The following is a 57,671-nucleotide window of genomic DNA, read 5'->3' on the forward strand; positions in this document are numbered from 1 at the left end:
CCAATAATGTTAATGAGCTTAATGAAGCATTCCACCAAACAGGATTTCATCTTGGTGTTCATATAGTCGCAAACGGATACCATCAAAGTTACGGTACTTGCAAAGAAGCAATGGGGACGCTGTGTAGCAGTTACCCAAACAATGTAAACGACAATATTATTCCTCATTCCAGTAGCTTTATGCGTCAAGTAGAGCTTCTTGCGGATAAAAAAAGTGGCACGGTTTTAGAGCGCGAACCTAATTCAGTTGCGGCCAGATCAATTATTGAGCTCACAAAAAGTTTAATCAAAGAGTACGACATTAAGATTGGTACTGTAAAAATAATTTAAGGTAATCACGATGAAAAAAGAACGTTTGACAGTTGCATCCTTGGTTAGTAGTGGAAAACTACCGACAGGAAACACAGTTTCATTACCAGCTTTCAAGCAAGAAGAAGATTATTCAACTGGCTATAAGATTGCTAATATTCCTTTAAATCAGATCACACCTAACCCATACCAGCCTAGACAAACTTTCCCAGACTTTGAAATACAATCGCTTGCTGATTCGATTCAATCAGAAGGTCTTATTCAACCGATAGCTTTGCGGATGCTTGAGGACGGTAAATATCAAATCATCGCCGGCGAACGCAGATACAGAGCTTTTCGAATCCTTGAAAGAATTGAGATTCCTTCTGTATTATTCGAGGTAACAGAAACTCAAATGGCTGTTATGGCTCTTGTTGAAAATGTTCGGCGAAAAGACTTGTCAGATTATGAAATTGGGTGTGCCATACGGCGTATTGAGAATGATTTCAAATCAAAGAAAAATCTTGCTGAATCTCTAGGTCTTGGTAGAGAAGATATGTATAAATACCTTAGCTTTGAATCGCTACCAGATTTTATAAAAACTAAATTTATAAATGATCCTTGGTTTATATCAAGAAATGCATCGTACGATATAGTTGCCACTTTGAATAAACTAAAGGCAATGCCCGATATTAATTATCAGAATGCAATTCATCACCTTGGTTGTGCAATCGAATTACTTGAATCAGGTGATATCGATCAGACAAAAATATCAAAATTTGTATATGATAAAACCATACTGTTAACTGACAATATTATTAGTAAAGAGCAGGAGTACTTTTATACCGGCTCAAGACGTATCGGGTTTTTCTCATCATCAGCAAATGGTCTATCAATAAAGTTATCAAGCGGGGTTCTTACCGTAGATCAAACAATGCAACTTAAGGCATTAATTAACGAATTTGTTAGTCAAAAACTTTCGACTCCAATAACAAGTGTAATTGATAAAAAGAATTAAGTGTAGCTAGTAGCTACACATTAAAGATTAAAGTGTAGCTACTAGCTACAGATTCAATGTAGCGATTGCAGGTTCCGACAGTAAAGATTTTAATCCTCCTTGGGTGAAAATCGGTCTACACACCTACACTGTTTAATTTCTTCGATGCTATTGACGTCCATCTCGCTCTTGCGTGACCGGCGATTTTTCCGATCGTGCTCACGCCAAATAACTGCATCAATGTAGGCAATAAGCAGTATGCCAACTTTCACATGTGGCAGTCGAAAGTTGTGAATGCTCTCGATACTTCATATCCAATCATTTCGTTCATACAGATAATTTAGGTTCACATTCTAAATGCTATTTAGGATGTTCAATGTTGAACGGTAACGACTTAGGCTGTACTCAAGATTATTGCTATATTGCGAATAAAAACTTCTTACAAGTTTACAAGGAACTCTATACCGTATTCCCTGAGCCACAGAGCTTCCAAAATAAATAGATAACTCCGTTGACCGATTTAGTGTGCAATCAATCATTAAATAGCGTATTTTAAAGGCCGTCACCGTCTTTCACGAATCGGCCGATATAATGGGAAGTATAGCTATGGATGGTCAGTCTTTGATGTTCATTAGTGGTTAGGCATAATGAAATGATGTTATATTTGCATAAGAACGCTCTTCTGTGTAATTTTCTTAGAAAATTTTATTAAACTGAGCATGATTAGCATCTTCCTCAGCATGAATATACTGCGATGTTGTTTCAAGACTAGAATGCCCCATATTTTCTTTAATCATGGACAAGGGAACAGATTTTTCTGCAGAAATAGATCCATAGGTATGACGCAACCAATGTGTACTAGCTTTATCAATCTTTTGAGCAAGATCAGGATGCTCTTCCTTTACCATTAAAGATATTTGTTCAAAAAAACCTTTAATGGTGGTGTGAATGGCCAATGGCATTACATGCTCTTCAACAGATTTTCGTAAAGAAGGAATTAGAGGGTAATCAGGTGATGATGAGGTAAATGAAAGACCAGTAAGCAATAAATAAGTCTGTCTAATTAAAATATAGGTACTATTTGGAAGGGGGGTTTTACGAATTTTTTGACCTTTACCCAGAACTGTTATCCAAGTTTGTATGCCGTCTATCCTTTCTATATATTTAACGTCTTCAATTTTTGCTTGAACAATTTCGTGTAGTCGCAATCCGGTTGAAAATCCCAAAAAGCTAATCATTCTGGCTCGTAACCATTTTTTACGCGTAGCCAGTTTATCAGAAGAGTCAATCAGCTTATTAGAAGCTGAGTCAATAATATGCCACTGGGCCTCGGAAAATGATCGATTGACTAAAATAGCACCCTCTTTTGTTTGTTTTTTAAACATGGGTAATACACTGAACGGATTATGTTTTAAATAGTGCACTTCAACAAGAAAACCAAACAATCCTTTGATAATGGTGTAGGCCAATTTTTGGCTCTGGTGAGAAAGAGGACCTTTAAATGGCCGCCAGCGAATATCATTCTGTTTCCGTGGCCTTCCAACCCATTTTTCAATAGGCTTAGGTGATTTAATAAATTTAAAATATTCTTTAATATCCTCATGATCAAGAGAAGAAATGGCTTTAAATTTTACAGTGAGACTCCAAAGCAAAAGCCGTTCCGCTTCACGTTTATAGCTTCTATAGGTATGAGTTTGAATATCGTGCCTTTTTAACCAAGCATAAATTGCAGACAAATCATTATTGATTTCTATATCTGGCCGAGTTTCAGAACGATTGACGCCCATGGAACCATTAATATGCTCAGGTATCAACAATCGCTCAAGAGGAACAACTCCGGTTTCATAGACAATAGGTGTGCGATCAATCACAGCGACTGCTTTGATCAAGCTTTCCGGAAATAAATTGGTAAATATTTCTTGAACTTGTTTTGCGTGTACTTCACCTAGACCATCAATTCCTGCCCACCAAAATTTTTCACTGGTTGCAAAAAATGTTATAAATTCCTGACATGTTGTTAATTTAAGATGTTTTAATTTTAAAAGAATTGTCGGTGGCACCCAATAGCTTAGAGGATCTTCATAAGAGGGTGTAATGTCTGGTTCGGAAATCAGAATAGATAACCTGTGTAATGTCAGTTTTTCTGATTCCTTTGAGGTGGGTGGCTTGTTAAGCCATATACTAGACCAATCAAATTTTAGACGCAAAGATTTTAGATAAAGCTGGTTACGCACAAAATTTAGGCGGGAAAAAGTTAATTCATTTACACCTGAGTCAGTTAGTGATGAAATCGGTATACCACGTATCCAGGCTCTAGCCAGTAATTGGTCGTCAAGACACAGTCCTTTATTCATATAACCTCCGGGAATGTTTAATATGCCATTAAAAATTTAGCGAGTGCCGAATTACGACCGTAACTAATTTTGGGCTCACAACCATTATCATCTATTCAATGATCTTTACACACAAGATAAGGGATAACCCTAAAAAGCAATATAGCCATGGGATGGACTATAAAGCATGACTATTTGATTAAGCTAGTCTGAAAAGGCATTAATATATTAATTCTGACACCTAACGTTTGCGCTACATTAGCTGTTAGATATGGACCTGCGCCTAGGTCTGCCATTGCACCTAGATATTTTTCTCCCAAGATATCAGTCACGCTGAAAACTATCACCCATCCGCTTCGAAACAATCGCGCCAGAGTTGATATGACATACCTTTACCATACTGAGAGGTATTTACTTTGGCATTTATGTTGGAAGTAAAAATTATACATTGCGACAAAAAACCTAGGTATAACTTTTACTTCGTCGTGTCGAATAACTGCATTAGTGTCATAACGGCTATTAATTTATAAGGGTTTTGACATTAATTGTGTCACATGCAATTTCATTTATGACATAGATAATGTCATTTCTAGAAAATTGTGACACGGATAGCGTCCATTTTTTATCTATCTTCGCCTGTAGTTACTCGTCTCAAGCTTACTACTAAGTTCAGTAGTCTTTGTAAATAAGAACGGTTTTTACAACTGAAAGCTATTTAAAGATCGATGCTTGCAACTTCATCATCATCTTGATCTAAACATAATTCGCCATCAGCCAGTTTACGAATTAATTTGTCATCAATCGCCGCAAACCATGTGTTAAAACCTTTTTGAGTCGGAGTAAGCGTGAAGCATTGACTTTATTATTCTATTTTTCTGAGATATTTTGGTTTAAGCCAAGCGAGTATAGGACTTTATTATTTTTGCCACCTGTTTTTATGACGGTAGAATCAAGCTTGCAGATCATTCCAGTATAGAAGGTGTATTATTCACCTGTTTTGGATTACGACCAATACGTGCCTTTCGTGATAATGATTCAAAACTACCAAAACCGCGAACGCTGTTTGGACAGGAAACTACGCGATAGCGAGTGTCGTCCAAATAGTCCCTGGAAGCGCACAGGTGCCGGGCGGGTTTTCATGGAAAACCTGCAAGGCCTCCCGATAGCGCGTAGAGTCATAAGAGAGCAAGAAGTCCTACCTTCGAGCGACGTGGACGGCCAGGGCGTCGAAGACATTAAGCCGTGCCGGTGTAGACCGATTTTAGGCCAAGGACGGACTAAAATCTTTACGGTTGAATCCGGCACTCGCTTTTTTCAATTCTATTGTAGGATGCTAAAGTTTCGGTCAATGTTTGCACAATATTGTTGATTGCAAGCGCCACGTCTTTTATGTCGAAGTGTGGCTGTTTGCTGGAAATTAAGGCAATGAGTTCAGATTTGGTCATTTAAGCAGTCTACATCAAGCGTAAATCTTAATCATAGTGCAACAAATTTATAATGTAATAAAACCATTATTTCAATATGTGAAACGATTTATATATAAAACCAGGTATTGTGAAAAACTTAGAATAACCTATCATTTAACTCAAGATTAGTGATTTAGGTATTTTATGAAATTTGACAATTTACACAGAGACATTATGGTTAGCCTGTTATTTTTGACAGGTACATTTGGTTTTATGTCAGGCGAATTTATTATTTCCACATTGCTATTTAGCTTTGCATCCATATCTAGCAATCTGGATTTTGGAACTCCCTGTCGTAATTAGTTTTATGTTGTTTCTCTCCTTGCTGTTCCCTCTTTAGCCTCCACCTTGCGCTTTAGGTGGGGGTATTTTTTGCCAATCAATTTTGGCATTTAATTTAGCAAATGACTAAGGTTTGAGGAGGAAATATATTCCGAAACCTAGCCAGGTAAGAATAAGCAACAACCAGGGCAACCAGTGTTGTTGATACACAATTATTTCCTGTCCTTCAGAATCATTCTGCTCAACTGTATTTTCCCTCTGATTTGCCAATTTTTTGCGCGTTTTGTTTAGTTCCCTCGCTTTTTCTTTTTGCTGTCTTTTATAAAGATCAATGCCTTGCTGGATACCTTGAGAGATCAGCTTGGTTTGTTCTTTGGTTTGAGCAGGACGTTGAATGCTTTTTGCAACTTTCAACGCTTCTTCTTGAGTTTGCGGAGATGGCTTTTGATAATTACTTTTTATCATGACTGTCTTTTGATGGGTTAAGGTAAGGATCGGATCAACTCCTTTAGATAGCTGGGTGCTAATTGGCTATTTAGATTTAAGGTAGTAACGGCGGCGTTCGCCTTGCCGTCTATCTTCTGGATAGAACCGGTCAAGGTTAAAGCGCCTGTCATTACTCCATATTCTGGTATGATAAATTTCAATCAAGTGCTGATTGCCACCGATTTTTTCTTTCAATAACTTGACTATTTTCTCTGCCGGTTTATTAGAAACTCTAATTATTGCGTTCCTTTTAATGATTTTCTTTTCTTTGCTAATCAGTTGAATAATCTTAATGTCTTCAATAGTACCAACTTTTCTGAATAGTCTTTTTTTCAATGCGGGCGCTAGGAAGTTTTCAATTTCTTCATATTGAACACATGGACACAAATTTTTTATAATTAATAACATGCCGCTTGTCCTTTTAGAATTGAGTTACCGGAAGCGTGGCTCAATTATAGAATTTGATGTTAGCTACACAACCTTCAAATTTTTCGATGCCATTTTTTATATCCTTTCTGACCGATTTTAATCCGATACTATGTAACAATTGTTTCATTGGTCTAGCTTTTGGTAGACATTCAGCAACTATAATCGCATCCTCCTCTAAATTGACAATAGCCTTTTTAATTAGACGATTGCCCAAACCCTGCCTACAATGGAGCTCATCAACAGCACACATATATATTTCATGGCGATTTTTTGAGCCTGGAAGTCTCCGCATAATAATGAAGCCCACAACTTCATGAGATATTTTTGCTACCCGCATGTGTGTTTTATGCCAACTGCCATCAGGTAGTCGAATACGATCTAGTAACAACATTGAAAACAACTGAATACCTAATCCTGCTTGGTATCGAGGTTGCAAATAAAAATTATTGAAATAACCTTGAGCACTGTAATCTTGGATCAGGTTAAAAATCGGAGCTATGTCTGAAAGACTTACCTGGTCGATTGTTGTTGAAAGTTGACGATTAGTATCGGTATTGATTAGCATTAATTGATGTTTCTTGTTCGAGTCTAGTAACGTTTAGTTTAAAAAACTTGGTCTGGTCAATGCCAAGATTAGTAGCAATAACCTTTAAATCAAATATCCGCCATGATTTCTGATATACAAATAATTTAGCTAGCCCCAACCTAACCAAAAATTTTACTAAAAACTTTATGACCTTAGCCTAGTAACTGTCCACTGTTGCTCTATTAGAAATATAGTTCAATAATTCTCAAATGCAAGCGATATAAGGGGTGCATGCAAGCCGGAGGAGGTAAATAAACTAAAAATGGGAACAAACGTTTCTGGCTCTCGTATCCAGGCTTTCGGCGGGAAATACGGTGACGCAACCTATCGGCAACATCACTTCAAAAGTTTGGCTTTGACCGCCCCGGTTTGCATGCATTCCTTCTACGAGAGAATATAGCTATACAATTCTAGATAATCAGGTTCAATTATCATTAATAAATGGCCCATTGGGAGCGAAGCTACAATTTGACGACATATAACGGGTACAGCCAACATACGTATAAATATAGGACATAGTATACAGCTTGAGCTGCTTTATCAGATTTTAAGAATAGTTTGCTTTAGTGATTCTTAAAGCAGCATTTCGGCGTCAATTTTCGACCCAGATTATGCGAACTGGAGGGCTACAAAGCAGACATTGGCGACCTCACACAATCGGCCATCAAAAGTCATTGGCATCCCGCAAAACCAGCACTGTCGAACGGCAGATCTCTGCGCATTAGCGGCCACTGGCGAACTTCTTGGCTGCATGTAAGTTGACCAAAGCTGCCAGTCATGTTTGGCGCTTACTTCATTCCCCCGAATGGCGGTTTTCGGGAATACAGTCGGGGTCAATGCCGGATTCCATCATCGCGGCAAGCTTCGCGTCCCGAATCACTTCTTCAATGTGGGCAAGTATCATAGGTGACAAAGGCTCTGTTTTCTGAAGCTTACTTACCAATAGATCTCTAGCAGCATAGGTAGCATGATGTGAGCGGTAGTCCATTAACATAGCACGCCTTTTGCGCTTAAGTGACAATCGCGCGTGCCAAGACGTTGTCTTATCTCTAATTTGATGGCGAATTACCTTCAGGGAGAAAAGCAAGCTGGTACGTAAGTAAGCCCGTTGAGTCTTTGAGCGAAGCGACAACGTTATTTCGGTAAGCTTGAGGCAGGCTTGGGTCCAGTCTGCACGCTCTTCAAAAGACACATCAGGTTTAGAGAATTGCTGATCGCGGGCGTAAGTTTGCTTCTCCAGGTGATTCCACAGATAGACTTCATTGGCGAATGTTAGGTACTTGTTGACTAGCTCGTATTGACCCCAGTCACCTGCCTGTGTAGCGGACTGGACAATTTGATCGTAAATCTGTTGGCCCATCTCCTGGCTTGCGATCGATTGCTCAGATAATCTCGACTGGACCAACGCTTCAAATTCCTTCAGTTTTCCGATAATGTCTTCAGTCCCTTGCCGTTGCTTTACGATTGCGGGTAATAATTCCTTTCGCTCTGGGTAGCAAAAATCGCTCAACTCGCCTTCAATATGCTCCAATTGCGATAGGTCAATGAATGCCTCCGGAACTTCTTTCAGCAGGCTTGAGTTTTCGTCGAGGTGGTTAGGTGACACGCTCTCAGCGCTCCTCGGCTTCTTGAATAGCGTGATGCCCAGAGCGTCGAAGTACATCGCTACCAGCTCTGAGCAAAATACTCCTGTATGGCTCGATACCCCTTTCCGGCTTTCCATGAGCTTGACCACTTGTTCTGAGATCTCCTCGATCCGGTCTGAAAGATCTACCGGCTTGATCAGTCGTGAGAGAATAGAGTAGCGGCGAAAGAGCACCTTCTCTTGCAAGTCTGACGCAGCTTTAAGGAGTTGCTTGGGAGTCTTGCTCTCGATTGCGGGATGCCGAAGCAGCTTGTAGGCCTTGGGAGCATCTGGAATTGAGTACACAGAGAAGTTTCCGAACTCCGTGCTTGAAAGAAACAACAAGGGCAGGTTTGTAAAACCGACACCCAACCCATCCGCTTCCACAAGTGTCGGCTGTAGCGCGTATTCCAGTGGAAGAAAAATCGCGGCATGGGAAAACTCTCCTCTGGTAGCTTTTGCGATGAATGTCGACCGAGCGGCTCGGCCGCGAGTCAGTAAGACATCACCTGGACGGATTTTGTCTATCCGGAGGAAAGGTGCAAGGGATTGGAGTTTCTTCGGATTTATTTTTTTGCTCTCTTCTGACAAGAAAGTCTCCTCGCTCGTAATTTGGTTCATCTGGCTTTCATCTCTTTGAGTCTTAGCCGCTGTACGTCTTTAGAATCTAAAGAAAGCCGCCATCGGCGAATGGTAGACTTTGGTCAGGCCGAATAACTGCTGAGGCCGATCAGTACTCTTTCGTGGTGTGGAAACCAGCGTCAGCAATACCCCTGATAGCTGCCCTTAATGCCATCGAAGGGCGAACGTCTCTTGTGGGTCGGCTGCACTCATTGACGACTGGCCGCTTTAGGGAATCAGGATTCACTGACCGCTTTCTGGCGACGAGGTTGAAGAGTGGACGGTCGCCAGACGACCCCTATGTATAGTGGCCAACTATGTGTAGTTACAATTTATTTTGAACTACAACCAGCGCGCTGCCTGACTTTACTGGCAGCACGCTTTACATAGTTAAAGTGCCTGAAGAAACTGCATCAATGTATCATCAGGATTGTAACGGCAATTTGTTGTTTCAGGCGGCTGTAGCCTTGCCAGAGCTTTACTCTTCATCGCCAAGTCGGCTTCAACATACCGATGGGTAGTGGTTGTGCTTTCGTGTCCCAGCCATAAGGCAATCACGTTAAACGCCACGCCAGACTGTAGCAGATGCATGGCCGTGGTATGACGAATGGTATGCGGCGATATGTTTCGTTTGGAAAGACTTTTGACGGTTTGGGCTGCATGAGCGACTGCAATATTGAGTCGCTGGGTAACATTGCAACGTGTCATCGGATTGCCATCACGGTTGGGTAGTAACGCGGCATCAGCACCTAATACTGGATTACGTTTCAACCAAGCTCGGATTTCTTGGACTGTACTTTTCCATAAAGGCGTCGAACGCTGTTTACGACCCTTGCCACGCAAGTGGATACAAGCCGATTCACTCATGACGACGTCGCCGACCTTGACGCCAATGATTTCGGAAACGCGTGCACCGGTATTGTAAAGCAGAGTCAGCAATAGATGATCTCGCTGGGACGTCCAGGTTTCGCCGGGTTGATCCAAGATCGCCAACATTTCTTCGCGACTCAGGAATCCCAGCATGGGGCGTTCGAACCGTTTCATGGGGATACCTAGCGCCTGTTCAATGACGAAAAAAGACGACACATCACGTCGGGCAGCGAATTTCAAAAATGCGCGCAAGGCTGTCAGCCTCAAATTCCGGCTACGCACCGCATTGTGGCGTTGTTGTTCTAAATGATCCAAGAAGGCTAGGATCAAATTCGGTGTAATATCGGCCAGATTCAAGGTTGTCGGCATTTTCCCCAGGCGATGCTGGGCGAAGTCCAGGAAAAGCAACATGGCGTCCCGATACGAGGCAATCGTACGTGGACTCATGGCACGTTGATTGACCAGATATTCGGTAAAAAACTGCTGGACTAAAGCGGGGAAGGAAATAGGATGTGGGGCCTTGGTTTCAGTCATGGCTAGTCTCCGGTAGCTGCGCAAAGGTTTCAAACCGGTTTGCAGCGACTGCCATGAGTTCAGGAATACCCGTCAGATACCAGTAGGTATTGGTGATCATGGCATGCCCGACATAGGTGGATAAAGCCAACATCTGTCGGTCGACATCCATACCTTGTGCCTGCCATAGCAGTATGCGGCGAACGACAAATGTATGTCGTAAGTCGTGAATGCGAGGGCCATCGTGGTTACCCCGATTGATCCAGCCCAGTTGGTTACGCAATTGGATAAATACCCGATGAACTTGTCGAGAATCCAGTCTTTGCCCCAGAAGTCGTCCTCGGGTACTGATGAAAAATGGCGTATCTTCCGTGACAGAGATATGGATGTTGCGTTGCGACCGATACCGCTTAAGTACCTCTATACAGCTGGGATGGAGCGGCACATAACGTGATTTGGCAAACTTGGTTTGCCGTATGGCGAGTATGCCAGCCTTTAAATCGACATCAGAATCCAGTAAATGCAAGGCTTCGGAAATTCGCAGCCCCGTGGACGCGAGTAACCCGAACAATGTTTCGTAAGTGGCACCCCGCAAGCCTGGAATAAAGGAATCCAGGCTATGCGCGGCGGCCAGCAAATCGATAATCTCCAGCTCACTATAAATGTGCGGGGCCAACCGCTGGCCGACTCGGCCAAAGATGCTGTCATCGGGTACCTCGGTGCGCGGTTCAAATTGTTGCAGGTAGCGACAAAAGGAGCGCAAATTCTTCAGTCGCCTTGCCCAAGTAGCAGGATCATCACTATGTCCCTGGTCTTGTCGAGCCCAATTTGCCATCATCTCGACAGTGAGCGGTTCTTGGGTATTCAGTGCATCAATATAGTGAGCAAAACTGAGTACGGCATAGCCTGGGTTACGTAAACCAAAGCCCAGTTGCCGACGTTCGCTCAAGTAATTTTCAGCGTGGGTGGTCATCTCGATAGTGGTATTCATGACACAACCCCAGGCCAAGGCAAGGCAACCGTTGCCAGGTTCCGGCTGTCGAGTTTGGCATAAACCAGCGTGGTATTGAGCGAGCGATGCCGCAAGACATCCGCCACTTCTTTGAGGGAACTACCACTTTCCAGGAGTCTGCTGGCCATGGTATGCCGTAATAAATGCGACCGCGTGTAAGGTAAGCCCGCTCGCGCATAAGCCTGACGGATCGATTTTCGGATCAGATCAGGCCCGACGGGCTGATCTCGTGGCGCCATATTACGCACAAACACCGCACGATTGCTGGTAGGGGGGCGTTCATACTTCAGGTAATCAGCAATAGCTTGACCGGTGGCCGTCGGCAAGGGCATGACATCTTCACGTCGTCCCTTGGTACCACGTAAAGTAATAGTGGCTGCCGACCAGTCAATGTCATCCAGGCCAAGATAAGCCACCTCGCTACTGCGCAAGCCTAAGTCCAATGCACAATGCACGATGGCGGCAGTTCGGAGTGCCGCTGATCCGTCATGTTCAAGTGCGCCTAGCAAGCGTTTGATCTCACTCTTAGTCAGTGTTTTCGGCAGCGAGGCTTGTTGCCAATTGGCCGGAAAACTGGTGACGCCGATCAGATGATGAACTGCATCGCCCAGCGTAGCGCGATACCGAAAATAGCTACGTAATGCCGAAACCGGTGCGCTGATACTGGCAGGCACAGTACATCGTGCACTTTGGCTGACGACAAACTGGCGAATCTGTTCGGGTTTGATGGCGGCAATCACCACTGCTCGATCAGCAAACTGTGCCAACAGTAGGCAGCGAACGATAGAAAGATAGTGTTTACGAGTTTTTGAAGCGAGTCCACGAACGTGGTTCATGTGATCATCGAATCGCCTCAATTCCTCATCTACCGGCGTTTGGCCTATTGATGGATCGGCGATGATGGCATTGGCTCGCAGGAGCACCAGTAAATGTCCCAGCGCCGCATGTAAATCTTTGGCATTAGAAAATGCCGGTTGCTCGCAGCAACAGTTTGGCAGATGGTCATCCAGAAAATGCTGAATTATCCCTTCGTCGATAGTTTTGACATCAATAGAGCTCTCGGTAAGCCAGTGAGCAAAATGCGTTAGGCCAGCTAGGTAATTAGCAATGGTGTTTGATGCATAGCGGCAATCAAACAAGTGCAGCATAAATGCATCAACGAAGGGTGTTAATGGACTTTCAAACAGCCAACTGCTTGTATGGTGATCAGATTTCATTAGAATCTCCTGTAGTGGGTAAGATTCCACTTCGGGAGATCGGTAAAACTATGTCAAGCTAATTGATAAAGATAGGGGGAAATATCAATAACATCGTGCCTTGCAAGCAACGTCCATTTTGATCTACACATAGTTGGGCACTATACATAGGGGTCGCTATGGATAGCTATCCATAGCGACCCCATGCGGTCATTGACCCCATATTTCCGAGCGGCAGCAATAAAGCATAAAGCGGACTTTCGATTTTAGCTAATCAACTTTGCACCCTATGGGTATAATCATCGTCGTTCTTAAATCGCTGTGCCCCAATATTTCTGAATCGTGCGGATATCGTAGTTTGCCTGCAATAAATGACTGGCAAAGGAATTCCTGAAGGTATGCCGAAGCCCGTTTAGTGATTTTGGCGTCATTCACTGCTTTTTTGAACGCTTTTTGTACAACCGATTCATGAATGTTATAACTCCTATATTCCTGCGCTTCGGCCAACAAAGTTAACGATTGGGTTGGAAATAATTATTGCCAGATAAACTCTTTAACAGCGTTCTTATGCTTACGATCCAATTGATCCGGCAAAAAAGTACCGGCAAACTTAGTCTTCAGGTCGGTCTCATGTGCAGCGATTACTTTCTGCAATTGCTGTTTTAAGGCGGGAACAATCGTTTGCGGAAAGGGTAAGCGTCTTTGACGAGTAATGCCGGATTTTGATTTCATTCAACAACCTCCGACCTGTCGAACACAAAAAACCAGCTGGCTCCGGTTGTTGCTGGAGCAGTCTGAATGATTGCAGAATATTCTTGTACGGGTTTTCGTTGTGCATTTGGCTTGTGTTGGCCTACTTTATGCTGGACATTCTCGGGTGTGGTTATCTTTTCAGCATTAAGCACATCGCTGTCGGCGCTCTGACTTTGGTCTTTTGTATTCTCATCCTTTGGAAGGGGCGAACGCTTCTTGAGGATCACATGCACGTCGCCAATTGACATATAACATAGCTCTCAACCGGAGCGCGGTTATAATGGGTTTTGTTTTTTCAGCATTCCGGGCCGCGCCCGGTTAGCTCTACGTTAGCGCCTATAAAGGAGCCACCTTGACAGCCGACAGTATTATCACAATTCTTGGCGCCATGATTACGATTGCCGGTGCCCTCTTCACCCTTGATCAAGCAAGAAAAGCCAAAGACTATTCCGATCAAATCAAGGTGGATGTTGAAAAAGTTTCTCTCATGCGTATCACGGAATCGTTATATCGATGCCAAGAGGAGGTTCGAAAACTACCAAGGGATCAAACAAACGTTCCTCGCGGATTTAAAATAAAAGATGCTTTGGAGAGAATATGGCCACATTTTGACCACATCCTTAGCTCCCATGTATTGAGTGGGAATAACGCCGCTATCCGGCAGAAGGTAATGGATGCACAGGGACTTCTAAGAACCTACGAGATCAATAGCACTCAACCAGCTATCGATCCATTTGATGTTCAGTGCCTGATTCAAGAATCTCTATCTGAGATCAATTCAAAAGTATACAAACTTGATGGGAAAGCATAATGGAAAATATTGAAGCGATTATTGCCCGGCTTGAGAAGCTGGAGTTTCACGTCAAGCTCCTTGCCGAATCATTGAATCACACAGAAAACCCAACTGCATCCTTAGTGGTTGATTTTGACTGGTCATCAGCGGACTTGAATTGTGCCCACGATATATTTGAGATGTTTGATAACATGATGCGTGAGGAAGTAAAAATTAATTGGTACGACTTTGAAAAAGAATTCAGCGAAAAATTGAATATATCTTATCAAGGACTGAAATCAGTCGTTCTTGCTTTCTATCGAAATGGGCAATGGTCTGAGGTTTGCCATGCATATGCTTCAAGTTTTGGAAACAGCGTTTCCCTTGAGCTAAAGTCCATCGCTCAAGGGAAAATCCTCTAACAAGTCAGTCAAAGAGACGTGCCGCCCGGTGGCGGTTTTGAAGTTTGGTTTTCATCAAGGGTTTGGCGGCTTCGTTTAAGCTCAGTGAGCAGCGCGCCCCTTGCCATCAAAGGACAACAATGCAGAGTTTAGTAAAACATACCCTATACCTTTTTCTGTGGATTACGGGTTTGACGGCTGCCATGACTCTAGCTGGAATAGGCTATGTTTGGTTTTTCCCCGATGCAAAGGAGCTGCCACATTTAGAATGGCTAATTGGATCGGTCATTGTTGAAATAATCACTGTAATCCTGATGCTTGCGAAAAAGGGAATGAAATACCTGCCTGACACGCAAACAGACAAAGTGCCCAAGGACACACTTAAATTTATGCAAGATTTTATTTCCACTGGAACAAGCGCAACAGTAGTAAGTAACCGGGTTTCATGGCTTGCAGGAAACGATAATCTAATATCCATTCTTCGGTCAAAAATTGAAAATGGAACACGCATTGAAATTATTACTCCGAGAGAAGTGTCCGAAGCACTTAAAGAAAACCTTAACGGTGCTTCATTTATCGTCACAAATGAAAGCACTTCGCCAGAAGCTAGGTTTACATTGGTCAATGGTGATCGCAGTGGTGCTGAAAAACTTGCGATTGCCAGGGGTGTTCACCCTGACCATGAGATAACTATCTTTGATAACGATTCTGGGCCTCAAATAATAGCAATGGCCAAGGACATAATTAGAAAATCAAAGGAATTGGCCAATGCCCAATAGGTGGTGTAACTCGGCAAAAATACGTCGTGAACAAATCGAGTCTGGAACAGACCTTACATTCAATTTGGTTTTCAAACCGCTGATTGTCAGCCTCATATCAAATCTTTCCCCGAGAAATGTTCTTGAGATTGGTGCTGGCACGGGGCATCTCTCAAAAGAGCTCTTTAATATAGGTCTATCAGTTACCGCAATTGAGCCTTCCAAAGGGATGTTTGAAGTGGCCAAAGAAGTTTTGACAACGTCCAACGTAAAACTAATCAATTGCACTTCATTTGAATTAGAAAAAGACGAGATTTACGAAGTTGCTTTTTCCCACTTGGTTGCTCATGTGGTTGATGACTTATTGGGTTTCTTTCACTCAGTTGGTCAGCATTTAAAAAAGGGTGGCCACTTCATATTTTCAATCCCACATCCGTGTTTTTATAATGAATATAAAGGTTTTTTTGGGAATGAATACAGCTACATGACCCCAATGGCAAAAAATGTGTCATTCACTATTACCAAAGACGCTGAAAATATAATTAGTGGTGTTCCTTACCATCATCGCCCTTTATCTGAATACATAAATAAATTGGTGGAATCTGGGTTTGCGATTGATGGGTTTGATGAGACCTATCCAAATGAAGAAATCCAAGAAAAGTATGGAACCAAGTGGGAAACTCCTAGGTATTGCGTATTTACCTGCAAAAAGCTCTAAAAAAGGACTGCTGTCGGACAAATTTTCCGTTATGTTCCAAATTTGCCGCAGAGTGCGGCGGCGTTAAGTGAATTTATGAGTATTGAGAAAATAATTTCAGAATTTAAAAATCAAATTGAGTGGGAGATAGCACTAAATAATCGCGGCGAAGTACATGAGTCTCCTGCTATATATGCAATCGTCACGCTTGCCCCATTCACTCGACTGCAGAGCCTAAGCAGAATTATGTACATTGGTAAGACTGGCTGCCTTGGTGGCGATAGCGATCTTTGTAGATTGTATACGGTTACAGGTATGCTCCAAATGGTCAGCAGGGTTCAAGAATAAGATCCTCGGTATTCCAAGTAGCAAATATTGGTCACTCTGTTTATCTAAAATGGCGTGTGCTGGATTCAAAAGAGCAAGCCACTGCACTTGAAAGGGAATACCTTGCCCTCTATGCGCAAGAGCACATTGAACTACCACCGCTAAATAGAATGTCATGAAAAATTCACTTAACAAATGCAAGCTGGCTCGCACTACTGTGTGGTGCTGGACTCACAAAAGCTTTTGTTTGCCCTTGTTGATAGCGTTAAGCGACTGCTTTCGGATTTACTGCCGCCATACGCTGAAATCTTTGAATGTCGCAAAGTGGCCGATTGTGTGAGGTCGCCAATGTCTGCTTTGTAGCCCTCCAGTTCGCATAATCTGGATTAGACTGACTGGTCGCTTTTGAGAAACGCGACCGTCAGCAAGGGGTCGGACTTAGTCACTCTGGCCAGCAATCGCACCAACACTCCACGGTGAATTCTTTCGCTGGCCCTGCCGTCCACGTTGCTTGAGGCCGGAACTTCTTGCTCTCGTATGATTCGATCCGCTATCTGGAAACTTTGCAATATAGTCGGACAAATCAGAGACCACATTATCAAAAAATTTTCATTATCTGTGTCAGAAGTTTTTCACTGTTTTGTCAATTTTTTCATTAATGGTGTCACTCGACAAGTTTTTTCATTAATGGTGTCACTCGACAGACGTTCAAAACCTAAAAACGAATAAGACCTATAAAATAGATTATTCGACTAATCTATTTTATATAATTCATAACATACAAATTTGTACTATAAAACTACAAATTAGTAGTACAATTCTGTAGGTTAAATTTCAGGAAATGACCATGGCACTAAGAACAGATACTTTTGAACGCGCAATGAAAGCGTGTGACACGATTTTGTATGAAGAAAATGAATTTCCAAATATGGACGCAGTACGAAGGATCATCGGTGTAAATAACCCGGCCACAATAAGGTCGGCAATTTCTGTTTGGAAGGAACATTTAGCTGAGAAACTATTTGAAAAAAATAAGCAACTCGATATACCCTTAGTATTACTTGATAGCGTTAATCACGTGTGGAAACAGGCGGTTTCTGAGGCTGAAAAAAATTATGTTGCCCAAGAGAAAACGTTGACAGATCAAATATCAATACTAAACACCGCTGTTTTAGAACTACAGACAGAGCTGACTAATACTCAAGAAGCATTAAAAAAGTCTCTTGAAGAATTAACTCAAGCCTGTATTTATGCTGAAAAGATGCAGTCTACGATCGACACATTGCAAATTCAATTTGATGAAAAGGCTCGTGAAGTAGATGAGCTTCAGAACAAACTAAATGAGATAACAACTCTTCATACCGAAAATGAGTTGTCATGGCAAAAATCAAGAGATAAAGATAATGAGTGGTTTGCACGGCGTTTGGATGAAGAAAAACGCTACACAGAAGAACGCTGGAAAGAAAAGAATACGCAAAATATCCAAACGATACAATCACTCAAAGAAACAGAAGCAATGCTTAGGCAGTCCGGTTACACATTGAAAACTGAAAATATTAGACTATCTAAATTAGTATCAGAACTTGAAGCAGCCGAAAATAACCGTAAAAAAATGTTAGGCGTACCTTTTAAGACCAGAATTAAACGGTCATCAAAAATGGTTAGTGATTGAGTGTTTGTGAAAACAGCGACCTAATATGTATAATTATAATTTTTAATATAAAGAAATGCATCATGCCTACAGTTGCAAAAGGTTTTCACCTTGATCCAGATTTGCCCGAGGATTTTGATTGTACACCGAATTGTGAGCGCCCCGCATCACACCGTAACTGGTGGGGTATTCCATATATAGTTACCCTGCGAAACAGTGATTACCAAACTGTTGGTTTTGATGTGAGGCGATTGGATGGTGGAGCATGGGATCGATCAACATCCATTGGACATTCCGATACATTGGATAGCGCAGTAGAAATTTGTCAACGATCAGCCGAAGACGAAATATTTGAGTGCCCTGAATGCCAAGCAACTATTTTGGCCAAATATTCTGGACCGATGACGTTACTTGAAGGTTCTGGGGCATTTTTAGTTATCATCTGTCCTATTTGCTCATTTATTGCAAGTAAAGTGAAACGTGACTAAATGAAAGATCTCATAAACTTTCTAGCTGGGAATCTCTGTATCAAGCAATAAAGCTTAGAATATACGTTTTTTATAAACTTTTGATTAAAATAACAAACTTTCTGGGGTCCTGTGGAACAACCCCCATAAGTGTTCGTTCTAGCTATGTTTCTTCATGAATTGATCGGAACTGGCTTTTTAAATGCATCACTTGATGAATAAGGGGGGCGCATATCCTATTTTCATACGGATTAGTCCAGCTAAACCCTGAAGTTTTTTTGAACCTGCAAGACGAACCTATAGACTTTCAGAAATTATGTTTCCAATCTTGCGTGTAAAAATGCCTTTTAAAATCAGTCTCATAAACTTTATAAATTATTTAAAATGGTATTGATGAAAAGTGGCTTAGATCAGAACGAACACTTATGGGGGTTGTTCCACAGGACCCCTAGAAGGAGAAATAATCTCAAATATTTTCATCTGTTTAGCGTTACGGACGCGCATTTCTTCGGCTCTTTGTCGTAGAAGTTTTATGCCTGCTATCCATTGCTCTACTGTTGATACATCACAAAGCTCAGCATAAAGCAATTTTAGTTCACCTGTAATAGTTATCGGTGATGCCAAACGAATAAAACCAGCGCCACTTAAATCCGCTCGAAATTTTACTGAGTACGGTTGTTCAACTGCGTCAGCTCGAAAGTTATCATACCGAACAAGCGCAGTAACTTGTGATGCACCGAGTGGATTTGAGCTAGCAAAGTTTCTAGCTTTTTTTGCGTCAATAGGTTCTAAGGATGATTGGCGAGTGATGTCATCGTTAGACTTACAAAAAAGTGCATAATGTGAACGCTTGCCATCAATTTTACCCTGATCACCTCGGCTTGTAATGAGCATGTGACTCGGTAAATTTACTTGTCCATGCTCATTGTCAAAATAATCCAACCATAACAATAGCTGATTTGGTGAGACATCTTTATTTTTTGCAGGGCTTTTCATCGGAGAAAATAAAACATCTATTTTTTTATATTGTTTGAGTGCAAGCTCAACAGTATTGCCAAGCGAATTTCCAATCCCCCAAGAAAAGACGCCATTACCAGCACCTCTTTCCAGTTCCTTCCGCAAAAGAATTTTCTCAATTGGTTGTCCAGCCTCTGTACCCATTTTTGTCCAACAAAAAACCTCTGGAATACGTTCAGCTTCAGGTTGAATTGGCGTGTTTGAGTTAAATGAATAATTAGATGTAATCATGGTCTACCAATATTTGCACTTTTATAGTATTATATCACGCATATATGAATAAAGTGCAAAAACCTTGGAGTGTTTTAGCTAAAGAAATAGTTGACAATTTACGTAGTTGTACATTGTCTAATAGAGAATTAGCTATTAAATCTGGCGTTGATTACTTTGCGATTCGTCGGTTTCGCAAGAATGGTGTGCACAACAAAACAAAAGGTGCAGCTAGTCTTTGCACTTATTTTCAAATTATTATTGCAGTTGAAGAAAAAGTGCAAATAAGTAAGCTTGAACAATTAGTTTCTGAATTGACTTCCGTGTGGGATGGGTCCGAATCGCATGCGAAACTGTTGACTAATCTGATCAGAAGCACTAAATCTTTTAAAGTGGAAGAGCGCAATAGTTAGGTTAATCAAATGTTCTGCATAGCTGCATTTTGTGCTAACTCCCGACATAATTTCTTAGTGTTTTCGAACTTGCCCAGAATTTTTTTTTGCAAAGTTAATATTTTTTGTTTTTACAAAGTAAAATGCTGCTTATGATCTCTTAAATACCAATGTAGCAAGCAAACACTGATGAATATTTCGTTTGAAATCGTACCGAGAAGCTTGCATGCTTTCGATGAGCAATATACCTTTGTACAAAAGCTGGATGATGGCATTAATTTGATCAATGTTCCAGATATTCAACGATTCGAAATTCGGAGTTGGGAATTGTCTGCACAAGTTGACCGTAATAAATATAGATTTATTCCGCATTTTCGGGCAATAGATTTTAAGATCGAAAATGGCGAATTACATCGAATTATTGAGATGTATCAGCTTGATAGTGTGTTATTGGTGACGGGTGACCCACCTGAAGGTTTAAAGCGTGCTTATTACAATACAGACGTAGTTGATCTGATTCGGGATTTACGAAATCACTTTCCGCTGTTAAATATTTATGCAGGGTTTGATCCGCATCGGAAAGGTTTACTGGACGAATGTGATTATATTCAGCGCAAAGCTGATGCTGGTGCAACTGGATTTTTTTCGCAACCTTTTTATGACCATCGACTGATCGATATATATATAGAACATATGGAAGGCTTGGAAACTTACATTGGTATTAGCCCGATTACCAGTCTAGCCTCTATGAATTATTGGGAGGTAAAAAATAGAGTGAAATTCCCTAAGGACTTTAGGCCGGATTATGATTGGAACGTTGAATTTGCAAATCGAGTCATTGCTACTGCGGGAGCTGCAGGAGCAAATGTTTATTTCATGCCAATTCGGATTGATTTAGAAAGGTATTTTGAGGGAATTAAGTTGCGTTGAGTTCGCCGTTTTCTTTTAAATTTCCGATTTGTCAATTATTAGCGTTGAGTTTTCCAGAAAAGCCGATGAATCCTGATTGATGGCTCCAGTCAACGATGAAATGGTCTAAGCTTATAAGTTCATTGAGCAATGACTTTACCCTGTTCAACGCTCTCTATCCTATCCCGCCCTAATGCACCACTACCTGCCAACAAACGCAAGCGTGCCGACCGCCATTCTGCCAGCGTTCTAATCCGTTCTTGCGCCGCATCGGCAAACGCTGTTTGGGTGGTGAGCATCTCCATAATATCTGCAGCACCCTTATCATAACGGCGTTGAGAGGTGGCAAGCGCCTCCTGTGCGGCGTTCAACAATGTTGCAGAATAACTCAGGTTTTGCAGAGAAGACGTGGCATCGGCATAAGCTTTAACCACTTCCATCAAGGGGGTCCTGTGGAACAACCCCCATAAGTGTTCGTTCTAGCTATGTTTCTTCATGAATTGATCGGAACTGGCTTTTTAAATGCATCACTTGATGAATAAGGGGGGCGCATATCCTATTTTCATACGGATTAGTCCAGCTAAACCCTGAAGTTTTTTTGAACCTGCAAGACGAACCTATAGACTTTCAGAAATTATGTTTCCAATCTTGCGTGTAAAAATGCCTTTTAAAATCAGTCTCATAAACTTTATAAATTATTTAAAATGGTATTGATGAAAAGTGGCTTAGATCAGAACGAACACTTATGGGGGTTGTTCCACAGGACCCCTATAACGCTATTATTTTAAACACCGTTTATGAACGGATGCTTGCCGCTGGGACGAGCCAAGCAATTATCGATGAATTTGCCAGAATCTCACCCATTGCCTGGTCGCACATTGCATTCACTGGCAAGTACAATTTTAGAAAAAGCAATGGTGATATTGATGTGGATGCGATGGCAAATGAGCTTGAAAAACATTTAAAACGGTACTTCTGGAAAGAGGCTTAGATCAGAACGAACACTTTTGGGGGTTCTTCCACAGGACCCCTTTCTGGCATAGTCATTTTTAATTTGCTAGAATTGGATCGTACGATCCATATTCTGACTGAGATTATTATCATGACTTCGGATAATCGCGATCTATTAGATCCTTCCTCACAGTTTTATTCAACGCTGACAGCGGCGTTCAATCATTTCAACGAGACTTTGTTTGACTCAAAATTGCCACCTGTAATCTTTGTTACGCAGCGAAAGAAGAATGTCATGGGACATTATTCATATGCCAGGTGGCGTAATGATACTAAATATTGCGATGAATTGGCCGTAAACCCAACCTATTTTGCAAAATCCGCACTGATTGATTTGCTAAGTCTTTTGGTTCATGAGCTCTGTCACGAATGGCAGGCGCATTTCGGTAATCCTGGTCGCAGGGGATATCACAATCGGGAATGGTCTAGAAAAATGCAATCCATTGGGTTGATGCCTTCTGATACAGGTAAAGAAGGTGGAGCAAAAACCGGTGAGAAAATGTCAGATTATATTATTCCACGTGGAAAATTTATCATTGAAGCTGGCAACTTGGTTTCATCGGGATTCTTTATGCCGTGGATAGATCGATACTCCGTCAGCAGAAAATTGTATCTGCCTACTATACCACCTAGATATGGTAAACCAGAAAGAATCATGGAAGCCATAGAATCGAAAGAAACACCCCTGGAAACATCAACGAGCATTGAGAATCCCAGCAAAATAAAAAATATGTTGGAATCAATGGGATTGAATGACAAGGCGGCTGAAATTCTCTCGGTTGATCTTGAGTCCTTATTATCTGCGGAAGACAACCCTTCCGGAGTGGAGATATATCCTCCTAGGAACTTTAAGACAAAATATACCTGCCCAGTTTGTAGCGTTAACATTTGGGGTAGGCCTAAGTTGGATGTTTTGTGTATAACCTGCAATATTCAGTTCATCGAGATATAAAAATTTATCGCACCCAGGACACCTACTAGCGAGCAAATCATCTATGAAGTTGCAGTAGCGGAGTGATATAGAATTTATTTTATTGTTAGATAATGTGTGTTGATATTTGAATTATTTTGTTTCATTGTTTTAACTATTGTTGAGCTATCAATCCCAAGCAATTGGTACCGGCACGGTTAATGATTTCGACGACAAAAACATAAATCCATGAATCTAAAATGGGAACGCACTATCGTGAGGTGTTGCAGGTTACTGAGAAAACACACCCTGAAACTGGAAGCGTAAAGAGACTATTTGGTTGTGAATCGCTGAACGTAGCTTCAATCTGTAAACAGAGTTTTCATTGGGGTTGTAAGCCGGAACCCCAGAAAATTTTGTCACATTGAATAAACCTATTTTGTGTATTCCAGCAACCAGTTCCGATTCCACTCAGACCATCGATTCCGGCACGAATCCACCAGTAGTGAATGTCGGCTTTTGAGAGTGGTGAATTGACGCAACCGACCCATTGCGGTCAGTCACTCGATCTGATTCAATGGCCGCAATTTGATCAATTTCGGACGTTGTTATTTATTAATGATAATATACAGAAAGGAAACTGCACGTGGACGAGTCAAAATTTCAGAAACTTCTTACCGAACGAGGTGTTGTGATTGTTCACTTCTCTCACTTCGCCGTAATGGGGCACTATGTGGAGTTTCCAGATGATCTTGAACATGCAATCGCCTTCTACCAATCTGAGACTCGATCCTGTTGCGCCTTCTGGCCTAGGCACAACATGAACCTACCAGGCTCTGTTGGCGTAATATTCAGACCCAGATTTGAACAAGTTCTATCTGTCCGGGCAGACGACTCTGGATCATCTGACTTCGGAGGCGCAGAAAATTCAGGTGGTCACGCACCTTCCGAACAGACCATTTTGGAAAGCCTCAATGTTACTGCGGGGCGCTACAACGAGTGGAGAGTAAGAGGCGCAGAGCCAGTTGGTATCTTCGTAGCCAACACTAACGATATATACGCCAAGAGGAAGACACAACTTTCACATAACGGCGAAACTTTTGAGGAAATTGGTTACACAAATATCGCAATATCATCAGTTTTCGAGGCGTTCCCAGAAATGCCAATCTTCACAATGAGGGCAGGCGAACTTTTTTGCATACGCGATAATGCCGCTAAGATTTATTGAAACCATCGTCGCTTTGCGGCACAACTTAATTAAGGCGTTAGCGCCATGAAGGAGATGATCTTTGATTAGCGAAAAAGGTATTTCAGTTGGTTTGGTAGCCTTTTTTAGACATTCTAGGCTTTGGAGACAAGGTGTATGTAGATCTTCCTTCTTTTGTTACGAGAAAATTCTACTTTTAAGCGGTCCTTTTTTCAGGGGTGGATTACCCTCGAACCAAACTTTAAGTTAAAGGAGTTCTTTTTGCTTTCATATAGGGAAATCGATGACGATTATTGCTTGGGCATTGAGTTTGATGTTACCGATGTCGACTCATTAGCCAAGACAATTGCTTTAGTTCTTATTCAAGAATACGACATGGCTCGTAACTTAGTGACTGGAAATACTTTTTCAGAGGACACTGCCCAATTTGACCAAGACGAAATTGAAGACATCATCCAACGCCGCCTACACCCGACAGTCGTTTACCACCGCGATGGATTCCTGTTTCAACTTATGATGTGGCTCGCGGCCCATCTTGACTTGCAAGACAGCGATCTTGTAGCACTTCCACACTCGCAGGGTTCTGCGAAAGGTCAGGACAGTATCGTTGTCCATCGTTCTACGGATGCAGTGGTCGCGTTAACGATCTGTGAAGATAAAGCGACAGAGAATCCTCGCGATATGGTTCGAGATGAGGTTTGGCCTGAAATTAAGGAGTATGAACAAGGAGGAAGACGGGACGAACTGCGATCAAACATAATTGCAACGCTTGGTACTGGTGGCATTCCTAGTGCTGAGGCTCAAAATCTGATTCGCGGTATCTCTTGGAGCGGCAAACGTCGTTATCGTGTGCGTGTTACCGTTGAACCTAATCAGCGCACATCTAAATTATTCAAAGGTTTCGAAGAAATCGTCAACGGCGACAACGAAATGCGTAGAGGCGAAACTACAATATTGCCGTCGATGCGAAACTGGATGACAACCCTTGCTGGCAAAATTGAAAACGAGCTTCGTTGCTTTACACCTGGAGTTTAGCAATGTTTGATGCTGAGACCACCAGTTTCATCCAGTCGGCTGTTCCTCTTGAAGGCTTGGATTTAGAAAAACTTCCGCAACAACTTACAGAAGCCTATGCAAATGTAGTCTCCGCTCGCCTTGGTGCAGTGAATATTGATGCTGAAGAAACACCTGCCAATTGGCAGGCTATGATTTTAGAGCTACGGCGCATAGCTGAAACATACGAAGGTCTTACGATATTCCTTCCCGAGAATGATAATCACCGTCCATCCTGCGCTTTCGTAGCAGGATCGGCTCATTTCACTCTGAATCAAGCTGGGCGTATACAGGCTAGACTTTCTGGAAATGAGCAATCGTTCCCTTCGCTGTCTCCATATGCAGTAGCCCCTGAAGTCGCCGCGGCGTTACTTTTCCTAATCGGCGGACATCAAGCCGATGCGGCTGAAACAGCCAAGACATTCAATAAGGAAGATGCTAGTCCTGTAAGTAAACAATTGCTCGATTTTATAGCAGCGCTTGCATCTGGAAATGGGCAAAATCTTCGCCAAATCGCAGATATATCGCTGGTAACAGTGCAGAGATCCGATAGAGATTATTTGGCTGTGGCTGCTGATGTCATGTGGCGATCGCTTGCCAGTGCTGTTCAAATGATTGCAAAAGCCGTCCTTGGATTAGCGGCGGAAAATCCTATCGTGGTAATCAACGATGTTATTCAGCGGTTATCGAGTGCTAATCAACCATTACATATTGGAAATTCAACTGTAAGACTCCAGCTCCAGCTAGCAGGCCCATATCATCTTGCTAAGCTTCTTTATGCAGCGACCGAAACACTGCTCAACTCTGCCGTTACCGCAACGAATCCACCAACTGGTACTGATAGTGCGACATGGTCAAATCTCACAAATCACCTAGCTGCTCAACGACCGTTTCTTTGGCGAAACCACATAAAAGCCATTGATGAGGGATTTCTTGAAAGCGGTGCTTCATTTGTACTTACTTTTCCTACGGGGGCAGGCAAGACGACGATTACCGAACTTCGAATCGCTACTGAATTGATAAGGGGGCGAACGGTTGTCTACTTGGCACCAACAAGAGCGCTCGTCGATCAAGTGGCTAATGAAATTTCTCGTACCGTTCGGCCTATAGCTCGTGATGTCGTGCTAGGAAGATTTCTCGAAGATTTTGGTGAATTAGCTGAAGGAAAAGTATTTGTCCAAACGCCCGAACAATGCTTGGCTTATCTGACACATGATCCAGATGGTCATAGCAATATTGGTTTGATTGTTGTCGATGAATGCCATCAGCTCTGCGAACGTCCAAACGCCGATGGTTCGTCTCGTCTTCCTGGCCGTCGGGCTGTCGATGCCATGTGGGCCTTGTTGTCGCTACTTCAGCGCTCCCCTGCTTCCGACATCATTTTAATTTCTGCCATGGTCCGCAATGGTGGTGAGCTGGGTCAGTGGCTCGAAACCATAACGCAGAGACCGGCAAGGGTACTTGATCTCGGATGGAAGCCAACGCGTCAAGTGCGAGGTGTGGTTGCTTACGAAAATTCCGAGGTTACTTTACTTAATGCAGAACTTAGAAGACGAAAGAATGCAAAACCGGGCAAAACGCCGGGGGCCGCAGACAAAAGAGGGCTTATGACTACCCCTGTCGGGCTCTTCTGTCATACGCAAGTTTGGAATACTACAAGTACTTTCGCCAAATTTCCTTTGCTTCCTGAAAGCGTATCGCTCGGTGTAAATAATTACTGGGGACTTTCGGCAAATAGAAACGAGATCGCAGGAAAACTTCTCGGAGCAACGGCGCTTGCCGGAATGCGTCCTATAGTGTTCAGCCAAAATATTGATTGGACGAGTACGATTGCCGAGCACGGAGCCGCCGAATTGGAAAAAGCTGGCATAGGTCCAGTCATGTTACAGCCGAATGAAGAAGCCCTATTCATTGCGGCTTCGATAGAATTAGGCGACACCAGCTTAGTGGAGCGTCCAGTCCAGCAGCGGGTAGGTTTGCACCATGGCTTACTTCTTTTGCCTGAACGGCTTGCCATGGAATCGGCATTTCGACGAAAAGATGGATTGCTAGCCTTGGTCGCTACACCGACAGTCGCACAAGGGATTAATCTGCCTGCGGAAGCAGTCATCATCGCCGGCGACGACAGGTGGACGGCGGACGGTTCGGAAACTCTAGCCGTTCATGAACTGCTCAATGCTGCAGGTCGAGCTGGGCGTGCTGGACATTATGCCCATGGGATCGTTATAGATCTTCCCGGTAAAGTCTTTTCGGTTGGTCGAAACAGTAGCGGCCGTATCACGTTCGATGGATTAGCGCACGTGATGGAGCTATTTGGATCGCCTGATCAATGTTTGAACATAGTTGACCCTATAACCCAAGTGATCGATCGGATTGCAACAGCCGGTGTTAATTCGGATATTGGCGAATATTTAGTCCGTAAAATTGGAGGTGTCGATGACAATATTCTCCGAAAGGTACTCGGTGCTACCTTGGGAAATGCTTTGCGTTCAGAACGTGACCAAAGGGTAGAAGCACAAGCTTTGCTACTCAAAACAGTAGCCGCAGAAATAGATATCGCCGCGAATACGAACCAACTTGATACTGAAACCTGGATTGAACTGGCCACTCAAGCCGGAGTATCGCCCGTAACCCTCGCAACCCTGGCAGCATCTTTACCCGAAGTGGATAAATTTCAAGCTTGGCCCTTCAAGGATTTGCTTAATTATCATGCTCAGCTTTTACTCAGATACCCTGGAATGCTATTTGGTTTTGTTGATCCTCAATCGTCTGATCTCAACCGCATAATGCCAAGTCGCAGTCAACCCATAAATGGGCAAACTGTTTATGAAGATGTTCGTGATTGGGAGCAGCGTTGGCAGAACGCTCTACAAGATGTACTGCCACAGTGGCTATCGGGTCAACCGCTAAATGTGATTGGAAATTCTCTTCACGCCCACCGAGGGGCGAAAGGGCACGTAAAAGCAATACAGTTGGGTCGTCGATTTGCGCTCCAGGCTGCCGGCGGATTAGGTCATGGAGTTTCATTAGTCGCCCAAGTATTTGAGCGTAAGTACTCCGAAAAGGCCTCTCCAACACTATTATCTTGGCTTCGGTTAATAGCAGGCTGTGTGAGGGAAGGTTTTGACGACCCAGATAAATTACTCCTATTCTGGTATCTACGACGCTCCGAACCTGGCCTCTACCCTCGGGTACGTATCCATCAAATTTTCAACGAAAATGTTATCGGGCAACTTCAATCATGGCAAGATGAACCAGATATCGAAGCTCGTAGGCGCTTAATTCGTAACTTGATCGGCGAGGTTTCTGAATGACGCCAGATGCCATTTCCCTGATCGACATCGCCAAGTTACTACACCGACTGGCTAACCGAGTTCAAAACCCGTAACCATTCCGCCCAGCAACGCGCGGCGTTATCCTTCAATTGCGAATTGATCTTGGTGTATTGGCAAATCGGTCGCAACATACTGGAACTGCAAGAGCAACAAGGCTGCGAGAGGGCGAAGGTGATCGAACGGCCTTCAGCTGTTTTCAAACCAATTTTGTAGGGCGCGTCAACCCGAGCGTCTGGGCAGGGCAATCGTCTGAATTCAACCGTTCGACAGGTTTTTTAACCGACTTTTCCGGGGCTTCAATGTCTGCAATCAGAAGGTTTTCGCTCATTCGGAATCGCGCATGGATGGCAGCAATTGGCCGATACCCAGCATTCAAAATGTGGCTGGGTTTGTAGTGTAATCAATGGTGGATTTCATCGGGATACGCACCTATTTCCAGCCGCCATCACATTCATCCCAATAACGGCCTGTTGATTCTTCCTGGAGTGACAGGTCGGTTATTTCGCAATTGCGAAAATCAGCTATTTGATAAATCTCATCCAGAATTTCGTCGATTTGTTCTTTCAGATCGGCATCGTCGGCAAACTGAATCATAATCCGAGTTTCGATATCGTTCAGCTTCTGCCCTTGGTAATTTGTCAAAAGCATCCATGCGATTTTCTCTCGTACTGCTTTTTTGCCGCGAGTAAATTTGCTGCCGTTTTCAACATGAACCCAAAGAATGATTGCAACGGATTTGTTCGCTTCGACTTCTGGATCGGCGCATTGTGTGCTTACTGCCAGTGACTTATGCTTGATTGCGCTGCTTATCGTACTGCGACTGCATTTAATAGTTTTCTGTACAACGTTCCATGAAGGGTGACCGTAAGGATTGCACCGTAAATGGGCAATAGCGGCTATTTTCATGCGTATCTAGCCTCTAGATGGGGTATTCTTCCATATTTGACATCGTTTTGTGAATTTTATAAGTGATTTAAGCGAAAGATTTGGTATACTAAAGCCAATTATTGGCAAAATATGGTGATTTTTACGTCAAATAATCCTAAATCACCTGAGTTTGTTTACTATTACCCATTTACGGTGCAATCCTTACGGTCCCCCTGGCGCGTCAGCAGGCACGCATGGATGAACACAGATTTTACCGACTGGAGTTACTTGCGCGTAGACGATATTCTAAATCTTGGGTTGAAAGGGGAATGATTTGGTTGTATGACGTTTCCAGTCTATGTGGTACGTCATTCGTGCGGCCACTCTTGATTCTTGTGGTATTCATGCTTCTTTTTGGATTTGGATATTGGGCCTCGACACACAAACCGAATGAACTCGTTGCTGCCTTGAACCCCTTACCATTCCGTTCATTAGACACCAATTTCGTCGACGCATTACGGTTTTCGGTAGAGAACACAGTCCAACCTATGAGTGTGTGGAAACACAACTTAAAAGAAATCAGTTCTCGCGATGCTTGGGTAGTCGGATTTCTGAACGAAGAAAATGCACTGCGCTATCTTCTTGTTCGCCTTATCGCTACGCTCCAATCCTTGATTGCCGTCACCTTACTTTTTCTGGCTGCACTAGGGGGTAAACGCCGTTTTCAAATGAGTTCATAATTAGAGAACTTCTCAATCATGAATATGTAATTTTATACATAAGATAAATTTATAAGTGAATTAGATTAGACGCTATCGTACGTTTTCGTACCACTGGACTTCAACCCCCTAAAACCATCATTAACGACGAAGCGGGTAACGATATACAGATTACCGACCGCAAAACGCAAATCACCCAACAGTATTTTGATGTGATGAACCGCAAAGTGCAAAGCAATCTGGCCGATAGCACCAGTGATATTTACACCTATAACAGCTTTGACGATTTAGTGCAGGTGCAGAACAATGCCGTGAGTTATACCTATGGCTACGATAGCAAACACCAATTGCTGAGTAAAACCGACAACCGGCAGAACCTTAGCCTGAACTGGACGTTCGATGCGGTGGGTAATATCCACAGCAAAAGCGATTATCAGGGCAGTTTGACCACCTATCAATACGATGATAGCAACCGCCTGACTGCCGAAAGTAATCCCAGCTATCTGGAAGTCAGCTATCACTACGACCCTGCCGGACGCATACTGGACCGCATACTTAGTAACGGCGCACAAACCAATTATACCTACGATAAAGGCGGGCGATTAACCTTACTGAAAAACAGTAGCGCAACCGGTGTATTGGTTAACAGCACTCAATATACCCGCGATAGCATTGGCAATATCCTGTCCGCTACAGAAGCCGCCAGCACCAGCCAGACGGCCGGGGTCAGCACTTTCAAATACGACCCAGAATACCGTTTGCTAACCGTCACTTATCCAACCACGGCCAATAACGAAACGATAAGCTATGATCCGGTCGGCAACCGTAAAACCTATACCAAAGGCACACTGACCCTGTATTACAACGTCAATGCCGCCAACCGCCTGCTTACCACCCGCACTGTCAGCGCCACCGGTACGATTTACGAAACTTACGGCTACGATAATAACGGCAGCATGACCAGTATTAGCGGTAACCGTACGGTTGGCATGACTTGGGATGCACATAACCGCATTAGTCAAATGCAAATCAACGCCATTCCAGCGTATTCTTACCAATACGATCCCTCCGGGTACCGTATCCAGAAAAATGCCGGCAGCATCAAAAACTATTACCTGCAAGCTGAACACTTGGAAGCCATTTACGATAATATCGGTACCCTGCAAGCCAAATACATGCGCGGCAGCGTCATCGACGAAGTGGTCAATGGCTACCAGTTGGATAGCACCGGCAAGCTGGTCAATTATACTTACCATCATGACGCGCTGGAATCGGTACTGGGGCAAAGCGGGCATGATGGCACGGTATTAGCCGCCCAAGGCTACACCTCTTTTGGAACCATATCCAACGCCTCCGGTAGTAGTAACAACCTGTTGAAATATACTGGACGTGAGCAGGATACAGAAACGGGGTTTTATTATTATCGAGACAGGTATTATGATCCTATCACTGGGCGGTTTATTAGTGAAGACCGTAAGGGGTTTGGAGCAGGGGTTAATTTTTATACCTATGCCAATAATAATCCGGTTAATGGGAATGATCCAACTGGTTTTGTTGATGTTACTTACACGGCAGGTTCAAACAATCCTACAATTACGAACTCGCCATTAGCAGGAGTTAATTATCAGGTATCTGATTCAAATGGTAATACTGCCTCAATGGGAGTTGGTGTTTATAATATGGTAGTTCAGCAAGGTAATAGTTTTAATACTGTTTTCAATGTTAACCAAACTAATTCATACATAAACGGTGGCGTTAATTATATTCTAAATAATAGGCTAAATGGTGCGACTGGCGATGCTAGTTTTGACGAAATTGCACAACAGTCTGTAACTGGTGGCCCATGGGATACAAAACAATACTTGCCTAATAATGCAGTTTATTTTTTAAATGACCAAGCCGAATTAAATGACTATGTTGGTAATGTAATTTGGGCAGCAGGTGTTAATTCTTTAGGTTTATCACAAACAACAGCAATAATTGGCGCTCAGGCATATGCTTTGAAGTCAAATGGCACTTTTGATGATCCTAGAGATCAAGAAGCCATAAACTACGGATATTCTCTTACATTGCCTTTACCCACACAATCATCAGGTAGTTTATCCCTATCTGATGAAGAAGATAGTGCGGCGGCTGATGGAGGTTTTGTTATTTATCCAAATAAATCAAATACAAATCAAATAAGATCTGTTTATTCAAAATGAAGTATTTAATTTCCTTTATTCGTTATTTGATTATCAGTTCATTATTCGGTATTTTGTATGCAATAATGTTTCTTGAGGTTGATGAATTACTGTGTAAAAGTAAAAGTGGTCAAACTGCCGCTGGGGGTGGTGCGGCGATTGGACTATTATCTCTAAAATATTTTTTTATATCATGGATAGTTTCAATGGTTATTTTATTTGCCATTAATATAATGCAAAAATATAGTTTATTGAAATCAAATACATCTTTTTCGTTTAAAATGCTCATTGTTTTAGGAGTGACATTAGTCATTACTTTTGATTCTATTTTAAGCTTTTGGCGGTCATTAGATTGTGTGTAGTTCTAACTTTTATGCTTATTGTTTGAATAATCCGGTTAATGGGAGTGATCCGAGCGGGTTGGATGTAATTAAGTTTTCTGTTTCAGGAAATTCATTTGGTATTGGTGGTTCAGCTGGTTTATTCATAAGTTACCCGGGACCCGGTGGGAATGACAATAATGATATTGGAGGATTTGTGACAGGCCAACCACCTTCGTTACCAGCAAGCTTGGCCTTGCAAGCTTTGGATCCTAGTAATCCAGTTTTAGATATGTCTGCAGGTATTGGAGCAGCTAAATTGACAGCGGATTTTGGATGGGATGCCAGTCGTAGTTCCATGGATGGAATAGGTCTCACTAGTTATGGTGGTTATGGAGTTGGGCTTAAGACAGGTGGAAGTCTTAGTTGGGATATTCCATCAGGAGGTGGCGATCCAACATTATCGGAATTAGCCCCATCGGGTGTTTCAATAAATTATGGTTATCAGGGTGTACCTTATCTTCCATTCAATGCTGGGTTTCAAGTTGATTATACAAAGTCATTTTCAATAGGTGACCTTTTGATTAATTATGTTTTTCCATTAATAGACAATGTAACGAATGGTTGGTTTTCTGGGACAAATAATAAATCTTCTAGTGCCGCCGGATCGAATACTGTCGATGATCCTGCTATAAATAACGAAACTGATGGAGGCTTTGTCCTTTATCCAAATATGTCAAATACTAATCAACTGCAAAGTGTTTATAGAAAATAATGCCATGCACATAATACGAAATATTTTTCTAGCAATAATTATTTTAGTTTTGTTTATTTCTTGTCTTGTTTATACGGCTCTATTGATTATTTCATTAGCAAAGTTTTTGTTTAATTTACCTAATAGTGAGCATGAAAGACAAGTTAAGATTAATGGGGTATTTTCATATTTCCCTCAATTTATTTTGTTTTCAGAATATTTAGATTCACCACATAAAGAAAATGCAAAGTTGGTAGTAAGAAGATTTATTTTTACATTGATTTTATGGTCACTCTTTTTTATTTTTAAGTTTGTCATAGATAATGGTTTTATAATCCTTTGAAAAGTTGGCGGATGTCTACAAATAACGCTTTAACAACGGCAGCATGACCAGCATCAGAAACTATTATGAACGTACCTCCATTAAATAACATGATGGTACATCTGTTTAATGATGAAATCCAGCGACGTACAAATAGGTTGATGAATCAAAGGACAATTTGATAAAAAAGGTATTAATTATTTTGTAGTTATTGCTGACGGCCTAAAACTTCGAGACTAGGCTGACATTGATTTAATCAGGGAAATAAAACTAGAAACTTATATTTAGATCATTTAAGGAACTGTTATGAAAGTAAAAGTGTTATCAGCAGCTATTGCCACTGTGCTTATAGTTGACGTTTTTTATCAAAACCTACAAGCTGCTACGGCAACGACTGGGGTTACAGTCACCGTACCCACGGCCGCGGTCAGCATCAATCTGGCTGGTTCTTCCGAACAGGACAGATTACTGCAATCTATTTTAAGCGGTGATATTTGTACATCCGGATCGTTAGTGATATTTAAAGATAACGATGGCGGCACCACTAATACCACATACTGGGGCGGCAGATGGACCAGCTACTATTGTACTGTTGCCGTAAAAGCGTCTACACCTGTGTCTCTACAGAGTAAGATTTTAGCGGTTAACAAACGTTCTGCAGGCGGTTCCGGCTATGGTGTTCTGCCTTTGGTGAATAACCCCACCACTGGCAAGACGCCTTTTCCGATTAATTTTATGGCAGAGACCGCCACTAATTGCAAAATGCAGGATACCACGCAAACTATTCCTACCTATGGCTGTACGGCCAGCGAAACTAGCGGTCATATTGCCGGCACCAATACTGCCCTGGTTATACCGGATGCTGGAGTATTAGATTCCAATCCCGGTTTATACACAGGCGTTAACACCGTACTAGATTTTGGTGTGCCCATTCTAGCGTCGGATGTTGCTACTTTAACGGTTGCCAATGGTGCAGCATTAACTTTTGGTGTACCGGTCACTTTAGATTTGTATAAAGCTTTACAAGCGGCGCAGGGTTTAAATACCGGTAGCTGTAGTTTGGGTGCATACGGCTATACCGGCGCAACTGCCGCCTGTATGCCCAGTTTGACGCGCTATCATATGGCAGCACTGATTTCGGGTGGTGCCCAAAACTGGGAACAGTTTAGTTTTAATGGCACAAATTTAGTAACCGCTGCCGAAAGTGCTGGTGTTGCTGCGCCGGGCGACATGCTGGTGCACTACTGCCAGGGTACGGCCGGTTCCGGCGCTGCCGCCAACCAGTATGCAAAATTCTTGAACAGCCCTTGCAATGCCAACGCCGCCTCACCTGTTGCCGATAATCGAGCCGCTGGCGGTGTTGCGGTGTCGCATATCTATACATCCGCCGATATGGAAGCCTGTCTGGATGACTTGCAAAACGGTACGAGCAACGCTGTGGATTATGTGACGGGCGGTTCTGTAAACGCTAACGTAAAGGCTTGGGGTTTTGGGGCTATTGCAGCCGATAAAAACGCAGTGAGTAGCACGAGTACCTATGCACACGGCTACCGTTATATCAAAGTGGATGGTTTTACACCGACTTTACAAAATGTCGTCAACGGTAGTTACAGCAATTGGGCACAAACCAGCTGGGTTATCAGCAAAAGCGCAACAATTGCGCCCACTGGCGCTAAACTGGATGCTATTAACTACATCCGCTCTGAATCGACTTTGGGCACTGTTCTACCTTTGGCTAATGTGGTTCAATCGTTCGGTACAGCGGGTTATTTAGGTTTGCCTACGCCTTATGGGCCCGCCGCCAACGTCATCAGCAATCCTGTCAATACCAGCAACCCTGTAACCCCTATGGCCTACACTGCGGGTGACAACTGTTCGGTGCCGGTTCCGGTTACGCAAACCGAAATCTTTACTTTTCAATAAAGCTTTTAGTATAAACTTGCTTTCAAGTGCAGAAACGGATGCAAGGATGCATCCAGATTCCTCACTCTCATCATGCTTCAACAAGGCTCTCCTGAGTCTTACCGAAGGGCTCAGGACAAACAGTGAAAACTGGCATGCTTTCTAATCGCATACAGTCGTGTCTATTCACTCTCTGTAAATTAAGTACAGCTAATCAAATGCTTATAAAGAACACTTATCATTTTTCGATGGCTGCGTATTATGGGTGGTTGCAATGCATTCTGTTTATTGGCTGTTACGTACTACTCGATTACGGCTATTTTACTATTCCAGAAGAGTGGTTTACTCAGGTTATTCATTACCGCTGGATGGGTGTCATTTGTGCTGATTTTATCAATATGATCGCGCCGCTAGAACAGGTTTCGGCAGCAGAAAATCATTTGCGTTCAGCCAAGGCAGGTATGGATATTGTACGTGGCTGTGATGGTGCTGGAGTATTGTTTTTACTCGTGTCTGCCATTTTGGTATTTCCGTCAAAACTGAGCCGGAAAGTGACTGGCCTGCTGTTGGGTATTTCTTTTATTTATGGCATCAATCTCCTGCGTATCAGTGCTTTGTACTTTATTGTTGCCTATTATCCTGATTGGTTTATGTTGATTCATCTTTATTTTTCGCCAACGTTAATGGTTATTGCTGCTTGTGCCTATTTTGCTTTGTGGGCGTACGGCACCACTAAAATGCTTCATGAATCAGCTTAATATTATTATTCTGATATCGAAAGGTTTAGCGGTATGGATGGCCTTGTCGGTATTGGTATTGTATTCTGGAGAATGGTTGCTATCTGGTTTGTTTCCGCTAATTAGAAACGTCATTACATTGATGACATCGGAATTGTCACCCAGTTTAAAGCTAATAAAATTGCATCAATTTCAATGGGATGCTTCAATTGAACTAACCGCCAAGGTACTTAAACCTATTTATTTGAATGCAGGTCAATATATACCCTCCGGCATGGACTTAAAAGCTTCAGCGCACTTGCTGCATGTACTGGTGCCAGTGGTTATCGAATGGACTATTTTGTTGGTCTGGCCACTACAATACTGGTCGCAGCGCTTATTGTTATTCGTATTGGGCTTATTTGCGGCTGCGTTGCTGGTTATCGCGATATTGCCTGCGCAGTTATTGGGAACACTGGAAATCTCTTTGCAGAATGTCGCCCTAACAGGTGCTGAACCTCGACCCGCACCGTGGTTTGTGGCCTGGATGGTATTTTGTGAAATGGGTGGTCGCTGGTTACTGGGGTTAGTGGCTGCAGGGTTGTGTATTCAATTACAAAGAAAGCTTTTTTGGAGAGTATGCAAAACTGGTTAGACAGTTAAGACCTATATTTACTCCGATACAAAACCTGCCACAAAATATCTGTTTTCCCTCGGCTCAAAATTTCAATTATAAACATTGGCTCTGGCAGCGTTCTACGGTTTCCATGCTTTTTCTTTTTTGCGATCCTCGAAATCTCTAAACCAGACATCTATATTCAAACAGTGTTATCGTACTTTTTCAATGAATTAAAGCCAACTACATTGCATCACATGTGATAACAACCATTATCGCACGTTAAAAAACTGATATTTCAAGCATTGATATTTCAATAAATAGTATGTAATATAATATTACGTAATACGGTATGAAATACGAGGTGAGTCATGGCTAGAGCGGGTATTTATAGAACAGAGGTTGCGAGAGCACGTAACAATCTACTGGCAATGGGACGACGACCCTCCATTGACGCCATTCGTATCGAACTGGGCAATACGGGTTCGAAAACCACCATCCAGCGCTATCTCAAAGAGATTGAGGAAGAAGAAAACGGTAATCATGGTCCGAAAGTGGCCGCAAGTGATGCAATTCTGGAATTGACGACTCGGCTGGCGGAGCAACTCCACCAAGAAGCAGATCAGCAAATTTCTGTATACACAGAAAAACACAAGGCGGAAATTGCCGATCTGAACAATCTAATCTCGTCACTGAGAAACGAGGCCGCGTCATTCCGAGGGCAAACAGAACAGTTAGCCCTTGACCTAGCAGCCGAAAAAGCCGCACACATGGAAACTCAAAATAAGCTCCAAGACGAGCGACTGTCGGTAGCGCAATTAGGACAACGTATTCAGGATATCGAAGCACTGCGAGCCAAAGAAGAAGAGCATCGACTTTCTCTGGAAGAAAAGCATCGACACGCCCGAGAAGCTTTGGAACATTTCCGTGACGCCGCTAAAGAACAGCGCGAACAAGATCATCGACAGTTTGAGCAACAAATCCAATTCCTGAAAGGCGAATTGCGTACTGCCCAGAACACGCTTAACACCAAGCAACAAGAACTTATTGTCAGCCATGAAAACAACGCCAGGTTATCAAGCGAGCTGAAACATTCTCGAAGCGAATTTTATCGTGTAGAAGATGAAATCCGATTGTTGGCTACTGCAAAAGAACAGTTAAGCGTTGCCGAACTAAAAAATCAACAGCTATTGTCACAAATGAACAAAGCCACCGATAGAGAAGTTGAGTTGATTAATGAAAATAAAATAAATGCAGGAAAACTACTTGATGTAACAGCCGTATCCCAACGACTTGAAGCAGAATTGATGGCGGCAAATGCTGTTACAGCGACTCAGGAACAAATTCTGCAATTACTTTCCCCACATCATAATTCGCAAAAAGAAACTATTGACAATTCTGTATCACCTTTAGATTCAAAGCCATAGGTCTGTTTTTTGAATTTTTTACATGAATCCCGGCCGACCCTCTAGAGCGGGTATTTATAGAACAGAGGTTGCGAGAGCACGTAACAATCTACTGGGGGTAGTTACCACATAGCTGCCAAAACCGCCATCTTGGTTAAACTTAACCAAAAGCATCCCAAATGCAGTGATCGAGTGCCTCTCATAAGTCGAAAACGAGCCTATTGAGAGTGATTTGGCGTATTTTGTGGTTTAGTGATCAAACACGGGTTAAAATCCGAAAAAACTTAACCTATTGATTATATTTAATTAATGCCCCAATCAGGAGAAGATGGCACTTTTGGCAGCTATGTGGTAACTACCCCATACCACCACCGACAAGATTTGCATGCAGCACTTGGTCATCTTCTTGTTCAGCTGCGCGCCAATGCCGTCATCGCCGATCCAGCAATAGGGCTAACGCCGGTGGATGAGGAGTTGCGCCGATTCGATGAGTATATGAACCGTGTCCGAGGACTCGCACCCATAACGCGTAAACAATCTATTGCTGTCATTCGCCGCCTGCTTTTTGGGCAGTTTGCCGATCAAGCCATTGTGGTCAGCACTTTCAGGCCCGACGATATACGCAAGTTTGTCGCCTGTCAGGGCGAGTTTTGCAAAGTTCCCGCCAGTATAAAAGGCACTATCTCGGCATTACGCGGCTATTTTCGTTACCGTACCACCCTGGGTGATAGGGTGCATCATTTAATTGGTGTCACCAGCTATCCAGCCAATTGGCAACAGGCTTCTTTACCGAAAACATTGAACACTAATGAAATTGAACGTTTATTGGCCGCCCTTGACTATGGCGGCGCAGCTTCACGCAGAACGGCAGCCATCGTGCATTGTGCGCTGGATCTTGGCTTGCGAAGCTGCGAGGTGGCCCAACTTGGGCTTGATGACATTGACTGGTCGGCTGCGACTATCACGCTGCGACACACCAAAGGCCGTCGCGACGATGTCATGCCGTTACCCGCTGCAACCGGCCAAGCCATTGCCGATTATTTGAAGTTCGAGCGGCCACAAACCACCAACCGGGCGGTGTTTGTGCGCAACGTTGCACCACGCGACCAGCCTGTCGGCCCTGATCTCATCCAAAAATCGATACGGCAGGCTTATGCCCATGCCGGATTGCCCTACACGCGTTCACATCTTCTGCGGCACACTATGGCCAGCCGACTATTGGCGGGCGGCAGTTCGATTAAAGAGGTGGCCGATGTCTTGCGGCACCGCTCACTGAATACCACCCTAGTTTACGCTAAACTCGACAGCAAAAATCTTGCAGCGGTGGCCTTGCCTTGGCCAGGGAGTGTGTCATGAATGCATACATCACCCTGCAAACACATGCCGAAAATTACCTGGGTGAGCGTCGTCGGCTGGGTTTTGGCTTGCGCAGTTCGGGCTATTCGGTGATGAGTTTTGCCCGCTACGCCGACTCCCTTAATAGCCAAGAACCCTTGACCGTTGAGATCATGGCCGATTGGGCACGGCAAGACCAGGGCAAGAGTGATAAACCATCCACTTGGGCGCGACGACTGAAAAAGTTACGTCCGTTTTGCTGTTACCTACAACAATTTGAACCCCGTACCGAGGTGCCAGACGATAGTATCTTTGGTCGAATTGGCCAGCGCTTGGCACCGCACATTTATAGCGAGCAGGAAATTATCGATTTGTTGGCAGCAGCCCGTAATCTGGGTTCATTCATTCCAGGGTTGCGTGGTGCCACCTACGAAACGCTGTTCGGCTTAATAGCATCCAGTGGGCTTCGTGTTTCTGAAGCGGTGCATCTGCTAGATACGGATGTCGATCTAAAATCAGGTATGCTGACCATACGGCAAACCAAATTTGCCAAGTCACGCCATGTTCCGCTCCATCCAAGTACTGTAGAGGCACTGAAACACTATCGGTCACAGCGAAATTTGTCTATTGAAGTGGTGAATGATACGCCATTTTTCGTCGGCACACGGGGTCGGCATCTCGGGCATAGCCTGGATCTTCGGCAAGTTCATCGTGTCTTCATCAATTTACGTGACCAATTAGGTTGGCTCAATCGCGGTGCGCACAACGGCCCACGAATCCATGATTTGAGGCACACCTTTGTCGTACGCCGCGTGCTGCTTTGGCAGTCACAAGGTTTGGATGTCGACCAGCATATGTTGGCCTTGTCCACGTATCTGGGCCATACCAATGTGACCAACACATATTGGTATCTGACCGGCATCCCCCAGCTCATGGCGGTGGCGGCAGAAAAGTTTGAAAGCTTCACGCAAATGCCGGAGGTGTACCATGACTGAAATAACAGCGCCTCGGCCGGTTTCATTTGCTGCTTTAGTCCAGCAATTTTTTACGGAATATCTGGTGACCCAGCGCGCATTAAGTCCTCGCACGATTGCTTCCTACCGGGATGCCATGCTGTTGTTCCTGGACTTTGCACGTCATCGCCTGGGTAAAATGCCGACTTAAACGACATCGTACCGGAGTTGATACTGGCGTTTCTGGATCACTTGGAACAAGAACGACAAAATTCGGTGCGCAGCCGCAACCTGAGACTGACGGCGTTGCGTGCGTTTCTTAAGTTTGCAGCACGGCGTGACGTAACATCTTTCTTTGTCATTGAACAAGCGTTGGGCGTACCCATGAAGCGTTTTGAGCGTCCAGTGTTGGGCTTCTTGAACCGTGATGAAATGTTGGCGGTGATTGGGCAGCCCGGGGATACTTGGACTTCGCAACGTGACCATCTATTATTCGCCATGCTTTATAACACAGGCGCTCGTGTCTCAGAAATCATTGGTGTTAAGGTGGGCGATGTGGTGTTGGGTGAATCCGCATGCGTACATTTACGTGGCAAGGGTCGCAAACAGCGATCAACACCTTTATGGAAAAGCACAGTTCAGGAAATCGGACTCTGGTTACGACGTAACCCAACACTGGGAACAGACACCGCGTTGTTGCCCAATCGGGATGGTAATACGATGACACGGTGTAATGTCACGCAACGCCTAAACATTGCGGTAGCTCGTGCAGCTAAGGTGTATAGCAGCCTCTCCAAACGAAAAATATCGCCGCATATCATAAGGCATACGACCGCCATGCATCTGTTACAGTCGGGTGTTGCTTTCAGTGTAATCGCTTTGTGGTTGGGTCATGAAAGCACAACCACCACACATCGATATGTTGAGGCCGATTTGGCGATGAAGGAAAAGGCTCTTGCCAGGCTCCAAGAGCCAGACACCATCCTTTGTCGTTACCATCCGGCTGATGATGAATTGATGCAGTTCCTTAAAGAACTATAACTATGTATAGCGCACTACCAGGCTTTACTGGTAGTGCGTGGGTTTCTGAGCAAAATAAAACGCTACTATACATAGTTGTCATCTATGCATAGCGGCCACTATGGATAGATATTCATAGTTACCGTTTGGAGCAATTCAAATTATTTTTTAAAGCAGACGCTCGCAAATGCTTCGGAATATCATTGGATTTTATACGTAGATATTTATACAACGCCATGATTATAAAGAGTTTAAAAAATAACGAGGGTTTGGGCTTAGAACCCCTGTAACGCTTGAAAACGATTCGCCGGAATTTTCGGCGGTTTGGGCTTACACCCCCTTTCAAGAAATCGTCCGCGCAAAGGCGTGCGGATCGGATCGAGATATTAGCCGCTCAACTCGAATTGTCGCGTGATGCACTGGAAAGCCGGCCTGACGTGGCGATATTCAGCCGACCCGATGGCATACCAACCCAAACATTTACTGACCCAGACCCATTCAACCAGCTGACGTACCCCAGTGCACTGGCAGCGAAACGCGCAATTTCGGAATTTTTGGGGCTGCCGCTGGCGAAGTTATCGGCTGATCAACTCGCTCGTATCAACGAGCTTGTCCAGTCCACGCTGAACAAGCAGGAAGTGCTGGCACGGGTTCCGGCCTGTGTCGAACCTATCGAACTCTCAACGGAGAACCAACCCCATGCTGAGTGACATTAGAAACTACTACAGTCTTACCCGAGATATTAGTTTGATTAGCCAGATTGCTTATTTCGAGACGACCCAGTTACAACAGGTCGTCAACGAACTCAAACTGGCGATTAAGGACAGTAAACTCATTGTGCTGGCGGGCATGGTTGGCACCGGCAAAACGTCGATGCTGCAAAAAATCCAGGAAATGCTGGAACAAGATAAAGCCATTTTGATTGCTAATTCCTTGGCATTGGATGTTAGCCTGGTAACACCGGCAATTCTGGTACAGACATTGTTCAGTGAGCTGTCCATCGACAAGGATGACCCAATGCCAAAGGTAGTAGGGCTACGAGAACGGGCATTGCGCGAGCTGATCCGCAAGCGGAAAAAGCCGGTCGCGTTGTTCATTGATGACGCCCATCAACTGCAAACAAAGACCTTGATTGCCCTAAAACGTCTGATGGAAATCGTGCGTAGCGGCAAAGGTACATTGTCAGTAGTGTTAGCCGGACATCCTAAGCTCAAGAATGATTTACTTCGACCCTCAATGGAGGAAATTGGTGCGCGGACGACGTTTTTTGAACTGAGCGGCTTCGGGCAGGAGAAGAAAAAGTATTTGTACTGGTTGCTCGATCAAGTAACGGAAGCGGAAACTAAGCCGGAAACCTTAATAACCGACGCAGCCGTGACATTGTTATGTGAGAAGTTAACGACACCGATACAGTTCGAACTTTATCTGACGCGCGCTTTCCAGGAAGCCTTCCGAGTCGGCCAGAAACCGGTCGATGCCGATACCATTAAAGATATTCTGGCGCCGGATCTGGATGGGTTGGAAGCACGCATGGCGCGCAACGGTTACAACATCAAGTTCATAACAGAAATACTCTCCGCCAAACCCAGGGAAATTCGGTCTTTCCTGAACGGCCAGTTGCCACCTGAACGCACTCAGGAACTCCATGATCAATTGCTGGCTGCTGGCGTTCTGCTTTAAGCGATGAGCAACATTTACATCGAAAAATCCTTGGAAGAATAACAATGGCGACTGCTAATGCGTTAGAACAAATTCATCAACGCCGTAAAGCATTCTGGCTTTGGTTTCCGATCGCTCTATTAATAGATGCATTGATAATTGGATTATTCCAATTTACTGTGGGTGAGCCACCCAAATGGATTTTTACAGTACTTAACGTCCTGATGAATAGCATTGGCTTGGTTTTGTTAATGCGCATCGGTGCGGTTCGTTGTCCAAAATGTAAAAAACCAGCACTTCGGGCAAGCCTAGTATTTACATCAATCAACAACCTACGGTGCTATCATTGCGATTATCTATTAAATAAACAATTAAAAGGGAAAAAACGTTCACTAATAATTGGAAAGGACACGATAAATACCAATTTCACTAAAGTTGTTCGGATGCCTGATACTGACCCTTGGACTGGCAAAAGAATTTCTAAAGATTCAGAACAGGACGAAGATAAGGCGTCGCCCAATTGATTGATTTTGACTCCCTCCCTCTACATGATGCTCTCGTAAAAAGCATCTACATCGACTACGAATCAAAGACGATAAATATCCGCATGATGGCATTCCTTTCGTCGGGTTCAAAAGCAATCCCCTGCACGCTCTCATGGTCAGACTACCAATTTTGTTCCTTCTCGCGGAATGAACCATGGGGGCCATCAACTTCGATCAACAGGTATCGCAAAATTGGCGGCATGTTCGAGATTGAAATGCAATCGGGAGATGTATTTCAAGTCAAAGCACCTAGCCACTCGTTCAGCCCAGAGTAGCCATTCTCAGTTAATGTGGTTCCTGGCGGATGTTATCGGGCTGTTCTCAATTAATCTGGTCCCATTCTCATTTAATGTGGGCCAGAGTGCTCCGATATTCTCAGCTAATGTGGTCTCGAAAAACGGATGTTATCGGTTCCTGTGATTTATGTTCTCGGGCCGCTACACCTATCTTTTACGGGTAGCGGCTTTTTGGATTATGGGGTTTTGTGCTTACGCGGTTTTGCGGCGATTAAAGCCAATGAACCCCGCTAAAGCCGAACCGAATAGCCAAACGCTTGTCGGAACGGGAACGGTAGCAGGGGTGGCTACGAAGCCAATAAGAGAGACCCCATGGTTGTTAACAAAATATCCAGTCACCTTTCCGCTATCGTTAATACCAAAGGCATAAGTATCAAGCGTTGGGTTGTTGGGTGTGGTGTTTGGATAGTTAAGGGTAGTATAAGTGCTGCCGTTATATACGAAAGCATGATTTCCTGTGGAATCTGTGTAATACCCCACCACCTCACCATTATTGTTGATGCCTAAGGCATAAGTTCCATTGGTTGCATTGGGATCGATAAGAGTAGTGTAGGTACTACCGTTGTAAAGAAAACCATTTCCAACATTACCGTTGTCAAAATATCCAACCACATCACCACTATTGTTGATGCCATAGGCATAAGTTCCTTTAGTTGAATTTGGGTCGTTAAGGGTAGTGTAGGTACTGCCGTTGTAAAGAAAACCATTTCCAACATTATTGTTGCCAGTGTAAAAAATCCCAGCCACTTCACCGGTATCGTTGATACTAATCGGAATCGTTCCTCCACTGCCCGTTGCGTTAGGATAGTTAAGGGTAGTGTAGGTACTGCCGTTGTATAGGAAACCATGGGGTCCTGTACTATCTTGGAAATCTCCAACTAGAATTCCGTTATTGTTAATATCACTAGCAACAGTAGTTCCCGCTAGAGCGTTTGGGTCATTAATGGTTGTATAGGTGCTGCCATCATAAACAAAACTATTTATAGTTTGCCTTTGTGCGCCAGTGAAATAATAACCCGATATCTGCCCGCTATTGTTAATGCCAAAGCCAACAGTTCCACCAGTTTGATTGGGATTGTCAATGGTGGTGTAGTTGTAGGTGTCGGCTTGACTCGCTTGAGAAACTGTCAAAAGACTACTTAGGATCTGGTAAAAAATAACTTCCCATAATTTGGATGAGAAAGCTGTAGCAAAATGTTGGATAATAAGCAAAATATAGTGTTTATAAATGAAAGCGAATGACAGGTTACGAAAAAAACATTGAGATCAAAATGCAGCGTCTGTTTGCAACGCTATCCGAAAAAGACCGGCGACGTTATGCAGGGATTGAGGCGGCAAAGCTGGGGCACGGTGGCATTGATTATGTTTCGGGGTTATTCGAAATGGACCCCAAGACTGTCCGAAGAGGCTTAACAGAACTGGAGTCCCCTGAAGATCCCGCGCCAAGCCGGGTCAGAAAAAAAAGGTGCGGGCCGTAAAGTCTCAATTGAGCGTAAGCCGATGTTAGAGGAAAATTTCCTAAAACTGCTGTCGGAGTTTACGGCGGGCGATCCTATGCGTGATGGTGTGTTATGGACCAATTTATCACGCAGTGAAATTAGTCGCCGTCTCGCTGAAATGGGTACATCGGCGAGTCGACATACGGTTCGCAAGTTATTAAAGAAACATGGTTTAGGGCAACGTAAAACGCGTAAGAAGAAACCGTTAGGTTCTCATCCTGACCGGGATGCACAGTTTCAGAACATCGCCAAACTCAAGGTGGAGTATATGGACAAAGGTGAGCCTGTGATCAGCATTGATACCAAAAAGAAGGAACTCATCGGCAATTTCAGTCGAGAAGGCCGCACCTATACACAAGCACCCGTGGACACACTGGATCATGATTTTCCCAGTGCTGGTGAAGGTAAATTGATTCCGCATGGCATCTATGACTTGGCGCGAAACCAAGGGCATATGAACCTGAATACCAGCCATGACACCAGTGAATTTTGTTGTGATAGTATTGCACATTGGTGGAGACACTATGGTTGCCGACACTATCCCAATGCCCGCCGCTTGCTACTGCTTTGTGATGGCGGCGGCAGCAACGCTGCCAATCGGCATGTCTTCAAGGAAGCTTTGCAGGCACTTGCAAACTCACTTGGACTGGAAATTCGTGTGGCACACTATCCGCCGTATTGCTCAAAGCACAACCCGATTGAACATCGTTTGTTTTCGCATATTACGCGTGCCTGCTTGGGTGTGGTCTTTCATTCGGTCGCCATCGCCAAACAATTCATGGAGAAGGCTAAAACCTGTACGGGCTTAAAAGTAACCGTGGATATTTTGACAGAGGTTTATGCTACAGGGAAAAAGTGCGCCGATAGTTTCCTTAACAATATGAAGATTATCTTTGATGACTATCTTCCTCGCTGGAACTATCGAGCTGCACCACAAACAAGTTAATTTCGGGAAGTTATTTATTACCGTATCCTTACCAAGCCCGTTGCCAAAATCGATTTTTTTATAAATTTGAAATCCATTAATAAATCCTCTTTGAGTATTTTGAATAAATTTACTGTCGGTTTGAATGATGCTAAATGGCTTGCTGTACAGACTTGCGGCGATTAAAGCCGATAAAGCCAGCCAAAGCCGAACCGAACAGCCAAACGGTGGTGGGAACTGGGACGGTAGCAGGAGATGCAATAAATGAATGAAGTACTGTTCCGTCAGAAGTATTTCCAGCAATTTGACCTAAATCATTTATGCTACTTAGCGTGGTGCTTTTATTAATGGATAACCCAGTAAAATCGATAGTTGTATATACACCAGCGTTATATAAAAATCCGTGCGTTATGCCTGTTGCATCGTAATAATACCCTACGACTTCACCAAGATTATTAATGCCGGTTGCAACTGTACCATAGCTATTAGACGCGGCGTTTGGGTCGTTCAGCAAGGTAAATACGCCGCCAATATCAATGAATCCAGAGTTAACATAGCTTGGACTGCCGACTGCTGTTCCTGAAAAAGCTAAAGACCCTACAATTGCTCCGCTGTTGTTAATCGCGTTTGCAGAAGTTTGGTACGCATTTGAATCAATAATATCCGTATAAACCCCATTACTGTATTCAAAACCAATCCAGCCATTTGATTGACTGTTATATGCACCAACTACAGTAGCATTGTCATTAATACCATTCGCAATAGTATATTGTTGGGATCCAGTTGTTATATTAGGGTCACTTAAATTGGTAAAGCCGCTACCGTTGTAGATGTAGCTATTCTCAATATAAGGAGCACTTAGATCGATAAAATAGCTTCCTACAATCTGTCCGCTATTGTTAATACCATTACCAAAAGTGTCTGAAGGTGATATTGTTGTATTAGGATTGCTAAATGTAAGGTAGAAATTGTTGGCAGTATTATAAAAAACACCTAACGCTCCGCCGGAACTAGGGTTAAACGTTCCAGCAGATTCTCCGTTATTATTAATACCGATAAGAGTAAAACCACTAGGAGTGCTTACAGTAGTAAAATTGTACCCGTCAGCCTGAGCGACTAAACTGGTGGACGAAAGAACAATTGCCGCGAGAAAATCACGTAAATTCATAAATAAAATCTCATTGATTGATTAGAACATTTTTTGTCAAAGCTTCGCTGTTTTGTACAAAATCTTTTTTCGTTCAAACAAAGAGGCAATCCGGCTATCCGTGAAGCACGAACCCAGTGATGTTCCTTACAGAACCTAGCGGCACTGTTTAGCTTTTTCTCTTTCGCCCGATTCTAACACTAAAATCATTTCAATGACTAGCGCAGCGCAAGGTGCGCGGCTTGCTGCCGTTGCTGGTTGGTAACGACAAACTAAAACGTTGGTTATTACTAGCCCTTTCCGGCTGTGAATGATTGCCCATGATTAAAGCAAGGATTAAAGGCTGATTAAGTCAAATTATGCCCTTTTGGCTTGGCGGCTGGTCGCTGCCGTTCCCGTGCTGCCTTTAACCCTGGCTTTTTCCGCGTCCATTGCTAGCTGATGCCATTATGGATCGCATTGGTCCACAATGCGTATAAGATCAATTTGAAAGGCGAATCGTTAAGAAAAAAGCAAGCAAATTTGACGACAATTCAAGACATAGAGTAAAAAGAAAAACCCGCGTCGCTTCGCTCCGACCAACCTTCGATGGGGTGGCAGCTTTCCCGTGGTTTGGGTGGCGCAGACATCACTGGAATACGCAAGCATCAAATAAATTATGTATTCAGTTATTTTAATAGGTACTACGCACCCGATACAGCTTGGAGAGAGCTCACTTGATCTTTTTAAAAAAGTATTGCGTGAACAGTGTCAAAGTCACAGAGTAGAGGGAGTAGCTGAAGAAATAAAGAATGGAGATGCAACTGTTGCTTTAGCTCTTGCTGCTGAACTTCAACCTCCCATTCCTCACTTGTACGCAGACCCTGATATAAAAGAGAGAATGGAACACGGCATGCCGAGCAACATTGCGGACATTATATTAGGCCTGCAAAATGAATATGCGGCTAGGTTCCCAGAGATAAGATGTTGGCCAAGAAACGCTAGTAGCGAAAATCTACCACAAGAGGTGTGGAACGAATACTTAAAACGTTCCAATGATGCAGATAGGATGCGAGAGCAAATATGGCTAAATAAAATTATTTCATTTGATAAGTGGCCTCTTTTGTTCATATGTGGTGCAGATCATTTTATTGAGTTTTCTAAGCTTTTAAAACAAAACGGGGTTCGAGTCGTTGAGGTAAACAAAGATTGGTCAGCATAAAACTAGCCGCGACCGAAAACATAAATCAATCGTTAAATGTACCTGCTCGCGTTTGAAACTGGTCTGGCTCGCAATCAACGCCGTTTGTGCCTCACAATAATTGCAAATGAAATTGGCTTTCAAAGGGGATTTAAAGTCCAGTGGCACCGTTATGCGAAGCTCAGAATAATCATCCCGTTGGACTTCAAATCCCCAAAGCTATGTAGGCGTCAACCAGTGCGAGAAGCGGCGGCATTAGACCGCAGGAATGGCGTTGGTGGCCACGCCCCAGATCACAAGTTCAAGTTCCTCATGCATGGCGATAACCGTTAACATTTGTTCGTCAACATCAGACATAATGGTGGCGTTAAACAATCAAGTGTTTTTTTAACGTTTTGCCGCACCCCCAAAAAATCGTTTAAAAAATTTATCCACCCCCCAAAAAACGTTAAAAAACTAAGTAAAAAAAGTATAGGCGTGTTATAGTTAAATAATGATACGTAAAAAAAGTAAAAATGCTCATGTGTAAATTGAAAGATGATTACGAGTCTGATCGAATGGATTCAATATAATGAAAATTGGTTACGCCAGAGTATCGACCAATGACCAAGACACCCAACTTCAGTTGGATGCGCTTAATCTTGTTGGTTGCGAACGGATTTATGAAGAAAAGCAATCCGGAGCAAAAACAGATAGGCCAGAATTACTACAATGTCTAAAATCCCTTAGGGAAGGGGATCTATTGATAGTATGGAAGCTGGATCGATTAGGTCGTAGTTTGCCGCATCTCATTGAGACGGTGACTGATTTGGAAAATCGCCAGATTGGTTTTCAGTCCTTAACTGAAAACATCGATACCACCAGTCCAACCGGAAAATTGATTTTTCACATTTTTGGCTCGCTTGCTGAATTCGAGCGTGGTTTGATCCGGGAGCGGGTCAAGGCCGGTTTGGCTGCTGCCAAAAAGAAAGGCAAGAAATTTGGTCGTCCTGATGCGCTGAATGAAACAGATAAAACTATGGCGTTAGCAATGTTCAACGGCGGTGCGACCAAAATTGATATTGCCAGGCACTTCAAGGTGACCCGGCAAACCATCTATACAATGTTAAAAGACTACGACACCTGATTTATACCGGATACCACCAATGACTAAAGCCCGAGGTGAGCCATGAACCACATATACTTGGAAAGGCATGATGCTAAACAAAACATGCATCGGTTTTATCAGTTGTTTGTGATGCCAGGCCTGTTTGATGATTGGTCCTTGGTTAAGGAATGGGGCAGGGTGGGATCACCGGGTACGGTGAGGAAGGAATGGTTTACCACGGAAGAAGAAGCGGAACTGGCCAGCCAAAAGATCAGCGGCAAAAAAATTAAAAAAGGTTATCATCTAAAATCAGCCAAGGTGGATTTATGATTTTTAAAAGGCTATAGGGAGTTGATTTAATGCCGATACCCAAAATTCTCCAAGCACTGTTAGATGCAGGCGAATGGAACGATGCCGAATTCAAGGAATCTCGTTCAGCACTGCCAAAATCTGCTTTCGAAACCGTTTCAGCCTTTGCTAACACACACGGAGGTTGGATTGTGCTGGGTATCAAGCAGGACGGTGAGAGTTTTGAGATTTGTGGTGTCGATGTCCCCGACAAAATACAAAATGATTTCCTATCCGTGCTGCATGCGGACAACAAGGTCAATCACGACTTGGACATCACCGAACGGCGCTATCAACAGGATGGCAAGATCGTGTTGGCATTTCACGTTGCTGAAAATCCCCGTACCCGTAAGCCAGTTTATCTGGATGGTGACATTCGCCGTACCTTTATCCGCAAGGGCGGTGGCGATTACAAAGCGCAGTCTCAGGACATTGAACGGATGCTGCGCGATGCCAGCACCGACCGCTGGGATGGGCAGCCCTTCACCCGAGTCGATCTCGACGAGACGTTGCACCCCGGCAGTCTCAAGTGGTATCGCAATCGCTTTCATACAGTCAATCCGGGTTTCGATGCCGACCAATCCGATCTCGATTTTTTGTACGACTGGGGATATCTGATCAAGGATGGCGGCAGACTCCTGCCCAGCCATGCGGCTATTGCGTTGTTTGGCTCGCTACGTGCAGTGCGTAATTTACTGCCTCGCCCGATCCTGGATTTGCAGTTTCTTGGCTATGGTACCCAGGACGAGATGCCGGAAACGCGCTGGATAGACCGTTTGGTATGCGAGGAAAATATCGTACAGAGTTGGCAGCAGCTTTTGGCAAAATACTTGTTTTTCATGCCGAAACCATTCAAGGACATCGATCCAATGACTTTGGAGCGTCGCGATGCACCGCCCAGTTTTCGGGTGTTTCGCGAGGCAGCGATGAATCTGCTGATCCATCAGGATTATAGCGACCATTCTCGCAAGGCGACCATCCAGTTCTTCAATGATGGCATTCGTTTCTGGAATCCTGGAGATATTTTCGGCGACGATACCCGTTTGCTGGAGCCCGGCGAAAAAGATGTTCGAAACCCGGCCATAGCCATGGCTATGCGGCGTGTCGCTATGTGTGAACAAGCAGGTACTGGTTTGCGCATGATGCAAAGAGAATGGACCGGTATGGGTCACGCTGCACCGATCTTAAGCAATGATCGGGCTAGAAAATCATTCGAGTTGTTCATCCCGGAGCGTGATCGAGACGCACAGCCCGTCGCTGAATTCGATGCGACCGAAAAGAGTTCCCCTCAAGTCACCCCTCAAGTCACCCCTCAAGTCACCCCTCAAGTCGGAGCGCTTCTCGCCGTGATATCAGGTGAAAACGACAGGGAAACACTACAGCTAGCGCTGGGATTGAAAGACCGTGCTCATTTCCGCCAAGCTTACCTTAGCACAGCATTGGAGGCTGGTTTGATCGAAATGACTATTCCCGAGAAACCCACCAGTCGCATGCAACGCTACCGGCTCACCGATTTAGGGCGAAGCGTTAAAGAAAAAATGTAGAATATTATTGAATTTGAGCCGCACTGCGGGTCAAGGTATTGCCTGGTTACATGTGCGCATTGAAAATGAGCCAAAATACTATCATTTTTGCATTATGCAGAGTCAGATTAGGCTTGCAAATTGGATTTTATCAGGATCGCCGGCAAAATGATCGTACTGAGCCTTCTGTACTTCGGTTAATAAGTCGAAGGCCATCCATGTGCTCCTGGTCAGAATTGGAATTGAATGAAATTAACGTTCTAGGTGTCTACAATATTATAAGTTTGTAGAAGGAATGGTTTACCACTGAACAAGAAGCAGAATTGGCCAGCCAAAAGATCAGCAGCAAAAAAATTAAAAAGGGTTATTGCTTTAAATAAGCACGATGAAGAGATGTTCAGCTATGTGCGACAATGCCTTATGAAACGCAAAAATGCACTTATGTGCAATGAATGTCGCTATTTGGTAATGCGAGCTTTTAATCGAACAGGCAGCCTTTACCGGCTGGTAAGTAACTATTAAACACTAATGGCCATTAAAAAATCAGAGCTTTACAGTTCGCCAAGGAAACGATGCGACGATTTGCGCGGCGGTATCCTACCAACTCATCATTTAATATCTACGATTTGTGGCATGGATGTTAGGAAGACGAGCCGTAAAAAACGTGGTGGGCTTGTGCTATGAATACTGAGCTAACGTTTTATGGTGATTTATTAGGCGATATCAAAGCGCGTATCCAAGCAGCGCAAGTATGCGCGTTGATCATGGTCAACGGCGAATTGCTGCGTTTGTACTGGGAGATCGGGCAATTGATTGAAACAAGGCAAAAACAGCAAGGTTGGGGGGCGTTTGTCATTCCCCGTTTGGCGCATGACCTGCATAACGAATTGCCGGAAGTCAAAGGTTTTTCCGAACGGAATATCAAGCGCATGTTGGCTTTCTACCGCGCCTATCGGGAGCCAGACTACTTTGTGCCACAAGCTGCGGCACAATTGTCAGACAGCGAAAAAGTGCCGCAACCTGTGGCACAAATAGCAACTCGTAATTTACTCTGGCAAGTACCATGGGGCCATCACGCCGTATTGTTGGAAAAAATCAAAGACCCGGCGACCCGGCGCTGGTACATGGCTAAAACCCTCGAATTTGGCTGGAGTCGCAGCATTCTGCTGATACAAATCGAGAGTGTGGCGCATTTGCGCGAAGGAAACACAGTCAATAACTTCGCTAGTCGTCTGCCGGCACCGCAATCTGATCTGGTGCAGCAGACTCTCAAAGATCCATATCTTTTCGACTTTCTGACACTGGAAAAAAATTTTCACGAACGAGAATTGGAAACCGGGTTGGTGCGCCATTTGGAAAAGTTCCTGCTCGAACTCGGCCAAGGCTTTGCCTTTGTCGGTCGCCAATATCAGGTCAGCGTAGGCGAAGAAGACTTTTACATTGACCTGCTGTTTTATCATCTTAAACTACGATGCTTTGTGGTGATCGAACTTAAACGCGGTAACTTCAAGCCTGAATACGCCGGAAAACTCAATTTCTACTGTAACCTTGTTGACGACGTAATCCGGCATGAGCATGATCAGCCCACAATTGGCCTAATGCTTTGCCAAGGCAAAAACCGGGTAATCGCCGAGTATGCTCTGCGCGGCATCGATAAACCGATTGGCATTGCCGATTACGATTTAGTGCGAGCATTGCCGGAATCTTTACAAAGTAGTTTGCCTAGCATTGAGGATATTGAGGCTGAGTTGGGGGCTGAAGCAGGACAAACGGAATGAGCGGCAGTGCTGTCTATGCAACAAAAAATGGGTAAGTTGTCTCGGGACAGCAAATGGCGACCATCCGGTTGGAGGTAGTGTTGCAAAAAAATCTATGAAACAATTCAGTCGTTTGTTTAAACTCAACCAAACCTCGGAACCATTCTAAAAATGATAACAATTATCGAAGCGTCACCAAACTCATGGGTTTTTCATCATAATCTTCCTGAGGGAGTGGAAGAAAGCTTAGATAACGCAATTGACTGTTTTCAAGCTGGAAATCTTGATGAAGCAGAGGAAACACTACGCAAATTGTTGCTTGTGTGCCCGTTTTATATGGACGCTTTACATCATTTAGCTCTCGTGTTCTCAGATTCTGGATTAGAGCTTGAATCCTATCTATGTTCACGCGAAGCTGTCCGCATAGGACTAGAGGCAATCCCATCACAATTCTCTTGGCTTACAAGCCGTATGCTTTGGGGACATATCGAAAATCGGCCATTTATGCGTGCGTATCATGCATTGGGTCTATCGATATTAAATAATCAAGGAGCGGCTCCGGCCATTGATATTTTTGCCCGTCTCGTATCCGTCAATCCCAACGACAATTTAGGGTGTAGGTATACCTTGATGCAGTGCTATCTTGATCTTGATGAATGGCAGGCAGCGTTAAATTTAAGCCAACTATACAGTAAGGGGTAGTTACCTCATAGCTGCCAAAAGTGCCATCTTCGTCAGAAGAAAGATTATAGTTCAATATAATCAATAGATTAACTTTTTCTAGCTTTAGCCAATACCCTATAAACCGTAGCTTCGCCTACGCCAACCTGATTGGCAATCTCGATCTTGGTTAAACCTTCAGTATTTAAACGGATAATTGTTGCCCTGCGAGTGGTGTCAATGGGTTTTCGACCCGTATATTTGCCATCCTCTTTTGCCTTAGCGACACCCTCGCGTTGCCGCTCAAGCATCATTTCACGCTCGAATTGGGCAATGCCACCTAAAATGGTCAGCATTAATTTACCCGTTGTGGTTTTGGTATCCATGCCCAAATTCAAAATACGTAAACCGACTTGTTTACGTTCAAGCTGATGAATTATAGACATTAAATCCCGCACTGAACGAGCTAAGCGATCCAGCTTTGTCACCACTAGGACATCGCCTTCTCGAACAAACTCTAAAGCAGCATCAAGTTGTACCCGGTTGCCAACCGAAGAAACCTGTTCCTGAAATACTTTTTCGCAACCGATACTATGCAGCTCGGTAATTTGAGATTCAAAACCAGCCATTTGGTCGATTGTCGATGTGCGTGCGTAACCAATAATCATTTTACTATCATAAGGTTCTAGTATATGTGATAGAATAACTATCTTAATTAAAAATAAACTCTAAAGATAGCTTTTACCGCCATTTTTCAAGCTATCACTAGAGCATGCCCTATTGGTAGTGTTGTGCGGCTTCTTAAGTTCAATTTATTCATTAGGCTGCCATTCTTTCGATGGGCAAGCGCTTGTCCATATCCAATTCAAACCACCCGTAGGGATTTATGTGAGCATAAATCAGCGGTGTCAACGCCCTGAAATCGGCAGAGGTCATTCGGCTATGCCAGATACTTTCCTTCAGTACTTGCTGTATCATAAGTGTGTTCACATACACTAGGCAAAGCTGGAGCAGATGCAGCGATAGTACCGACAGCTCTTGGTCTTCAATTCGGTTACTCGCTATTTCGCGACCGTCGCCATAAAAAATAAATCCGTTAGCGCTGTTCCAATTTTCAACCACGTTCAGACCTGCGTGAATCTCCTGGCGCAGGGTTTCTGAAATAATGTATTGGCACAGAAAGATGGTTTTGATGACTTTACCTAGTTCCGCCAATGCTTTGTAGGTCGGATGTTGGACGTTATTACGCGTGAACCGGGACAAGATAGCCTCAGCCTGGGCCGTACCCAATTTTAACGCCGTTGTGTATTTCACCATTTCATCGTACTGCTGGCGAATCAACTCCCAGTTGATGGAACGGGTCAATATGGGATCAAGATGGGGGTAACGAGTGCCACTGCCTTTTTCCGGCAGGTAGAGTTTTTGTGAGGCAATCCCTTTTAACCTAGGCATTAAGCTAAACCCCAGCAAATGGCAAAATGCGAAGCCGACTTCACTTTGTCCATGGGTATCGGTATAACTTTTCTGTATATCAATATCCACTTTATGCCGCAGCACACCTTCAATCATTGACGCCACTTCAGAGGATGAACAACGCTTTAACTGAGAGTAGATACAGACAGATTGTCCCTCGACGTGCCAATAAATCATCACTCCGCGACCACCATAGCGAACATGCCATTCCGTCATGAGATTCTGATCCCAGGCACCGATTTTTGTGGAATCAGAGGCGCAACTGGTTGTACCTTCACCCCAGATTTCAGGAAGCCTTACGGCCAGCGTCGCATTGGCGACTTGCGAAATAGCCTCACGTAAGGTATTTTTTTCAAGAAATGAATGTTTGATGTGGAGTAGTTCTTTATAACTGGCGTCATGTCCGCTTGCGGCAATCCTCTTTAATCCAGCATTTGTACCCAGCGCAAATAGGGACAACAATAAACGTTTTTGTATCGTGTCTTGGTCTAGCGTTTCACGTTGTCGGCTGCTCTGAAACAGCTGGGTAAAATTAACCCGTAGGTCTGCTTCCTTTAGAACATCAAGCAGTCCAGTCGCTGGCCAGCGATTGAATATCTCGGCTTTGAGTCGAGCCAAGTTTTCGGGCTCCGCTTGAGGTACTTGGGGAGTAATCCGAATGCGATTCTTACCCGTAGGAGTAATTTTAACCAATGGATTTTTGGGCATTTCCTTATTCGTATGCTTAAGAGCCTTCTCTAAATCCGTTTTCAGTTTCTCTATCAGGTCTTCCGGATTCTTGGGTAAATTTAATGCCTCATAATAAGCGTCACTGTTGCTGCTAAAATCGCCCGGTAAGTCTTCATCCGGATTACGGTAACGACAAGCATCTACCACCCAGATTTCTTTGCTCCGCAAACGCTCACGCAAAGCCTGTAATACCTCGATTTCATAATTGATGCGGTTAATCCTATCATCGCCATCCTTATCTTGTTCGATGACCGTATCGAATCGTTTGGATTTAACCACGCCGGCGACGGGGATATCATCGATATCAGTAAAATATTGACCACGATATTCCTGATTGCTTTTGAGGTAATTTATGGCATCCAGCACAGGCGTGTGCTTGCTGTTATTGCTACGGAATTCCAGTGTATTGAGTAGCGGTACGATCATACGCCGGTAATGGTTGCCGTAAGAACGCCGAAGCACTTGATGGACTTCCTGCTGATAGGCCTTGCCGCTTGATTTGTACTCTTTCACCAGGTTTTTCAGAGTTTCTAAGCTCACTTTAGGATACAAGACATCTTTTATAATCCCTTCAGGCTGTTCAACAGCCACTTCGGCCAACTTGAATAACAACCCGGTTTTGCCATGGACTAGTTTTAAATCCTCAAGCAGTTTTTTTTCAATTTTATTTTCGGCACGTTTGCCAATGTTATGGACGACTTGAATCAGCAGATCAATCAAGTTATCCGTTATTTCCATTTGGCGTTGCCAACAAAAAATGGCCACTAAGGGATAGCAAATCACATCAGGGTGGCGGCGCAACTCCCACGCCGATTCAGTCGAAGCCCGACGGTAATATTTTTGCAGCCATTTCGCAGGCAGAGATGCAAGCAGTTCGCCTGGGATGGCCAAGTTTCGTAGGTAGTTTATTTTTTCGACCGCTTGCAAAATTCGGTCAAGCCCTACTTTTCCCGTATCGTCTTTTAACCAACTGACGCTCGAAAAGGTGTTGCTTAACGCAGAACTGCCATCCGCATCGTCTTCAGCAACATTCAGCAAGCCATCTATCAATTTTTTTGTGTTCGGATTTAAACCTTTATCGATCCGGTTGAACAAATCCGTTTCAAACGTGTGTGTCGTTGAGCGGATCAATCGCTCAAGCCGCATTGACCCAGGTGG

General features: G+C 43.7%; 55 protein-coding genes and 2 pseudogenes (2 of these 57 running past the window's edge). 39 read left to right on the plus strand and 18 right to left on the minus strand.

Translation table 11 applies throughout. The features are described 5' to 3' along the window. Nucleotides 1-329: the final stretch of a ParA family protein gene (locus tag ABH008_RS23625; protein WP_347990108.1), read on the plus strand. Its footprint begins 730 nt before the window's first position; 329 of the gene's 1,059 nt are visible here — the last part of the coding sequence; the start codon falls outside the window, past its left edge; it ends in the stop codon at nucleotides 327-329. 10 nt (nucleotides 330-339) lie between these two features. Further along, nucleotides 340-1,305, plus strand: a complete 966-nt coding sequence (locus tag ABH008_RS23630) for a ParB/RepB/Spo0J family partition protein (RefSeq protein ID WP_347990109.1) — start codon at nucleotides 340-342, stop codon at nucleotides 1,303-1,305. A 674-nt stretch (nucleotides 1,306-1,979) separates the two neighbouring features. Here the strand turns inward: ABH008_RS23630 and ABH008_RS23635 are convergent. The 11 genes from ABH008_RS23635 to ABH008_RS23685 all read right to left on the minus strand — a co-directional run bounded on the left by ABH008_RS23635 (nucleotide 1,980) and on the right by ABH008_RS23685 (nucleotide 13,703). Continuing rightward, nucleotides 1,980-3,638 (minus strand): site-specific integrase, encoded by a 1,659-nt coding sequence (locus ABH008_RS23635; RefSeq protein WP_347990110.1) that lies wholly within the window; start codon nucleotides 3,636-3,638, stop codon nucleotides 1,980-1,982. A 1,265-nt stretch (nucleotides 3,639-4,903) separates the two neighbouring features. Next, on the minus strand, nucleotides 4,904-5,062 hold the full coding sequence (locus ABH008_RS23640) for an HU family DNA-binding protein (protein ID WP_347990111.1): 159 nt from the start codon (nucleotides 5,060-5,062) through the stop codon (nucleotides 4,904-4,906). 429 nt (nucleotides 5,063-5,491) lie between these two features. Beyond that, complete coding sequence (locus ABH008_RS23645; RefSeq protein WP_347990112.1) at nucleotides 5,492-5,830, minus strand: DUF2956 domain-containing protein; 339 nt, start codon at nucleotides 5,828-5,830, stop codon at nucleotides 5,492-5,494. 66 nt (nucleotides 5,831-5,896) lie between these two features. Further along, the gene (locus ABH008_RS23650; protein ID WP_347990113.1) at nucleotides 5,897-6,259 is read right to left on the minus strand and encodes a hypothetical protein; all 363 of its coding nucleotides are present in this window, start codon (nucleotides 6,257-6,259) and stop codon (nucleotides 5,897-5,899) included. Between the two features lie 40 nt (nucleotides 6,260-6,299). Further along, the gene (locus ABH008_RS23655; RefSeq protein WP_347990114.1) at nucleotides 6,300-6,845 is read right to left on the minus strand and encodes a GNAT family N-acetyltransferase; all 546 of its coding nucleotides are present in this window, start codon (nucleotides 6,843-6,845) and stop codon (nucleotides 6,300-6,302) included. An 814-nt stretch (nucleotides 6,846-7,659) separates the two neighbouring features. After that, the gene (locus ABH008_RS23660) at nucleotides 7,660-9,081 is read right to left on the minus strand and encodes a hypothetical protein (protein ID WP_347990115.1); all 1,422 of its coding nucleotides are present in this window, start codon (nucleotides 9,079-9,081) and stop codon (nucleotides 7,660-7,662) included. Between the two features lie 420 nt (nucleotides 9,082-9,501). After that, nucleotides 9,502-10,515: a site-specific integrase gene (locus ABH008_RS23665; RefSeq protein ID WP_347990318.1), complete on the minus strand. Its 1,014-nt coding sequence runs from the start codon at nucleotides 10,513-10,515 to the stop codon at nucleotides 9,502-9,504. Continuing rightward, entirely contained in the window at nucleotides 10,508-11,485 is a 978-nt protein-coding gene (locus ABH008_RS23670; protein ID WP_347990116.1) for a tyrosine-type recombinase/integrase, read from the minus strand. The genes ABH008_RS23665 and ABH008_RS23670 overlap by 8 nt, the downstream gene beginning before the upstream one ends. Then, nucleotides 11,482-12,723 (minus strand): site-specific integrase, encoded by a 1,242-nt coding sequence (locus ABH008_RS23675; RefSeq protein ID WP_347990117.1) that lies wholly within the window; start codon nucleotides 12,721-12,723, stop codon nucleotides 11,482-11,484. The genes ABH008_RS23670 and ABH008_RS23675 overlap by 4 nt, the downstream gene beginning before the upstream one ends. A 513-nt stretch (nucleotides 12,724-13,236) precedes the next feature. After that, on the minus strand, nucleotides 13,237-13,434 hold the full coding sequence (locus ABH008_RS23680; RefSeq protein WP_347990118.1) for a hypothetical protein: 198 nt from the start codon (nucleotides 13,432-13,434) through the stop codon (nucleotides 13,237-13,239). Then, complete coding sequence (locus ABH008_RS23685; RefSeq protein ID WP_347990119.1) at nucleotides 13,431-13,703, minus strand: hypothetical protein; 273 nt, start codon at nucleotides 13,701-13,703, stop codon at nucleotides 13,431-13,433. The genes ABH008_RS23680 and ABH008_RS23685 overlap by 4 nt, the downstream gene beginning before the upstream one ends. Before the next feature lie 104 nt (nucleotides 13,704-13,807). Here ABH008_RS23685 and ABH008_RS23690 point away from each other — a divergent pair, with 104 nt between their 5' ends. The 7 genes from ABH008_RS23690 (at nucleotide 13,808) to ABH008_RS23720 (ending at nucleotide 18,549) form a co-directional block, all read left to right on the plus strand. After that, nucleotides 13,808-14,266, plus strand: a complete 459-nt coding sequence (locus tag ABH008_RS23690; RefSeq protein WP_347990120.1) for a hypothetical protein — start codon at nucleotides 13,808-13,810, stop codon at nucleotides 14,264-14,266. Continuing rightward, complete coding sequence (locus ABH008_RS23695) at nucleotides 14,266-14,649, plus strand: DUF1878 family protein (RefSeq protein ID WP_347990121.1); 384 nt, start codon at nucleotides 14,266-14,268, stop codon at nucleotides 14,647-14,649. The genes ABH008_RS23690 and ABH008_RS23695 overlap by 1 nt, the downstream gene beginning before the upstream one ends. 119 nt (nucleotides 14,650-14,768) lie before the next feature. After that, nucleotides 14,769-15,407, plus strand: a complete 639-nt coding sequence (locus ABH008_RS23700) for a hypothetical protein (protein WP_347990122.1) — start codon at nucleotides 14,769-14,771, stop codon at nucleotides 15,405-15,407. Next, nucleotides 15,397-16,104 (plus strand): methyltransferase domain-containing protein, encoded by a 708-nt coding sequence (locus ABH008_RS23705; protein WP_347990123.1) that lies wholly within the window; start codon nucleotides 15,397-15,399, stop codon nucleotides 16,102-16,104. The genes ABH008_RS23700 and ABH008_RS23705 overlap by 11 nt, the downstream gene beginning before the upstream one ends. Before the next feature lie 75 nt (nucleotides 16,105-16,179). Next, nucleotides 16,180-16,431: a hypothetical protein gene (locus tag ABH008_RS23710; protein ID WP_347990124.1), complete on the plus strand. Its 252-nt coding sequence runs from the start codon at nucleotides 16,180-16,182 to the stop codon at nucleotides 16,429-16,431. Between the two features lie 826 nt (nucleotides 16,432-17,257). Beyond that, nucleotides 17,258-18,082: a DNA-binding protein gene (locus tag ABH008_RS23715; protein WP_347990125.1), complete on the plus strand. Its 825-nt coding sequence runs from the start codon at nucleotides 17,258-17,260 to the stop codon at nucleotides 18,080-18,082. Between the two features lie 62 nt (nucleotides 18,083-18,144). Next, on the plus strand, nucleotides 18,145-18,549 hold the full coding sequence (locus ABH008_RS23720) for a hypothetical protein (protein WP_347990126.1): 405 nt from the start codon (nucleotides 18,145-18,147) through the stop codon (nucleotides 18,547-18,549). 402 nt (nucleotides 18,550-18,951) lie between these two features. Here ABH008_RS23720 and ABH008_RS23725 read toward each other — a convergent pair whose 3' ends face one another. Continuing rightward, nucleotides 18,952-19,776, minus strand: coding sequence for a hypothetical protein (locus ABH008_RS23725; protein WP_347990127.1), 825 nt, complete (start codon nucleotides 19,774-19,776; stop codon nucleotides 18,952-18,954). 44 nt (nucleotides 19,777-19,820) lie between these two features. Between ABH008_RS23725 and ABH008_RS23730 the strand changes: the two genes are divergently transcribed. Beyond that, the gene (locus ABH008_RS23730; protein ID WP_347990128.1) at nucleotides 19,821-20,168 is read left to right on the plus strand and encodes a hypothetical protein; all 348 of its coding nucleotides are present in this window, start codon (nucleotides 19,821-19,823) and stop codon (nucleotides 20,166-20,168) included. Nucleotides 20,169-20,336: 168 nt separating this feature from the next. Next, complete coding sequence (locus tag ABH008_RS23735) at nucleotides 20,337-21,077, plus strand: methylenetetrahydrofolate reductase (RefSeq protein ID WP_347990129.1); 741 nt, start codon at nucleotides 20,337-20,339, stop codon at nucleotides 21,075-21,077. A 119-nt stretch (nucleotides 21,078-21,196) separates the two neighbouring features. On the opposite strand, the gene ABH008_RS23740 is transcribed toward ABH008_RS23735, so the two are convergent. Then, nucleotides 21,197-21,496 (minus strand): TolC family protein, encoded by a 300-nt coding sequence (locus ABH008_RS23740; protein ID WP_347990130.1) that lies wholly within the window; start codon nucleotides 21,494-21,496, stop codon nucleotides 21,197-21,199. 305 nt (nucleotides 21,497-21,801) lie between these two features. Between ABH008_RS23740 and ABH008_RS23745 the strand changes: the two genes are divergently transcribed. The 5 genes from ABH008_RS23745 (at nucleotide 21,802) to ABH008_RS23765 (ending at nucleotide 28,551) form a co-directional block, all read left to right on the plus strand. After that, entirely contained in the window at nucleotides 21,802-22,047 is a 246-nt protein-coding gene (locus tag ABH008_RS23745) for a hypothetical protein (protein WP_347990131.1), read from the plus strand. Nucleotides 22,048-22,158: 111 nt separating this feature from the next. Then, nucleotides 22,159-23,019, plus strand: coding sequence for a SprT-like domain-containing protein (locus ABH008_RS23750; protein WP_347990132.1), 861 nt, complete (start codon nucleotides 22,159-22,161; stop codon nucleotides 23,017-23,019). Between the two features lie 604 nt (nucleotides 23,020-23,623). Next, nucleotides 23,624-24,205, plus strand: a complete 582-nt coding sequence (locus ABH008_RS23755) for a hypothetical protein (protein ID WP_347990133.1) — start codon at nucleotides 23,624-23,626, stop codon at nucleotides 24,203-24,205. A 240-nt stretch (nucleotides 24,206-24,445) separates the two neighbouring features. After that, the gene (locus tag ABH008_RS23760) at nucleotides 24,446-25,219 is read left to right on the plus strand and encodes a hypothetical protein (protein ID WP_347990134.1); all 774 of its coding nucleotides are present in this window, start codon (nucleotides 24,446-24,448) and stop codon (nucleotides 25,217-25,219) included. A gap of 2 nt (nucleotides 25,220-25,221) precedes the next feature. Continuing rightward, the gene (locus ABH008_RS23765) at nucleotides 25,222-28,551 is read left to right on the plus strand and encodes a DEAD/DEAH box helicase (protein WP_347990135.1); all 3,330 of its coding nucleotides are present in this window, start codon (nucleotides 25,222-25,224) and stop codon (nucleotides 28,549-28,551) included. Nucleotides 28,552-29,001: 450 nt separating this feature from the next. Here ABH008_RS23765 and ABH008_RS23770 read toward each other — a convergent pair whose 3' ends face one another. Beyond that, the gene (locus tag ABH008_RS23770) at nucleotides 29,002-29,478 is read right to left on the minus strand and encodes a hypothetical protein (protein WP_347990136.1); all 477 of its coding nucleotides are present in this window, start codon (nucleotides 29,476-29,478) and stop codon (nucleotides 29,002-29,004) included. 509 nt (nucleotides 29,479-29,987) lie between these two features. Here ABH008_RS23770 and ABH008_RS23775 point away from each other — a divergent pair. The 14 genes and pseudogenes from ABH008_RS23775 to ABH008_RS23840 all read left to right on the plus strand — a co-directional run bounded on the left by ABH008_RS23775 (nucleotide 29,988) and on the right by ABH008_RS23840 (nucleotide 43,868). Next, the gene (locus ABH008_RS23775; protein WP_347990137.1) at nucleotides 29,988-30,179 is read left to right on the plus strand and encodes a hypothetical protein; all 192 of its coding nucleotides are present in this window, start codon (nucleotides 29,988-29,990) and stop codon (nucleotides 30,177-30,179) included. Nucleotides 30,180-30,373: 194 nt separating this feature from the next. Next, nucleotides 30,374-32,362: an RHS repeat-associated core domain-containing protein gene (locus ABH008_RS23780; RefSeq protein ID WP_347990319.1), complete on the plus strand. Its 1,989-nt coding sequence runs from the start codon at nucleotides 30,374-30,376 to the stop codon at nucleotides 32,360-32,362. Further along, nucleotides 32,359-32,703 (plus strand): hypothetical protein, encoded by a 345-nt coding sequence (locus ABH008_RS23785; RefSeq protein WP_347990138.1) that lies wholly within the window; start codon nucleotides 32,359-32,361, stop codon nucleotides 32,701-32,703. The genes ABH008_RS23780 and ABH008_RS23785 overlap by 4 nt, the downstream gene beginning before the upstream one ends. 22 nt (nucleotides 32,704-32,725) lie before the next feature. After that, nucleotides 32,726-33,436 carry a hypothetical protein gene (locus ABH008_RS23790; protein WP_347990139.1) on the plus strand — a complete coding sequence of 237 codons (711 nt, stop codon included), beginning with the start codon at nucleotides 32,726-32,728 and terminating at the stop codon, nucleotides 33,434-33,436. Nucleotides 33,437-34,043: 607 nt separating this feature from the next. Next, on the plus strand, nucleotides 34,044-35,660 hold the full coding sequence (locus tag ABH008_RS23795; protein ID WP_347990140.1) for a hypothetical protein: 1,617 nt from the start codon (nucleotides 34,044-34,046) through the stop codon (nucleotides 35,658-35,660). A gap of 197 nt (nucleotides 35,661-35,857) precedes the next feature. Further along, the gene (gene xrtM, locus ABH008_RS23800) at nucleotides 35,858-36,397 is read left to right on the plus strand and encodes an exosortase family protein XrtM (protein ID WP_347990141.1); all 540 of its coding nucleotides are present in this window, start codon (nucleotides 35,858-35,860) and stop codon (nucleotides 36,395-36,397) included. Next, on the plus strand, nucleotides 36,384-37,010 hold the full coding sequence (locus ABH008_RS23805) for a hypothetical protein (RefSeq protein WP_347990142.1): 627 nt from the start codon (nucleotides 36,384-36,386) through the stop codon (nucleotides 37,008-37,010). Before xrtM ends, ABH008_RS23805 begins: the two co-directional genes overlap by 14 nt. A gap of 332 nt (nucleotides 37,011-37,342) precedes the next feature. Continuing rightward, nucleotides 37,343-38,398 carry a DNA-binding protein gene (locus ABH008_RS23810; RefSeq protein ID WP_347990143.1) on the plus strand — a complete coding sequence of 352 codons (1,056 nt, stop codon included), beginning with the start codon at nucleotides 37,343-37,345 and terminating at the stop codon, nucleotides 38,396-38,398. A 288-nt stretch (nucleotides 38,399-38,686) separates the two neighbouring features. Then, nucleotides 38,687-39,733 carry a site-specific integrase gene (locus ABH008_RS23815; protein ID WP_347990144.1) on the plus strand — a complete coding sequence of 349 codons (1,047 nt, stop codon included), beginning with the start codon at nucleotides 38,687-38,689 and terminating at the stop codon, nucleotides 39,731-39,733. Further along, nucleotides 39,730-40,707, plus strand: coding sequence for a tyrosine-type recombinase/integrase (locus ABH008_RS23820; RefSeq protein WP_347990315.1), 978 nt, complete (start codon nucleotides 39,730-39,732; stop codon nucleotides 40,705-40,707). The genes ABH008_RS23815 and ABH008_RS23820 overlap by 4 nt, the downstream gene beginning before the upstream one ends. Continuing rightward, nucleotides 40,700-41,706, plus strand: a pseudogene (locus tag ABH008_RS23825) (tyrosine-type recombinase/integrase). The gene ABH008_RS23820 and the pseudogene ABH008_RS23825 overlap by 8 nt, the downstream one beginning before the upstream one ends. A gap of 272 nt (nucleotides 41,707-41,978) precedes the next feature. After that, nucleotides 41,979-42,395, plus strand: coding sequence for a hypothetical protein (locus ABH008_RS23830; protein WP_347990145.1), 417 nt, complete (start codon nucleotides 41,979-41,981; stop codon nucleotides 42,393-42,395). Then, the gene (locus ABH008_RS23835) at nucleotides 42,385-43,365 is read left to right on the plus strand and encodes an AAA family ATPase (RefSeq protein WP_347990146.1); all 981 of its coding nucleotides are present in this window, start codon (nucleotides 42,385-42,387) and stop codon (nucleotides 43,363-43,365) included. Before ABH008_RS23830 ends, ABH008_RS23835 begins: the two co-directional genes overlap by 11 nt. A gap of 44 nt (nucleotides 43,366-43,409) precedes the next feature. Next, nucleotides 43,410-43,868, plus strand: a complete 459-nt coding sequence (locus ABH008_RS23840) for a hypothetical protein (protein ID WP_347990147.1) — start codon at nucleotides 43,410-43,412, stop codon at nucleotides 43,866-43,868. 509 nt (nucleotides 43,869-44,377) lie between these two features. Here the strand turns inward: ABH008_RS23840 and ABH008_RS23845 are convergent. Beyond that, nucleotides 44,378-45,316: a DUF3466 family protein gene (locus tag ABH008_RS23845; protein ID WP_347990148.1), complete on the minus strand. Its 939-nt coding sequence runs from the start codon at nucleotides 45,314-45,316 to the stop codon at nucleotides 44,378-44,380. Between the two features lie 107 nt (nucleotides 45,317-45,423). Here ABH008_RS23845 and ABH008_RS23850 point away from each other — a divergent pair, with 107 nt between their 5' ends. Together ABH008_RS23850 and ABH008_RS23855 are read left to right on the plus strand one after the other, a co-directional pair. Further along, the gene (locus ABH008_RS23850; protein WP_347990149.1) at nucleotides 45,424-45,663 is read left to right on the plus strand and encodes a hypothetical protein; all 240 of its coding nucleotides are present in this window, start codon (nucleotides 45,424-45,426) and stop codon (nucleotides 45,661-45,663) included. Between the two features lie 22 nt (nucleotides 45,664-45,685). Next, a complete protein-coding gene (locus ABH008_RS23855; RefSeq protein ID WP_347990150.1) occupies nucleotides 45,686-46,630 on the plus strand; it encodes an ISAzo13 family transposase in 945 nt (314 codons plus the stop codon). Nucleotides 46,631-46,760: 130 nt separating this feature from the next. On the opposite strand, the gene ABH008_RS23860 is transcribed toward ABH008_RS23855, so the two are convergent. Further along, nucleotides 46,761-47,777, minus strand: a complete 1,017-nt coding sequence (locus tag ABH008_RS23860) for a PEP-CTERM sorting domain-containing protein (RefSeq protein ID WP_347990151.1) — start codon at nucleotides 47,775-47,777, stop codon at nucleotides 46,761-46,763. 407 nt (nucleotides 47,778-48,184) lie between these two features. On the opposite strand from ABH008_RS23860, the pseudogene ABH008_RS23865 reads away from it, so the two are divergent. The 7 genes and pseudogenes from ABH008_RS23865 to ABH008_RS23895 form a co-directional block, all read left to right on the plus strand. Then, nucleotides 48,185-48,305, plus strand: a pseudogene (locus tag ABH008_RS23865) (ATP-binding protein); the annotation flags it as partial. A gap of 109 nt (nucleotides 48,306-48,414) precedes the next feature. Beyond that, nucleotides 48,415-48,957, plus strand: coding sequence for a hypothetical protein (locus ABH008_RS23870; RefSeq protein WP_347990152.1), 543 nt, complete (start codon nucleotides 48,415-48,417; stop codon nucleotides 48,955-48,957). Between the two features lie 550 nt (nucleotides 48,958-49,507). Beyond that, nucleotides 49,508-50,062, plus strand: coding sequence for a recombinase family protein (locus ABH008_RS23875; protein WP_347990153.1), 555 nt, complete (start codon nucleotides 49,508-49,510; stop codon nucleotides 50,060-50,062). Between the two features lie 42 nt (nucleotides 50,063-50,104). After that, nucleotides 50,105-50,353 (plus strand): WGR domain-containing protein, encoded by a 249-nt coding sequence (locus ABH008_RS23880; protein WP_347990154.1) that lies wholly within the window; start codon nucleotides 50,105-50,107, stop codon nucleotides 50,351-50,353. A 29-nt stretch (nucleotides 50,354-50,382) separates the two neighbouring features. Beyond that, the gene (locus ABH008_RS23885) at nucleotides 50,383-51,915 is read left to right on the plus strand and encodes a Fic family protein (protein ID WP_347990155.1); all 1,533 of its coding nucleotides are present in this window, start codon (nucleotides 50,383-50,385) and stop codon (nucleotides 51,913-51,915) included. Between the two features lie 659 nt (nucleotides 51,916-52,574). Beyond that, nucleotides 52,575-53,672 (plus strand): PDDEXK nuclease domain-containing protein, encoded by a 1,098-nt coding sequence (locus ABH008_RS23890; RefSeq protein ID WP_347990156.1) that lies wholly within the window; start codon nucleotides 52,575-52,577, stop codon nucleotides 53,670-53,672. 150 nt (nucleotides 53,673-53,822) lie between these two features. Next, nucleotides 53,823-54,353: a hypothetical protein gene (locus tag ABH008_RS23895; RefSeq protein ID WP_347990157.1), complete on the plus strand. Its 531-nt coding sequence runs from the start codon at nucleotides 53,823-53,825 to the stop codon at nucleotides 54,351-54,353. Nucleotides 54,354-54,421: 68 nt separating this feature from the next. Here ABH008_RS23895 and ABH008_RS23900 read toward each other — a convergent pair whose 3' ends face one another. Continuing rightward, nucleotides 54,422-54,979, minus strand: coding sequence for a recombinase family protein (locus ABH008_RS23900; RefSeq protein ID WP_347990158.1), 558 nt, complete (start codon nucleotides 54,977-54,979; stop codon nucleotides 54,422-54,424). Between the two features lie 151 nt (nucleotides 54,980-55,130). Continuing rightward, nucleotides 55,131-57,671: the 3' portion of a Tn3 family transposase gene (locus tag ABH008_RS23905; RefSeq protein ID WP_347990159.1), read on the minus strand. 420 nt of this gene lie beyond the right edge of the window; 2,541 of the gene's 2,961 nt are visible here — the last part of the coding sequence; its start codon lies beyond the right edge, outside the window — the gene reads right to left on this strand; its stop codon occupies nucleotides 55,131-55,133.

Source organism: Methylomonas sp. AM2-LC, assembly GCF_039904985.1.
In the GTDB taxonomy this organism is placed as follows: Bacteria; Pseudomonadota; Gammaproteobacteria; order Methylococcales; family Methylomonadaceae; genus Methylomonas.

Excerpts from the sequence above, each read along its gene's own strand:
- ABH008_RS23820 (WP_347990315.1), top strand. The coding sequence starts at position 39,730 with ATGAATGCATACATCACCCTGCAAACACATGCCGAAAATTACCTGGGT.
- ABH008_RS23750 (WP_347990132.1), top strand. The coding sequence starts at position 22,159 with ATGACTTCGGATAATCGCGATCTATTAGATCCTTCCTCACAGTTTTAT.
- ABH008_RS23795 (WP_347990140.1), top strand. The coding sequence starts at position 34,044 with ATGAAAGTAAAAGTGTTATCAGCAGCTATTGCCACTGTGCTTATAGTT.
- ABH008_RS23695 (WP_347990121.1), top strand. The coding sequence starts at position 14,266 with ATGGAAAATATTGAAGCGATTATTGCCCGGCTTGAGAAGCTGGAGTTT.
- ABH008_RS23675 (WP_347990117.1), bottom strand. The coding sequence starts at position 12,723 with ATGAAATCTGATCACCATACAAGCAGTTGGCTGTTTGAAAGTCCATTA.
- ABH008_RS23785 (WP_347990138.1), top strand. The coding sequence starts at position 32,359 with ATGAAGTATTTAATTTCCTTTATTCGTTATTTGATTATCAGTTCATTA.
- ABH008_RS23700 (WP_347990122.1), top strand. The coding sequence starts at position 14,769 with ATGCAGAGTTTAGTAAAACATACCCTATACCTTTTTCTGTGGATTACG.
- ABH008_RS23835 (WP_347990146.1), top strand. The coding sequence starts at position 42,385 with ATGCTGAGTGACATTAGAAACTACTACAGTCTTACCCGAGATATTAGT.
- xrtM (WP_347990141.1), top strand. The coding sequence starts at position 35,858 with ATGCTTATAAAGAACACTTATCATTTTTCGATGGCTGCGTATTATGGG.
- ABH008_RS23770 (WP_347990136.1), bottom strand. The coding sequence starts at position 29,478 with ATGAAAATAGCCGCTATTGCCCATTTACGGTGCAATCCTTACGGTCAC.
- ABH008_RS23885 (WP_347990155.1), top strand. The coding sequence starts at position 50,383 with ATGCCGATACCCAAAATTCTCCAAGCACTGTTAGATGCAGGCGAATGG.
- ABH008_RS23710 (WP_347990124.1), top strand. The coding sequence starts at position 16,180 with ATGAGTATTGAGAAAATAATTTCAGAATTTAAAAATCAAATTGAGTGG.
- ABH008_RS23630 (WP_347990109.1), top strand. The coding sequence starts at position 340 with ATGAAAAAAGAACGTTTGACAGTTGCATCCTTGGTTAGTAGTGGAAAA.
- ABH008_RS23855 (WP_347990150.1), top strand. The coding sequence starts at position 45,686 with ATGTTAGAGGAAAATTTCCTAAAACTGCTGTCGGAGTTTACGGCGGGC.
- ABH008_RS23875 (WP_347990153.1), top strand. The coding sequence starts at position 49,508 with ATGAAAATTGGTTACGCCAGAGTATCGACCAATGACCAAGACACCCAA.
- ABH008_RS23720 (WP_347990126.1), top strand. The coding sequence starts at position 18,145 with ATGCCTACAGTTGCAAAAGGTTTTCACCTTGATCCAGATTTGCCCGAG.
- ABH008_RS23655 (WP_347990114.1), bottom strand. The coding sequence starts at position 6,845 with ATGCTAATCAATACCGATACTAATCGTCAACTTTCAACAACAATCGAC.
- ABH008_RS23775 (WP_347990137.1), top strand. The coding sequence starts at position 29,988 with ATGAGTGTGTGGAAACACAACTTAAAAGAAATCAGTTCTCGCGATGCT.
- ABH008_RS23730 (WP_347990128.1), top strand. The coding sequence starts at position 19,821 with ATGAATAAAGTGCAAAAACCTTGGAGTGTTTTAGCTAAAGAAATAGTT.
- ABH008_RS23850 (WP_347990149.1), top strand. The coding sequence starts at position 45,424 with ATGACAGGTTACGAAAAAAACATTGAGATCAAAATGCAGCGTCTGTTT.
- ABH008_RS23805 (WP_347990142.1), top strand. The coding sequence starts at position 36,384 with ATGAATCAGCTTAATATTATTATTCTGATATCGAAAGGTTTAGCGGTA.
- ABH008_RS23870 (WP_347990152.1), top strand. The coding sequence starts at position 48,415 with ATGTATTCAGTTATTTTAATAGGTACTACGCACCCGATACAGCTTGGA.
- ABH008_RS23840 (WP_347990147.1), top strand. The coding sequence starts at position 43,410 with ATGGCGACTGCTAATGCGTTAGAACAAATTCATCAACGCCGTAAAGCA.
- ABH008_RS23725 (WP_347990127.1), bottom strand. The coding sequence starts at position 19,776 with ATGATTACATCTAATTATTCATTTAACTCAAACACGCCAATTCAACCT.
- ABH008_RS23640 (WP_347990111.1), bottom strand. The coding sequence starts at position 5,062 with ATGACCAAATCTGAACTCATTGCCTTAATTTCCAGCAAACAGCCACAC.
- ABH008_RS23815 (WP_347990144.1), top strand. The coding sequence starts at position 38,687 with ATGCCCCAATCAGGAGAAGATGGCACTTTTGGCAGCTATGTGGTAACT.
- ABH008_RS23765 (WP_347990135.1), top strand. The coding sequence starts at position 25,222 with ATGTTTGATGCTGAGACCACCAGTTTCATCCAGTCGGCTGTTCCTCTT.
- ABH008_RS23705 (WP_347990123.1), top strand. The coding sequence starts at position 15,397 with ATGCCCAATAGGTGGTGTAACTCGGCAAAAATACGTCGTGAACAAATC.
- ABH008_RS23645 (WP_347990112.1), bottom strand. The coding sequence starts at position 5,830 with ATGATAAAAAGTAATTATCAAAAGCCATCTCCGCAAACTCAAGAAGAA.
- ABH008_RS23650 (WP_347990113.1), bottom strand. The coding sequence starts at position 6,259 with ATGTTATTAATTATAAAAAATTTGTGTCCATGTGTTCAATATGAAGAA.
- ABH008_RS23715 (WP_347990125.1), top strand. The coding sequence starts at position 17,258 with ATGGCACTAAGAACAGATACTTTTGAACGCGCAATGAAAGCGTGTGAC.
- ABH008_RS23685 (WP_347990119.1), bottom strand. The coding sequence starts at position 13,703 with ATGTCAATTGGCGACGTGCATGTGATCCTCAAGAAGCGTTCGCCCCTT.
- ABH008_RS23880 (WP_347990154.1), top strand. The coding sequence starts at position 50,105 with ATGAACCACATATACTTGGAAAGGCATGATGCTAAACAAAACATGCAT.
- ABH008_RS23735 (WP_347990129.1), top strand. The coding sequence starts at position 20,337 with ATGAATATTTCGTTTGAAATCGTACCGAGAAGCTTGCATGCTTTCGAT.
- ABH008_RS23895 (WP_347990157.1), top strand. The coding sequence starts at position 53,823 with ATGATAACAATTATCGAAGCGTCACCAAACTCATGGGTTTTTCATCAT.
- ABH008_RS23740 (WP_347990130.1), bottom strand. The coding sequence starts at position 21,496 with ATGGAAGTGGTTAAAGCTTATGCCGATGCCACGTCTTCTCTGCAAAAC.
- ABH008_RS23860 (WP_347990151.1), bottom strand. The coding sequence starts at position 47,777 with ATGAATTTACGTGATTTTCTCGCGGCAATTGTTCTTTCGTCCACCAGT.
- ABH008_RS23810 (WP_347990143.1), top strand. The coding sequence starts at position 37,343 with ATGGCTAGAGCGGGTATTTATAGAACAGAGGTTGCGAGAGCACGTAAC.
- ABH008_RS23635 (WP_347990110.1), bottom strand. The coding sequence starts at position 3,638 with ATGAATAAAGGACTGTGTCTTGACGACCAATTACTGGCTAGAGCCTGG.
- ABH008_RS23680 (WP_347990118.1), bottom strand. The coding sequence starts at position 13,434 with ATGAAATCAAAATCCGGCATTACTCGTCAAAGACGCTTACCCTTTCCG.
- ABH008_RS23900 (WP_347990158.1), bottom strand. The coding sequence starts at position 54,979 with ATGATTATTGGTTACGCACGCACATCGACAATCGACCAAATGGCTGGT.
- ABH008_RS23665 (WP_347990318.1), bottom strand. The coding sequence starts at position 10,515 with ATGACTGAAACCAAGGCCCCACATCCTATTTCCTTCCCCGCTTTAGTC.
- ABH008_RS23890 (WP_347990156.1), top strand. The coding sequence starts at position 52,575 with ATGAATACTGAGCTAACGTTTTATGGTGATTTATTAGGCGATATCAAA.
- ABH008_RS23780 (WP_347990319.1), top strand. The coding sequence starts at position 30,374 with ATGAACCGCAAAGTGCAAAGCAATCTGGCCGATAGCACCAGTGATATT.
- ABH008_RS23670 (WP_347990116.1), bottom strand. The coding sequence starts at position 11,485 with ATGAATACCACTATCGAGATGACCACCCACGCTGAAAATTACTTGAGC.
- ABH008_RS23745 (WP_347990131.1), top strand. The coding sequence starts at position 21,802 with ATGGGGGTTGTTCCACAGGACCCCTATAACGCTATTATTTTAAACACC.